Source organism: Vibrio sp. 10N.261.54.A5 (genome assembly GCF_041471145.1).
In the GTDB taxonomy this organism is placed as follows: Bacteria; Pseudomonadota; Gammaproteobacteria; order Enterobacterales; family Vibrionaceae; genus Vibrio; species Vibrio crassostreae_C.
The window spans coordinates 42,965-91,075 of the sequence record NZ_JBFRNU010000030.1 but is presented as its reverse complement, the minus strand read 5'-3'; the positions used below and the strand labels follow the sequence as shown (position 1 = coordinate 91,075).

Annotated in this window: 37 protein-coding genes and 3 pseudogenes; 18 read left to right on the top strand and 22 right to left on the bottom strand. The window is 43.1% G+C overall.

The window, feature by feature from the left end:
* The 3 genes from AB4329_RS09945 to AB4329_RS09935 form a co-directional block, all read left to right on the top strand.
* On the top strand, nucleotides 1-667 hold a 667-nt coding region (locus AB4329_RS09945; protein ID WP_372138188.1), incomplete at its 5' end, for a transcriptional regulator.
* Entirely contained in the window at nucleotides 664-1,125 is a 462-nt protein-coding gene (locus AB4329_RS09940) for a hypothetical protein (RefSeq protein ID WP_017059728.1), read from the top strand. The genes AB4329_RS09945 and AB4329_RS09940, both read left to right, overlap by 4 nt.
* 560 nt (nucleotides 1,126-1,685) lie before the next feature.
* A complete protein-coding gene (locus tag AB4329_RS09935) occupies nucleotides 1,686-3,161 on the top strand; it encodes an aerolysin family beta-barrel pore-forming toxin (RefSeq protein ID WP_372138186.1) in 1,476 nt (491 codons plus the stop codon).
* A 101-nt stretch (nucleotides 3,162-3,262) separates the two neighbouring features.
* Here AB4329_RS09935 and AB4329_RS09930 read toward each other — a convergent pair whose 3' ends face one another.
* Nucleotides 3,263-3,898, bottom strand: a complete 636-nt coding sequence (locus tag AB4329_RS09930; RefSeq protein ID WP_372138185.1) for a LysE family translocator — start codon at nucleotides 3,896-3,898, stop codon at nucleotides 3,263-3,265.
* Between the two features lie 296 nt (nucleotides 3,899-4,194).
* Here AB4329_RS09930 and AB4329_RS09925 point away from each other — a divergent pair, with 296 nt between their 5' ends.
* Complete coding sequence (locus AB4329_RS09925; protein ID WP_017066275.1) at nucleotides 4,195-5,667, top strand: carboxypeptidase M32; 1,473 nt, start codon at nucleotides 4,195-4,197, stop codon at nucleotides 5,665-5,667.
* Nucleotides 5,668-5,997: 330 nt separating this feature from the next.
* The gene (locus tag AB4329_RS09920) at nucleotides 5,998-6,909 is read left to right on the top strand and encodes a LysR family transcriptional regulator (RefSeq protein ID WP_017069525.1); all 912 of its coding nucleotides are present in this window, start codon (nucleotides 5,998-6,000) and stop codon (nucleotides 6,907-6,909) included.
* Nucleotides 6,910-7,384: 475 nt separating this feature from the next.
* Here the strand turns inward: AB4329_RS09920 and AB4329_RS09915 are convergent, their stop codons facing one another.
* Nucleotides 7,385-8,170: a metal-dependent hydrolase gene (locus tag AB4329_RS09915; RefSeq protein ID WP_372138183.1), complete on the bottom strand. Its 786-nt coding sequence runs from the start codon at nucleotides 8,168-8,170 to the stop codon at nucleotides 7,385-7,387.
* Between the two features lie 227 nt (nucleotides 8,171-8,397).
* Complete coding sequence (locus AB4329_RS09910) at nucleotides 8,398-9,207, bottom strand: sulfite exporter TauE/SafE family protein (RefSeq protein ID WP_017066225.1); 810 nt, start codon at nucleotides 9,205-9,207, stop codon at nucleotides 8,398-8,400.
* Nucleotides 9,208-9,550: 343 nt separating this feature from the next.
* Here AB4329_RS09910 and AB4329_RS09905 point away from each other — a divergent pair, with 343 nt between their 5' ends.
* Nucleotides 9,551-10,528, top strand: coding sequence for a DUF1852 domain-containing protein (locus AB4329_RS09905; protein WP_017064213.1), 978 nt, complete (start codon nucleotides 9,551-9,553; stop codon nucleotides 10,526-10,528).
* Between the two features lie 45 nt (nucleotides 10,529-10,573).
* A complete protein-coding gene (locus AB4329_RS09900; protein WP_372138182.1) occupies nucleotides 10,574-11,602 on the top strand; it encodes a methionine synthase in 1,029 nt (342 codons plus the stop codon).
* Nucleotides 11,603-11,813: 211 nt separating this feature from the next.
* Here AB4329_RS09900 and AB4329_RS09895 read toward each other — a convergent pair whose 3' ends face one another.
* From AB4329_RS09895 to AB4329_RS09860, 8 genes and pseudogenes are all read right to left on the bottom strand, one after another.
* Entirely contained in the window at nucleotides 11,814-12,215 is a 402-nt protein-coding gene (locus AB4329_RS09895) for a hypothetical protein (protein ID WP_017062409.1), read from the bottom strand.
* Nucleotides 12,208-12,637 (bottom strand): annotated as a pseudogene (locus AB4329_RS09890) (GNAT family N-acetyltransferase). The gene AB4329_RS09895 and the pseudogene AB4329_RS09890 overlap by 8 nt, the downstream one beginning before the upstream one ends.
* A gap of 69 nt (nucleotides 12,638-12,706) precedes the next feature.
* Nucleotides 12,707-13,207 (bottom strand): hypothetical protein, encoded by a 501-nt coding sequence (locus tag AB4329_RS09885; protein WP_017064207.1) that lies wholly within the window; start codon nucleotides 13,205-13,207, stop codon nucleotides 12,707-12,709.
* Between the two features lie 61 nt (nucleotides 13,208-13,268).
* Entirely contained in the window at nucleotides 13,269-13,709 is a 441-nt protein-coding gene (locus AB4329_RS09880) for a hypothetical protein (protein ID WP_017062406.1), read from the bottom strand.
* A 199-nt stretch (nucleotides 13,710-13,908) separates the two neighbouring features.
* Nucleotides 13,909-14,409: an opioid growth factor receptor-related protein gene (locus AB4329_RS09875; RefSeq protein ID WP_372125196.1), complete on the bottom strand. Its 501-nt coding sequence runs from the start codon at nucleotides 14,407-14,409 to the stop codon at nucleotides 13,909-13,911.
* A gap of 461 nt (nucleotides 14,410-14,870) precedes the next feature.
* Entirely contained in the window at nucleotides 14,871-15,344 is a 474-nt protein-coding gene (locus tag AB4329_RS09870) for a response regulator (protein ID WP_372138180.1), read from the bottom strand.
* Nucleotides 15,331-16,686: an ATP-binding protein gene (locus AB4329_RS09865; RefSeq protein WP_102429250.1), complete on the bottom strand. Its 1,356-nt coding sequence runs from the start codon at nucleotides 16,684-16,686 to the stop codon at nucleotides 15,331-15,333. Before AB4329_RS09865 ends, AB4329_RS09870 begins: the two co-directional genes overlap by 14 nt.
* 6 nt (nucleotides 16,687-16,692) lie before the next feature.
* Nucleotides 16,693-18,111: a DASS family sodium-coupled anion symporter gene (locus tag AB4329_RS09860; RefSeq protein WP_102332139.1), complete on the bottom strand. Its 1,419-nt coding sequence runs from the start codon at nucleotides 18,109-18,111 to the stop codon at nucleotides 16,693-16,695.
* A gap of 484 nt (nucleotides 18,112-18,595) precedes the next feature.
* Here AB4329_RS09860 and AB4329_RS09855 point away from each other — a divergent pair, with 484 nt between their 5' ends.
* Together AB4329_RS09855 and AB4329_RS09850 are read left to right on the top strand one after the other, a co-directional pair.
* Nucleotides 18,596-21,613 carry an EAL domain-containing protein gene (locus AB4329_RS09855; protein WP_017069971.1) on the top strand — a complete coding sequence of 1,006 codons (3,018 nt, stop codon included), beginning with the start codon at nucleotides 18,596-18,598 and terminating at the stop codon, nucleotides 21,611-21,613.
* Between the two features lie 122 nt (nucleotides 21,614-21,735).
* Nucleotides 21,736-21,846: pseudogene (locus tag AB4329_RS09850) on the top strand (DUF3103 family protein); the annotation flags it as partial.
* 146 nt (nucleotides 21,847-21,992) lie between these two features.
* Here the strand turns inward: AB4329_RS09850 and AB4329_RS09845 are convergent.
* Nucleotides 21,993-22,310 carry a Dabb family protein gene (locus AB4329_RS09845; RefSeq protein ID WP_082153926.1) on the bottom strand — a complete coding sequence of 106 codons (318 nt, stop codon included), beginning with the start codon at nucleotides 22,308-22,310 and terminating at the stop codon, nucleotides 21,993-21,995.
* Between the two features lie 213 nt (nucleotides 22,311-22,523).
* Nucleotides 22,524-22,763, bottom strand: coding sequence for a hypothetical protein (locus AB4329_RS09840; protein ID WP_372075030.1), 240 nt, complete (start codon nucleotides 22,761-22,763; stop codon nucleotides 22,524-22,526).
* Nucleotides 22,764-22,844: 81 nt separating this feature from the next.
* Here AB4329_RS09840 and AB4329_RS09835 point away from each other — a divergent pair.
* Nucleotides 22,845-22,955: pseudogene (locus AB4329_RS09835) on the top strand (LysR family transcriptional regulator); the annotation flags it as partial.
* Nucleotides 22,956-23,089: 134 nt separating this feature from the next.
* On the opposite strand, the gene tnaA reads toward AB4329_RS09835, so the two are convergent.
* The 3 genes from tnaA to AB4329_RS09820 all read right to left on the bottom strand — a co-directional run bounded on the left by tnaA (nucleotide 23,090) and on the right by AB4329_RS09820 (nucleotide 28,101).
* Nucleotides 23,090-24,562 carry a tryptophanase gene (tnaA, locus tag AB4329_RS09830; protein ID WP_372138178.1) on the bottom strand — a complete coding sequence of 491 codons (1,473 nt, stop codon included), beginning with the start codon at nucleotides 24,560-24,562 and terminating at the stop codon, nucleotides 23,090-23,092.
* A gap of 760 nt (nucleotides 24,563-25,322) precedes the next feature.
* Nucleotides 25,323-26,999 carry a GTPase family protein gene (locus tag AB4329_RS09825; protein WP_372138176.1) on the bottom strand — a complete coding sequence of 559 codons (1,677 nt, stop codon included), beginning with the start codon at nucleotides 26,997-26,999 and terminating at the stop codon, nucleotides 25,323-25,325.
* Entirely contained in the window at nucleotides 26,986-28,101 is a 1,116-nt protein-coding gene (locus tag AB4329_RS09820; protein ID WP_372138175.1) for a YcjF family protein, read from the bottom strand. Before AB4329_RS09820 ends, AB4329_RS09825 begins: the two co-directional genes overlap by 14 nt.
* A 239-nt stretch (nucleotides 28,102-28,340) precedes the next feature.
* On the opposite strand from AB4329_RS09820, the gene AB4329_RS09815 reads away from it, so the two are divergent.
* Nucleotides 28,341-28,853, top strand: coding sequence for a peptide-methionine (S)-S-oxide reductase (locus AB4329_RS09815; protein ID WP_017063632.1), 513 nt, complete (start codon nucleotides 28,341-28,343; stop codon nucleotides 28,851-28,853).
* A gap of 167 nt (nucleotides 28,854-29,020) precedes the next feature.
* Here AB4329_RS09815 and AB4329_RS09810 read toward each other — a convergent pair whose 3' ends face one another.
* Together AB4329_RS09810 and AB4329_RS09805 are read right to left on the bottom strand one after the other, a co-directional pair.
* On the bottom strand, nucleotides 29,021-30,637 hold the full coding sequence (locus AB4329_RS09810; RefSeq protein ID WP_372138174.1) for a polysaccharide lyase 6 family protein: 1,617 nt from the start codon (nucleotides 30,635-30,637) through the stop codon (nucleotides 29,021-29,023).
* Between the two features lie 85 nt (nucleotides 30,638-30,722).
* The gene (locus AB4329_RS09805) at nucleotides 30,723-32,495 is read right to left on the bottom strand and encodes a sodium:solute symporter family transporter (protein ID WP_017067389.1); all 1,773 of its coding nucleotides are present in this window, start codon (nucleotides 32,493-32,495) and stop codon (nucleotides 30,723-30,725) included.
* A 510-nt stretch (nucleotides 32,496-33,005) separates the two neighbouring features.
* Here AB4329_RS09805 and AB4329_RS09800 point away from each other — a divergent pair.
* Together AB4329_RS09800 and AB4329_RS09795 are read left to right on the top strand one after the other, a co-directional pair.
* Nucleotides 33,006-33,617 (top strand): toxin-antitoxin system YwqK family antitoxin, encoded by a 612-nt coding sequence (locus tag AB4329_RS09800; protein WP_136981705.1) that lies wholly within the window; start codon nucleotides 33,006-33,008, stop codon nucleotides 33,615-33,617.
* Between the two features lie 1,042 nt (nucleotides 33,618-34,659).
* Nucleotides 34,660-35,409: an oligogalacturonate-specific porin KdgM family protein gene (locus tag AB4329_RS09795; protein ID WP_017069963.1), complete on the top strand. Its 750-nt coding sequence runs from the start codon at nucleotides 34,660-34,662 to the stop codon at nucleotides 35,407-35,409.
* A gap of 134 nt (nucleotides 35,410-35,543) precedes the next feature.
* Here the strand turns inward: AB4329_RS09795 and AB4329_RS09790 are convergent, their stop codons facing one another.
* From AB4329_RS09790 to AB4329_RS09780, 3 genes are all read right to left on the bottom strand, one after another.
* Nucleotides 35,544-36,260 (bottom strand): 3'-5' exonuclease, encoded by a 717-nt coding sequence (locus AB4329_RS09790; protein WP_017063627.1) that lies wholly within the window; start codon nucleotides 36,258-36,260, stop codon nucleotides 35,544-35,546.
* A complete protein-coding gene (locus tag AB4329_RS09785) occupies nucleotides 36,260-38,122 on the bottom strand; it encodes a DUF294 nucleotidyltransferase-like domain-containing protein (RefSeq protein ID WP_372098158.1) in 1,863 nt (620 codons plus the stop codon). Before AB4329_RS09785 ends, AB4329_RS09790 begins: the two co-directional genes overlap by 1 nt.
* 276 nt (nucleotides 38,123-38,398) lie before the next feature.
* Nucleotides 38,399-39,118, bottom strand: a complete 720-nt coding sequence (locus tag AB4329_RS09780) for a FadR/GntR family transcriptional regulator (RefSeq protein WP_010438385.1) — start codon at nucleotides 39,116-39,118, stop codon at nucleotides 38,399-38,401.
* 342 nt (nucleotides 39,119-39,460) lie between these two features.
* Here AB4329_RS09780 and AB4329_RS09775 point away from each other — a divergent pair, with 342 nt between their 5' ends.
* The 3 genes from AB4329_RS09775 (at nucleotide 39,461) to AB4329_RS09765 (ending at nucleotide 42,650) form a co-directional block, all read left to right on the top strand.
* Nucleotides 39,461-40,237 (top strand): SDR family NAD(P)-dependent oxidoreductase, encoded by a 777-nt coding sequence (locus AB4329_RS09775; protein ID WP_065584137.1) that lies wholly within the window; start codon nucleotides 39,461-39,463, stop codon nucleotides 40,235-40,237.
* A gap of 174 nt (nucleotides 40,238-40,411) precedes the next feature.
* Entirely contained in the window at nucleotides 40,412-41,134 is a 723-nt protein-coding gene (locus tag AB4329_RS09770; protein WP_017063624.1) for a FadR/GntR family transcriptional regulator, read from the top strand.
* Between the two features lie 148 nt (nucleotides 41,135-41,282).
* Complete coding sequence (locus tag AB4329_RS09765; protein WP_372138173.1) at nucleotides 41,283-42,650, top strand: MATE family efflux transporter; 1,368 nt, start codon at nucleotides 41,283-41,285, stop codon at nucleotides 42,648-42,650.
* 241 nt (nucleotides 42,651-42,891) lie between these two features.
* Here AB4329_RS09765 and AB4329_RS09760 read toward each other — a convergent pair whose 3' ends face one another.
* Complete coding sequence (locus AB4329_RS09760) at nucleotides 42,892-43,929, bottom strand: polysaccharide lyase family 7 protein (RefSeq protein WP_017069957.1); 1,038 nt, start codon at nucleotides 43,927-43,929, stop codon at nucleotides 42,892-42,894.
* Between the two features lie 538 nt (nucleotides 43,930-44,467).
* On the opposite strand from AB4329_RS09760, the gene AB4329_RS09755 reads away from it, so the two are divergent.
* Nucleotides 44,468-45,328: an oligogalacturonate-specific porin KdgM family protein gene (locus AB4329_RS09755; RefSeq protein ID WP_017072468.1), complete on the top strand. Its 861-nt coding sequence runs from the start codon at nucleotides 44,468-44,470 to the stop codon at nucleotides 45,326-45,328.
* A 190-nt stretch (nucleotides 45,329-45,518) separates the two neighbouring features.
* Nucleotides 45,519-47,345, top strand: coding sequence for a hypothetical protein (locus AB4329_RS09750; RefSeq protein WP_102394490.1), 1,827 nt, complete (start codon nucleotides 45,519-45,521; stop codon nucleotides 47,343-47,345).
* The last annotated feature ends 766 nt before the right edge of the window (nucleotides 47,346-48,111 follow it).

The following is a 48,111-nucleotide window of genomic DNA, read 5'->3' as shown; positions in this document are numbered from 1 at the left end:
GTGCGATCCCGCCCTGGGGGATACGTCACTAGCGAAAAGTATAAGTTTACTGCGCCAAGGGTTCGTTAGATTAGGCATCAAAGAAACCCCAATCGTCACCGTTCCTAAGGTGGGCTATCGCCTTATCGATGAGTGCGTGGTAATCGACTCCCCCATCAATAATGCAGCCACAACTCCCCTTGCTGATGCGAGCAACCTGATACCCGTCGGCAATAACGGTATTGCTATCGGTGCAGCTGTTGCAGTCGAACCTAAGCCTAACCCTAAACAAAGTTCGTCGGCTTACTTTCCCACTGCTGAAAACCGAAACAAGTTGTGCTACTTCACCACTGGCTGCTTACTGTTGGCATCAGCGTTATTGGCTTTTGCTAAGGTTAATGAGAGAAACCTCAGCGATATCAACCCCGTTAACCGGCTCAGCGAGCAATGGATAGGTCAAATACAAGTTTTCCAAGCCCCTGAAATGGCGATGACGCCAGAGCTAGAAAGCATTCTCTATCAGTATCAATGTGATTGCGTGGCGTACATTAGCGAAGAAGCGGAATATTCTGAGCTCTCTATTCTGAACAAAGCCACACGCCAGTCCGTCAACATCTTTTACACGCCAACCCAACTAGATCAAGCCAGTACCGAACTGGCCCTATTCCTAGAAAGAGGTCAATTATGATGCCAATCGTTGCGCTCATTTCTGCATTCGTTTTATTGGTTGGCATATGGAGTATCCCTTCGCCCCAACCAAAAGAAGAGCATCGCTACCAACATAGCGTGGTGGACCTGATAGTGAATGACAATGTATTACGTACCGACGGATTAACGAAAATAAGTAACAACAAGGTGCTGCACCTGATGTCCGTTCAAGACGACAACATGCCCGACCCACTTGTTCTGCGATTCAGAGGAACAGCCCGTCCTTCTCAATCACTTTTCTTTTCTATTTCTGGCACCATTGACTTAGTCTCTGTGCAAAAAATAAATAAAACAATGAATGACAGCCGATTGGCGCCTTACCTGTTAATCAACAATGACCCATTAACGGTAAAGATTGATATCTTAAGTTCGAATGATTTATTTGCCATTATTAAAACGTGTAATACAGGCCGAACGCAACTTCTGGCCAAACGATAATTAGAGATAGTTTAACCACTAGCAACAAGTGCCCTATTATCAAGTAGCAAGCTTTTCCGATATTACACATAAAAAACGGATGGTTATTTTCATTATTTTATCAGTAATACAATTATTACAGTCTTCCTTACTTTAAGTGTTTGCATTTTAAAACTGATAGCAAAGCAAAATATTCAAGTTAGATTTTTACTCTTTGTCACTCACTACCTGCCCACCTTAAAACTACGAGTATTGTGAATGGTTATACCTGTTCTTCTAATTAACCATTCATACAAACGCCAAAAATAACGTCAAATAATTTTGACGTCTAAGCCCGAATAATGGGCCTTCATTTTTCTAAAAACGGTTTGAGCCCCATCAAACAATTTACGTTCAGTTGCATACTCTTTCACCGTAAAAACACTAATGACAATACAAGCCATTGAATTAACTGGGTAATTTAATTCAACCCTTTTCAGTATCTATCTATTTATCAACATGAAAAAGTGAACTTGTCTTGTTAACTGCACGGCACACAAAACATTATCAAAATAGAAAAATTACAAATGAGGGAATTGTTAATGATCACAGTAAACAGAAGTCTCTTAGCAACCGCAGTGTTGTCTGTTCTATCAACCGGTGTAAATGCGAAGATTTACCCAGACCAAATAGTGTTTGACCAACTTGGTGAAGATGTCTGTCGCTCTGGTTATCGTCCTATAGACCGTTATGAAGCAGAAGAGCAGAAGAGTACTTTGGTCGCTCGCATGGGCACTTGGCAGATCACCGGGTTAAAAGGAAACTGGGTAATCATGGGGCCGGGTTATCATGGCGAAATTAAGCAATCAAGCAGTGGGTCAACGTTCTGTTACCCAAACAACGACCAATCTGAAATCCCTAACTATTCCGCCAAATCGGTTCAGGAAGGCAGCGAAATCGATGTTCAGTATGAATTAGTGAACAACCGTAACGACTTTGTACGCCCATTAAGCTACTTAGCCCACAACCTAGGTTACGCTTGGGTTGGCGGTAATAACAGTCAGTACGTGGGCGAAGACATGACGATAAAGCGCTCTGGCAACAGTTGGGTAATACAAGGAAATAACAATGGCTCTTGTAGCGGCTATCGCTGTGATGAAAAAACCAAAATCACCGTCGACAATTTTGCCTACACCGTTAACGACGACAACTTTTGGCATGGTGATGTTGTCGAGTCGGATCGTGAACTAGTGAAAACGGTTTACGCGACGGCAAGAAACAACAGCAACATCGCGCAACAAGTGGTGGTAGACCTAAAAGTAGACGAATCAACAAACTGGTCGAAAACGAACAGCTACGGATTCTCACAGAGCGTTCAAACAGAGAACACCTTCAAGTGGCCTTTGGTTGGCGAAACTAAGCTCACCGTTAAGTTCGAGGCTAACCAAAGCTTCGCTGAAACAAATGGCAACTCCACTAGCGAACAAGTAACACTTCAAGCTCGTCCTATGGTTCCTGCGAATTCGGAGCTACCGATTCGAGTTGAGCTGTATCGTTCAAGCATCTCTTACCCGTACCGATTCAACGCCGATATTAGCTACGATGTTGAATTCAACGGCTTCCTTCGTTGGGGTGGCAACGCGTGGCACTCTCATCCAGATAACCGCCCGTACAAGGCTCATACCTTCACCATGGGCCGTGGCAGCAGTGAATCTGCCGACATTCGCTACCAATGGGATCACCGTTACATCCCAGGTGAAACTAAATGGTGGGATTGGGGCTGGGCGATTAAAGAAGCTGGCTTATCAAGCATGCAATACGCGACTGGCGGAAGCTTACGCCCCTTCCACTCTTACGTATCTGGTGATTTCTACGCTGAATCTCAATTTGCAGGTACTATCGAAATTGGCCAAGCGACACCAATCACTAACAATCTACGCAGCAAAAGAAGCGTTGATTCGGCTAATGAAACCAGTGAACGCATTGGCGACATCGAAGTTACCACCAACTTCAATGCTGATGAGTTGAGTGACTTAGGTTTCGAAGGTGCAGAGATGAACATTAGCGTCGTTGAATAACTGCGCTGTTGAATAAGATCGGTACAAAGATCTACCAGTAATAAAGCACAAAGCCCACGTCGTGGGCTTTCATATATTCATGTTCAACTGGAAACGGTGAACTACACAGGCTCTTCCATCAGAAGCTTAACACCCAGCCCAACCAACACCATGCCCGTCACGCCTTCCATCCACTTCATAAAACTCGCGTTTTTGAGCAAGTTTTTAGCGGAATTAAGAGCGCCAGCCAAACCACATTGCCATACCATCGCAATCATAAAGTGTACCGAAGCCATCAACATAGATTGCAATAAAGGCGAACCTTCAGGGTTTACAAATTGAGGTAAAAAGGCCAGATAGAAAACTGCTGTTTTTGGGTTAAGAACGTTAGACAGAAAGCCTTCACGCAAAGAACGCTTTGCACTGTAAGCCTGCTGAGCTTGTTCTCCGACCTTCAAACCGCCACCGTTTTTCATCAACGCTCGCAAACTGCTTAAGCCAAGCCAGATGAGGTAAACCGCACCTACCACCTTAACGGCTTGAAAGAGTTCAGCGGATTGGGCGAGGATTGCAGATATACCCACAGCAGAGAAAAACGCGTGTACATACAAGCCGCTACAAATACCAAAGCTCGTCATACAACCGTCAGCTAAGCCAGAGCGGCTAGTATTGCGAATCACCAAAGCCGTATCTAAGCCCGGCGTTAGCGTTAAAATAGTGATGGCAATTAGAAATGCCTCAAAGTTCAAAATATCCATATCATTGTCATTTTTGTTCAGCGATCTATCATCAATACCGTGTATCTGAACAATTCGCAAGCAACAATTGCCACCAGCTATACAACTCACTGATTTTGTGCACAATAGAACAGTTTGATTTGTTAAGAAATAGTAAATTCAAGGCATCGTACCGCCTCATGCTTTTCTCGCTATATCTTCGACTGCGAAGGTCGGCGTCATTAAAAAGCAAAGCCATAATCAAAGTACACGAGATGAACCTTAACGCTGACGCAGCCCTAAGGATCATTTAAAGAAACCAAATTAAGAGTAGTCAAATGAGCGCATTCAAAAAACTAGTCGAACACTCTCAAAAATGTTCACGCTTTCAACACCTAGCTTCTATTTGTGGTTGGGACCAAGCTTCAATGATGCCAGCAGGTGGTAACCAAGCTCGTAGTGAAGCGATGGCCGAGCTTTCTGTTCATATTCACGGCTTAATGACTCAACCACAGCTTGGCGATTGGATTGCAGACGCTGAAAATGAAGCGCTGAACACTGAGCAACAATCGTCACTTCGTGAAATAAAACGCCAGTGGCAACAAGCAAACCTACTTCCAGAAAAACTGGTTGAAGCGAAATCTCTATCGGGTTCAAAATGTGAACATGCGTGGCGTAGCCAACGCGGTAACAACGACTGGGTTGGATTCGAAAAGAACTGGCGTGAAGTGGTTGAGCTTTCTCGTGAAGAAGCGCAGATTCGCGCAGACGCAGCCAATCTAACGCCTTATGATGCGATGCTGGATATTTATGAACCGGGCACCAGCTCTACTTCACTTGATACCCTATTTGCAGACGTTAAAACTTGGCTTCCAGGTTTAATTGATGAAGTGATCGAAAAACAATCGAGCGAGCAATTTAACGCACCATCAGGTATCTATTCGACCGAGAAACAGAAAGCACTGGGTTTAGAAGTCATGAAGCTGCTTCAGTTCGATTTTGAACACGGCCGATTGGATGAAAGTGTTCACCCATTCTGTGGCGGCGTGCCTTCAGACGTGCGTATCACAACACGCTATGACGAAGCGGAATTCGTTCAAAGCTTAATGGGTATTGTGCATGAAACAGGCCACGCACGTTACGAACAAGGCTTACCAAAACACCTAGCAGGACAACCAGCGGGGGAAGCTCGTTCTATGGGCATTCATGAATCTCAATCTTTATTCTTCGAGATGCAAGTCGGCCGCAGCGACCCGTTCATTGGACACTTAGCGAACTTGGCTGGTCAGCAATTCTCAGGCTCAGAATTTGAGAAAGAAAACTTCCAGAAGATCTACACGCGCGTGAAGAAAGACTTCATCCGTGTTGATGCCGATGAACTGACCTACCCTGCACACGTTATCCTGCGTTACGAGATTGAGCGTGACTTGATCAACGGCAAGATCAAACACACTGACGTGCCAGAGTTATGGAATACCAAGATGCAGTCTTACCTTGGTTTAAGCACTCAAGGCAACTTCACTAACGGCTGTATGCAAGACATCCACTGGACAGACGGCGCATTTGGTTACTTCCCATCGTACACATTAGGTGCGATGTACGCGGCGCAGTTCATGGCTTCAATGAAGAAAACGGTAGATATAAACTCTGTGATTGAAAGCGGTGACCTATCCCCTATCTTCACTTGGTTAGAATCAAACATTTGGAGCAAAGGCAGCCTGCTGACCACTGATGACTTGGTGAAAGGTGCAACGGGCGAAACCTTGAATGCGCAATACTTCAAAGACCATTTGAGAAGTCGTTATCTGTAGATAAAACGCCCAACTACATTGAAGGTTTCTACTTGCAAAGCTTGCTGTGTAAGTAGAACCAAGCTGAAAAAAGCATAGTACAAGTATTGTAAGTCAAAAGTCACAATTATGGCTGAAGGGTAGCTTTGGTTCTAACTAGAAAAGGGGCACTTCTGAGTTACGAAGTGCCATCTGTGAAGGTTCTGGACATTTCCGAGTTGCGTTTTATCTAATTTAGTAAGTCATGAATTAACAGAAGTAGGGCAACTCGCTTAGTCGAGTGTCCAGTATCACTGGTGCAGATCAGTTATCATATTTTAAGTAAATCACTCTAGAAAGGAAGCGAAACCTATGAATTTTAGTTTTGAACAACTTCTCGCGTTCGTGACCGTTTATGAACAACTCTCGTTTAGCAAAGCCGCGGTCAAACTCAATAAGCACCGAACTACGATAGGGCAGGTGATTACCAACCTTGAAGACCAACTAGCGGTCAGTTTGTTTGAACGAGTGGGGCGTTCGGTAGAGCCAACTGAAGATGGTCACCTTCTTTATCACAATGCTAAATTAACCATCGAGCAAGCGCGTACTTTCGATAAATTGGCGCTAAGCCTCTCTTATGGTGGATTAGAAAGCGTCAACATCGCTTATTCTAGTGTGATTCCTCATCGCGCTTTGGTTGAAATCCGCCAGCAATTTCTTCGCGATTTTCCGCTAATGCGCGTGAACTTTTTTGTTAGGAATAAACAGGACATCAAAAGAGGCATAGATAGTGGCGAATACCATTTTGGTATCGTCAATGTGCATGACCGTCAGGCGATGTATAGCTTTGATGCTACTTTCCTTGGGCATTTCGAATTTCTCCCTTTTGTTCAAAAAGGTGGAGATCTATCTAGGTTGGAGAAAAGTGCAGTCTTGGTGGCTCTGAAAAACAGCAAACAATTTGTCTTACGATCTTTTATTGAAGAAGGTATGTCAGAGAAGATTATTTACAGCTCAGACAATGAAGCAATCGATCAACTTGCCCTAGTGATAAAGATGGTCGAAGCGGGGTTGGGTTGGGCGTTACTGCCTAAAACCTTTGCTAATACTGAGTTTGCCAATCATGCTATTGAGCCAGTTGAAGCCGATGAGATGCTAGAGGGCTTCAAGTTTGGCTTCGCGCTTTGGTGTCCACATTCCAAACAAATTGTTGATATTAAAAAGTCGTTAATCACCGTGATAAACAATTATCGCAAGCGATTTGAAGATGGTCTCCGTCGTTAACTCATAGACTCATCCAATTTTTTAACAAGGTTCAATTAGAGCCTTGTTTTCGTTTCAGTTAACTTTAAGTTCGAGTTTTGATGGATTATACCCTTTATATAGGAGTGTGAGGTATCAAGCTGACTATCTCTTCAGTCATGTCACTTTCCCTGTACCTTTAAATAATATAAAAGATATCATACAGTTTGTTGTGATTTTACCCCCAGCCCGTGAAGATAAAGTGACTAAATGGTTGATGTGATACATAGCAATTGTTCACAACTAAAGTTCATAAGGATGGATGACTTTTAGTAGGGAAAATGTTCGCATCCTAAACGATGTAGAGTATTCAATCTAAGTGATTTTGGGGCATAAATGAGCTATAGCTTCCCCTAAATTAATTCCCCTAAATTAACAATTCAGAGATAACTAAACGTATGGAAAGTCGCTTAACGTAGCATCCAGTATTGACGGTGCAGATCAGTTTAAAACTAGCTCATTTATCGCCAGTAAGCATATCGAAGAAGATCTGTCTCGACTCAGGTGTGTTGTCTCTATGAGTTTCGTATTTTACATGCGCGTTTGCATCAACTGCTTTTGATAGCTTGATGCTCCATAGTGCTTTCATTTGATTTGGTACAATTGAATATCGGACATCGATAATACGCAGCTCGTCTGTTGGGTCCTGAGCGATATAACCATTTGAAAACCAGCGGAAACGTTCTATGTCTTCGGCTTGTTGAGAGTCCGGGTCAAGCCAAGGTAAATCCCTGCTAACATTCAGCTTCGCAATCGACTCTCCGGGATACGTGCTTACCGATGTGCCAACCCGCACTGCGTCTACATGGTAATGAGCCTCTGTTTCGTACACCACTTTCCAAACCAAGATATTCGCAAAGCTTGGTTTTGCCTCTAATCGAATCGGTGTGTGTTGCCTTTCTTGCGCTAATTGCCACCCAATCGCCTCTGCCCTGTCTCGCTGAATCATCCCTAATGTTGGATAAATTAGCGCCCAAGTAAACGCAACACGCGCTAGCCAAGGCGCTCGTTTTAACGTCGCAAACACAAGCAACACTAGAATGGGAATAAAGAAGAGTGAATGGGTAAATTGTCGATGAAATTCCAAAGCCAACAAAGGGTCACTTTGAGACTTAATCAGTGCATCCAAATCTGGTGCTAACCCGGAGAGCAGCCCTAATACCCCAGCAACAACCAAATGTTGTTTTTTGCTGGCAGATTGTGACAAAGAAACGCCTAACACGCCCTGCGTTAAAGGATCCATAAATCACTCATTGATAGCATTCCGTTGAATCAAACAAAATACATTTAGCTATAGCGGTGAACTGTTCATAACTAAACGGTTTTATCAATATACTCATGTACATAGTTGTATAAGCATAGACCGATAAACAAAAAAAGAGCAGTTATGAAACTGCCCTTTTCTAATTATTGGTGGTTGATCAATTTATTCGTTTTTGTTCTGTATATTCACACTTGAACGATCTTTTATTAACGAGCAACCATGCTTGCTGCGATAACCACCAGCAGTACTGAGAAGATTTTCTTAATCGTTGGAACCGGTAAATGGTTGGTGGCTTTTGCGCCTAACGGAGCCGTAAACCAAGACGTGCACACAATACCCAACAGCGCAGGCAGATAAACAAAGCCAGCAAAGCCATCTGATAGAGCAAAGTGGCTGCTGCCTGAACTGATGTAACCTATCGAGCCAAACAACGCGATCACAATGCCACAAGCCGAGGCACAACCGATGGCCTTTTTCATACCGACAGAGAAGAACGTTAATAGCGGAACCAGCAATGCTCCGCCACCAATACCTATCATGGCAGATAAGCCACCCGTAATGGTTGTCAGCACAGTGAGCACGCCTTTGTTCGGCAGTTTTCGTTCCTTAGGCGCATCATTTTTGCTGCTTAAGAACATCTTGATCGCAATCAGAACCACACTCACAGCAAACACAATACGAACGACTTTTTCCGGTAACAACGCCGCCATAAAACCACTAACCAATGCACCCAGAGCAACACCGAGCATGATCCAAGGCGCCAGATCCCAAGGCACGTTGCCATTCTTGTGGTGAGCGAGTGCAGAAGATGTGGAAGTGAACAGTATCGATGCCAACGAGGTAGCAATCGCAGCGACAACAACTTGGTCGGAAGGTAGAACTTCTAAATACAGTAAAATGCTGCTTAACACAGGAACAATGATCAGCCCTCCGCCAATACCTAACAAACCGGCTAGAAACCCAACACCACTGCCCAGTAACGCACAGTAGAAAATCAACAACAGCAATTCACTCATTTCATCCATCTCTTAATTAAATTAATCGTCTTAAATAACACACTATTAATGCGGTTATATTTCCATCAAGCTAATTAATATAACTGACACCGACTAAAATATTCAAACAGAATAGATCATGAATATTCCTCATGTTGAATGTGAAGTAATACCATTGTTAATGGTCAACCTATCAACGTATAAAAACCTTAAGCGATTAACTTTATACGACATTAATTCTACTAAGCATTAATTTCAGACAGCATAGCCTTCGATTCTTAATCCGGTCACAAGCAAAAAATAAAAGCCGTTTTAATACTAAAGACCGAGAGAATCAGAAAAAAAATTGGGATACCAAATCAGCATGAATAAAGAATTTAATTTTACGATTAAGAGCATTAGCCTCGACGAAAACTACCAGCCTGCAGACAGCACGCGTATCACTACCAACTTTGCTAACCTGGCTCGCGGTGACAGCCGTCAAGCGAACTTACGCAATGCACTACAAATGATCGATAACAGTTTCAACGCGTTAGCGCACTGGGATAACCCTAAGGGCGACCGCTACTCTGTTGAGCTTGAAATCATTTCTGTTGATATGGATATTGAAAGCAACGGCGAAGCATTCCCTTCAATTGAAGTGCTGAAAACCAATATTGTAGACCGTAAAACTAACGAGCGTATTGAAGGCATTATCGGAAATAACTTCTCTTCTTATGTTCGAGATTATGACTTTAGCGTACGTCTATTGGATCATAATAAAGGCCAAGATAAATTCAGCATTCCAGAAGATTTTGGTGACTTACACGGTAAGCTTTTTAAATATTTCGTTAACTCTGACGCTTACAAAAAGAACTTTAATAAACGACCTGTTATTTGCTTAAGCGTGTCAGATAATAAAACCTATTACCGCACTGAAAACCAACACCCAGTATTAGGTTTTGAATACCAACCGAATGAGTCTTCTTTAACTGAACAATATTTCAAAAAGATGGGCTTACAGGTTCGTTATTTCATGCCGCCTAACAGTGTTGCACCTTTGGCCTTCTATTTCTTTGGTGATCTGCTGAACGATTACTCTAACCTAGAGCTTATCAGCACCATCAGTACCATGGGTACGTTCCAGAAAATCTACCGACCTGAGATTTACAACGCGAACGCGGTTGCGGGTAACTGTTACCAACCAAACTTGAAAAACTTGGATCACTCGCTGACTCAAATCGTGTACGACCGTGAAGAACGAAGTCAGCTAGCTGTTGAACAAGGTAAATTCGCAGAAGAGAAGTTCATTAAGCCATACCAATCAGTTCTAGAGAACTGGTCGGCAAATTACGCACTTTAATCGTCTATTGCGCTCTCAAACCACCCAAGGATAGGCAATATTATTATGAAAACACTATTACCGACTTCAACAGCGGGCAGCTTGCCGAAACCGTCTTGGCTTGCACAACCAGAGACGCTTTGGTCGCCATGGAAACTTCAAGGCGATGAACTCACAGACGGCAAACAAGATGCGCTGCGTGTCTCTCTGCACGAGCAACAGCAAGCAGGCATTGATATTGTGAGTGACGGCGAACAAACACGTCAACACTTTGTAACGACCTTCATTGAACACCTGAATGGCGTTGATTTTGAAAAGCGTGAAACCGTTAAAATCCGCGACCGTTACGATGCAAGTGTACCGACGGTTGTAGGCCCAGTTTCTCGTCAGAAATCTGTGTTTGTTGAAGATGCGACGTTCTTACGTCAGCAAACCGACCAACCGATCAAATGGGCTCTGCCGGGGCCTATGACCATGATTGATACACTTTACGATGCGCATTACCAAAGCCGTGAAAAACTGGCGTGGGAATTTGCAAAGATCCTCAACGAAGAAGCCAAAGAACTTGAAGCGGCAGGCGTGGATATTATTCAGTTCGATGAACCTGCGTTTAACGTGTTTTTTGATGAAGTGAACAATTGGGGCATCGCTTGTTTGGAAAGAGCCATTGAAGGGCTTAAGTGCGAAACAGCAGTCCATATTTGTTATGGCTACGGCATTAAAGCGAATACGGATTGGAAAAAGACATTAGGCACCGAGTGGCGCCAATACGAAGAAGTCTTCCCTAAGCTGCAGCAATCGAATATCGACATTATCTCTTTAGAGTGTCACAACTCTCATGTACCTCTTGAGCTGCTTGAGCTCGTACGAGGCAAGAAAGTAATGGTCGGTGCGATTGATGTTGCAACCGATTCGATTGAAACACCGGAAGAAGTGGCTAGCACTCTACGTGAAACACTTAAGTACGTTGATGCCGACAAGCTCTACCCTTGCACCAACTGCGGCATGGCTCCCCTACCTCGCGAGATAGCCTCAGCGAAGCTTAATGCGCTAAGTGCTGGCGCAGAGATCGTTCGTAAAGAGCTTTCAGCGTAACGCTTTCCTAAAGAACAAAAACTATGCCTTTAAGCCTAAGTATCATATTGATGCTTAGGCTTTTTGTTATGTGAGTTAATGAGCTTTACGCGCTGCTTACCAGGTTTTATCTAGGTCTTGAGCATATAAAGAGATCGCTCGTTGGTACTCTTTAATCGCATCGCTATTCGTCGTGGAAACTAAAAGCTCAAGTAACAGCGATGTCGCTTCTTTATGGCGACCTAGTTCGACACGCTAACATACGGCTCCATTCTTCTTTGCTCATTGCGCCTTTAGAAAGGTAAATATTGTGTTTCTGCATTGCACCTTTCGTGTATGAAAGCTTGATGAATGAGCCAATTTCAAACGGAAGAAAGCTACGCTGTAAAGTCACATCACAAGCAACGCCATTTAAACGTACATGACCGTTCGTGATTTCAAACGAGCTATCGCGAAGCTTCCACCACAACATTAGAATTTTTATTAATGGAGGAACACAAATTATCAGCCCTATGGTTAGCAGCGATGAACGATCACCGTCTGATATCCAATAGACAAGACCTAGTGCAATAACAATAAACAGCAACTCTGAAAATAAGTATTTAACAAAATTTAGTTGGATACGGTTATCCATGACACTCTCTCAATGATGACCCTAAAGGCAGCTCCATTTCAACGAGCCCTTTCACTTCAGACAACTGAGTAAAACCTTTTGATTGATAAATCTTAATGGCGGGGTTCTCACTGAACACGCGCAACACTAACTGAGCCGATGCTTGATTGTTCGCATGTTCAATAGCCAAAACCTTGACCTTGACAGTCAGCTAATATCTGCAAGTCCCTAAGAAACGTTGTACCACTAGCGTAACTGAAGCGAACAACACCAATACGGCGATCCCCCACATAAATTTCATAGTTATCCAGCTCATCCCAGCTGCGTAAAAACTGGCTATGACCCCAAGCGATTCCACGAGCTTGATAGTAACTCGCCATATTCGTTTTGGTGATCGATTCAGCGAACTTAGGCTCTGAACCTTTGACCAACCTTACTTCCATATTGTGTCCTTTGTTTTCAAATCACATCTGAATACGGCATAGCAAAATGCCGTATATGTTGAATCATTTTTAGGTACATACTGGTTTCACTTCCTTCCATTGTGTATCCCATTCTTCGCCTAACAAATTAGAAAGTTTTTCACAGTCGTATAGATAGCGAAGACTATCTTTACAGTACGCAGTAAGTATTTCAGTTAACTGACCAGACGCTTTTTCGTTGTCTTTGAGTTTTCCGTACATCATCAAACCAGTCCTAAAGGTGTCTTGATCGAGGTCAGACGCTTGCTTCGATAACATCCCAAAGGAAATAGCGTTAATAGACAGGGCTAATGCAATCGCATCGCCTTCATCTCCCTCTAATTCACAAGCACTATAACGAGCTAACAAGTTCGATGTTTTAATTAATGGGGCAAGGTCTTTTGTATTTGCATATTTATAGGTTTCAAAACCTTGCCGCACCGCAGCTTTATGACTGTCTTCAATGCTCACAACATAGTCTGTCAAAACATGTAAGCTCGCATATGCACCTAGCCCGAAAGCCACAATGAACACGGCGATTAATCTGATCACTTATCTCTCCTAAAAGAACCTTGTGCTGGTTAATTTTAAACGGCGTCTTGTAGTAACAACCCTACTTGCCATCGACCTTTTCTAGAAACCAACTTCCTTGGCACGGCCCATTGGTTAAGTGCCATCGGCCGTCAAATCTACTGCCACTGCCACGTGCGGAAAAACGATAATCCCATTGGCGATGTTTAGCATATAAACGTAAGTCGCCGTTTTCCGTCACCCAACCCTCTAACGGTGTTCCATTGTAGGTAAGCCTTAGAGTAGCCTTACCCTCACGAATAGTTCCGGTGATGGTTGTGCGTTCACACATATTATTGCCAGTGGTGTTAATACGGCGGCCTAGCCACTCACCGTCGAAATCGATAGAAGGAACAAATTGGGGACTATCCGGAAGTTTAGGAAACGACTCGGAATTACTGGACCCGAACCACTGAAGCTCACGACCAACAAGGAAGAAGACAACAAAGCCGATTGATATCGCTATCACAAATCCCTTTTTCATTAGCCTCTTCCTAATCCGCTGACCTTAAGAAAAGAACCCTAACATAATGAAAAGTAATAACTTACCATCAGTTTAATTAACTTTGATATATTCCACAAATTGCATTCAAATGTTGAATATAGAGAAAGCGGCATCGTACAAAATACCGCGCATTGAGAATCAATTATGAGCAGTGCCGGAAGCTCTGCACAGAAAAACCCTAACCTTCCAAGGCATTGCGCCAATACTGAACGGTTTTATCCGACACCAACCCTGTCTCGGTCGCCGCTGATACTAAAAAGTCACATAACCGAGCCGCAACCTCTTCATTACCCAACAAGTACAAACTGCGAATGGCTCGCGTTAACCTTAGCTGGTTATGGTCATGATTCTTTAACCATACGTGATTAGCCGGGCTAAGTGGTAACGATGAAGATATTTCACTCCCGTTTCGCTGCATACCCCAAAACTCAAGCATCAGGTCAAGCGCTTGTAGATGAGCTGTGCGGAGCGCTTCTGAATTAGCAAAAAGCACCTTATCTTCTTGAGTAACCAACGGGGCATGTTGATTAAACTTAGTCCCCTCATCTATTGGGAAGAACACTTGAATGTACTTATGGTCATGCTCCAACCAAAAATGATTGTAAGCCAATAACTGTTCTATATTTCGACCAAATTTGTCCGGCGCTTCACCAGATATAAAGCGAGCAATCTCACTCATTTTAAAATCCTACTGACTATAAACCCCCACTTGTGGGCGAATGCATTATTACGCAGTAAGCCGTCAAAAGCCTAGTCCTTTACGTTGTAAGTACCGATTTGGCTTAGAACTCCACGTCCCACGCGTTAGGAATCACTTTTGAATAATTTCGACTTACTTTTCTAACAAACGACACGGGAACTCTGCGACACATTTTAGCTCTGCTGTATGTTCAGGGAATCGTTCCTGAAGAAAACACAATGCATCCGTTGGCGTTGGCGTAGCGTATGAGTTTTAGACTAAAGCCAGCAACCAGTGTGTTAATAACTGAGTACCAAAACCTGAACGACTAAAAGAGGTAGGTAAAATAAGCAGCGAAAGATTACATCTTTCAAAGAAAAACCCTTCAGAAAGCGTCCTTCGGTGCATAGAATTTCAAGCGACTTACACTAGTGAATAATGTAAGTCGCTAACATAAGAGGCTAACGCAAGCGTCTCAACACAACCTGCTGGTCGAGCTCATTCTGATAGTCCGTGTAATCAAGCCCTTGATCAAATATGTACTCAGTGACAAGAGTACGAATGCACTCAACCAATGTGCTTGCTTGCCAAGGCTTTTCAAAGTAACGGTCGATGCCTGCTGCATTAATCGCATTGATGGTATCAGTATGAGTGGCCTGCCCCGTAAGAAGAATTTTCTTGGTATTCGGAAAGCGACTGTCATGGGACACTTCAGTGAGTAACTCCACACCCGTTTTCCCTGGCATCACATGATCAGACACGATGACGGTAATGTGTTCGCCTTCTGCGTCAAGTTCATCAATGAGATCAAGCACTTCTTGCGCTGATTCACAATCTTCAATATTCAGCCAACTCGCCAGCGGCTCTAAATCTTGTATCACTGCGCTCAGTACTTCTCTCTGGTCATCGACACAGATTAAATTAAGCTTCTCCATGTTCACCCTCTATTGGTAACTTGATTCTAAATACCGTTTTAGAAGCATCACTTTTCACAATAATACTTCCGCCATAACCTGCCACAATCCGCTTAACTACTGATAAACCCAAGCCCAATCCAAACGATAAACCACCTTTTTTAGTGGTGAAGTTGGGCTGAAATACCTTTCTACGAGTCGCCTCGTCTATCTCAGGGCCGTTATTCGCGATCGTAACTAATATCCTTTTCTTACTTAATCTGGTTTGAATCTCTATTGCGGCATCGTCTGAATTCGACATTGCATCACAAGCATTCTTTATAATGTTGACCCAAATCTGAACGAGCTCTGTTTTCGAGCCTTTAAAAGACGGTAAATCCGCAGGGCTCAATCGCACAGACACTCTACGTAACTCACTTTGTAGCAACGATAAGGCATGGTTAATGGAGTCGTTAATATCAACCGCTTCTTCGGTGTCGATATCAACTCTGCCAAGTTGTTTAACCGATTTTACGATGCCGACGGTGTGTCTAGATGCCAAACGCAAATCATGTAAATCACAGCCCATCTGCCAAAAACGAATCGCTTCTTCTGGTTTTTTCAGCCAATGCTTTGAAATAACGTCTGTTGCAGATAAAGCATCAATTGGAATCGCCTTTGCAAGAGAGCGAGCAATGTTTTTGTCTAAACCATATTTTCTTTCAAATTGTCGCCCACGTGTTCGTGCTTCTGACGACGACGTTTTCTGACCATGCATTAACCCAAAATCGAAAAATTGACTGGCTTCTGGATGCACTTCTTCAAGCAGATCCATGATGACCGTTTCAAGTCGACCAGATTTACTATTTACGACACCAATAGCGTTGTTAAGCTCATGAGCAATCCCTGCAGCCAATTGACCCAAGGTCGTCATTTGCTCAGCAGTATGTAACTTCTCTAGCGCTTTTTGTTTCGCTATCGCTTCTTGTGTTGCGCGGCGTTGACGACGCGACAACTCATTGACAATTACAGGTGTGAACTGTGCGGTAAGAGGACCAAATTTACGTTCATCTTCTGCAGGCGTGTCTTTATCGATCCACGCTAACTCAACATCGGTTTTAGCAACAACCGTTGAAGATGCTGTCCAATTACCTGAAAAGAAGCTATGAACGCCTATAAAAGCCCCACTACCCGCGCTAAATACTCGCACTTGCGGTGTATTCGCATCGGTATAAAACCCTTCCAGTTCTCCACTAAACACATAATATAAACGAGTGTTTAACGCTGATTGTTCAATAATGGTGTTACCGGCACAGCACGTCACCCGACGTTCTGTTTGGTTAAAATAGCGCTCGATCAGTGCTTCTAGCTTTTGTTGATACACGTATCGTTATCCTATGTGACCAATTGAATGTAGCACCCACACCATAACAAAACTCAGTAGCACACCAACCACACCCAAAATAATACCGATTCTGGCCATTTGATTACTTTGCACATGACCAGTGGCATGAGCCAACGCATTCGGTGGCGTACTGATTGGCAGCGACATACCTAATGAAGCGGCAAAAGTCACAACCAAAATTAACGTTAGCTCACCGCCTAGTGGCGTGAGTGAAGCCATAGACGAACCTAATGCCGCCATAATTGGCATTAACAAGTTAGCCGTTGCGGTATGAGACATAAAGTTTGCCATTACCAAACACAAGAACGCCGCTCCGAACAACACCACATAGGGTGAGTAGCTATCAAACGGAATACTGTGTACCACGAGCTTTGCTAAGCCAGTTTTATCGAGCGCTAAACCAAGCGCAATACCACCTGATACAAGCCACAATACGTCCCAAGAAATTTTCTTCAGGTCTTCTTTATTGATGATCCCTGTGAGTGAGAACACAGCGACAGGAATCAGAGCGACGGTGTAAGAGTTCATGCCATGGCTTGAACCCATTAACCAAAGAATGATGGTCAGCGCAAAAGTGACGTACACCGCAATGGCTTTAGGCGTTTTAAGGAATTTACCTTTGATGCTTAGCTCGATTTTCTTTTGGTCAGCTTTGTACATAAAGCCTATTAAAAACCACGCTAACGCCATCATAATCACAACAAACGGCACACCAAATGCCATCCATTCACCGAACGTAATGAGGTTATCGCCAACTAAATATTTAAGTGCGATAGCGTTCGGAGGGGTACCGATCGGAGTACCAATGCCACCGATGTTAGCGGCAACCGGGATACAAAGCGCAAACGCTACACGACCGGGGTCTTTCGGACCAAACACAGCCAGTACCGGCGTTAAAATAGAGAGCATCATTGCCGTTGTTGCCGTGTTAGACATAAACATCGAAAAGATACCAGTGATCAACATTAAGCCGAGCATCACAAACTTTGGGTCTTGTCCAAATGGCTTCAACAACACGCGAGCTAAGTTTACGTCTAATCGATATTTAGTGGCGGCCATTGCTAAGAAGAAACCACCCAAAAACAGCATGATGATTGGGCTAGCGAATGTCGCCATGATATCGCTGTATTTTAACAGCTCACCAAAATGTTCCTCCCCATGCTCAAACCTTAAAAAGATCAGCCCTTTATCCGACAACATCAATAATTGCAGAACGATAATAACAACAGACGTCGCGTAGATCGGGATGGGCTCGAACACCCAGCACAATGCCGCTAATAAAAAGATCGCGATAACGCGTTGTTGAATAATCGTAAGGCCTTCAAATGGAAACGCTGATAGCGGCATTACGAGGATAATGAAAGGAATTAAAATAGGGATAATGTATTTAATATAGGGGCGCATAGCACAAAAACTCTTCCTGAGATAACAACTACTTAGAAATTAGATTTAAAGTTCTAATTTAGATCCGACAACGAATTATCGACCTCTTATCACTATCTCACTATCGGCTAGATCAATGATTACGTAATCGCGATATCCCCTTTTTCGATTTTGTGCGCTACCTCTACGTTTGTATGTCATTTATTGTTGCAATTAAATTCAGGAGAGTGGTTTCTGCGTTTCTAGTCATAATCCGTTCCGGTTATTCTAGGTACTGTCAGAACAGATCAGTCGCTTAAGTCATGTCCATAAATTGAGGACCGCTTCTGAGTAACCTCTCAAATATATGAGTTAGACTTACTCGGATTGTGCGTGGTTTTGCATTTCCTTTTGCCGTAAGTTTATTTTCAAGCTCGCTTAGTAGAGCATGGAAGAAATAATAAAAAGATACCTATTCTCCCCCGAAAACAGTTCTACACAACACAACTTTCGACCGGCTAATAACATGACTATTGTTACATCTAAAAAACGTCCTACCGTTGGCATTGTGCTGCCTATGCTCAGTGGCTTCTACATGGGCGAGCTAAATGCAACCCTTAGAAGGCTTGCGAAAAACCATAAAGTCAATCTGATCTTCATCCGCTCGGGTGAGCGAAGAGATTTTAAACTTCCTATATATTTTAATCATCTCGATGCCCTTGTGGTCGTTCTCCATGCAGCGACAGTAAAGTTGATCGAAGAAGCTATAAACGCAAACATTCCAGTCATTTCTATTGGAGCAAGCTATGCGCCGCTGCCCGTTGAGCAGTATTATAGTGTGCAAAGCGATGGTGTCACTAAGCTCTATGAATGGTTACAAAGTCAAGGACACGAAGAAATCGGCTTTTGTGGCGATCTCACTGTTAATGATATCAGGTCTCGCTTCAAAGCGTATCAACGCACGGTGATTGATCATAAAGGCTCATTCAACCAACGCCATTTCTTCCGCGTGTCGAATTGTTCTCTATCTGGGGGACGAGAAGCCGCAATAGAATTTATACAGCGTAAATCCAAATGCACTGCGGTTATCTGCGCAACTGACCACAATGCTGTAGGTATGATGGAGCAACTGTCTCACAGCAATATCTCGGTACCTGACGATGTCGCCATCGTAGGCATTGATAATATTTTCGTCGGTCAACAATTCAATCCCAAGTTAACAACAGTAGACCAACAGCTTGAGCTTCTAGCGACGCAAGTATTTCACCGCGTGTTGGAACGTATTTCTGGGAAGCCTTTTAATAATGCCAATAATAGTGTCCCGCAAAAGCTCATCGTTCATCAGTCTTGCGGTAACACAAACCCAGATCTCGAACATAAAGAAGATATCAACTCAACTCGCCAAATCCTCTTAAATGTGCAAGGGCGTTCTCCCGCTGAGATATTCGAAAATTTCTATTCACAAGCACAAGGAGGTTTTGACTCAATTAGAGATGCTCAAAGCCTTTACGGAAACAATCTTGACTGGGCCTGTCTCGCTGAGTGTAATTCGGAGCAATACACTATTAGGAAATGGGTAGAAAAAGGCATGACTCAGCCAACTACCCTACCGCAACAAACAGATATTCAAGACGATATTCGCAATTTCCCATTTTTCGAACGCTATGATCATTTCGTTGCTTCCATTCTTCCTATCAACTCAGGGCAAGAAGATCACTGGAAGCTCGTCGCTGTTGTTGATTCATTGCAAGATCACCAAGATATCGGTACACAATCGGTATTCAACAATTATTTAGATATGCTCGCACTGTTCATCGAGCGCGACGAGCTTATCAATACAAGTAACAATCGTCAGAAGAACTCCCAACAGTTGTTGCAACAGCTCAAAGTAGTATCTAACAGCTCAAACGATGGTATCTGGGATTGGGACTTACTAACCAATACTCTTGTCTGGAACAGTCGGTTAACCAAAATGATTGGCTGTCAAGATACCTTTTCTGATCGTAAGTTAGGATGTGACCATCTGTTCCAATATATACACTCAGAAGACTTAGAACTTCTCGAGTCCGCCATTCATAACCACTTAAACGAAGAAGTACCGTTCAAATGTGAATTCAGGATGAAGACGCAACATCGCGGATATATCTGGGTTCATGCCAATGGCTCAGCGGTTCATAATGCAGAAGGGCAGGCTGTGCGCTTCATTGGCTCAATGACGGATGTAACTCAAGAGCGAGAAGATGCGGAAAAGATTCAACACATGGCGTATTATGATGCGCTTACTGGCATCGCTAATCGCCGGAAAATAATGGAAAGCATCGCGCAACACATTGTGAATCGACCTAACCAAAAACGCGCGGTCATGTTGATGGATCTTAACCGTTTTAAGATTATCAACGACTCTTTTGGTCATCACGTCGGTGATGCACTTCTTTGCCACGTGACCAAACATATTCAGAACGTGCTATCAAGTGAACACCTTGTCGCACGTTTGGGAGGTGACGAATTCTTGTTTTTGTGTAATGTCAGTTCCGAAGCAGACATCAACGCACTCGCCACGCAGATTTTAAATGCCGTTCAAAACCCATTGATCGTTGATGATATTGAGATTATCAGCCAAGGAAGCCTAGGCATCGCTATGTATCCTTATGATGGCGTAAGTGCCGAAGAATTAATTAAGCAGGCCGACATTGCCATGTATCAAGCTAAAAAGCTGGGAGGACAAAGCTATCTCAACTTTCAAAGGTCAATGGCAAAAGAGACGGAAAACATAATCGAAATAGAGCACCAACTCAGTCGTGCCATCGCTCAACAAGAAATAAAGGTGCACTACCAACCTCAATATTGTGGGCAAGATGAAAAGATTACTGCTGTTGAAGCACTAGCAAGATGGGAATCTCCTACATTGGGGGATGTCCCTCCTGACCAGTTTATCGAGGTTGCTGAATCAGCTGGCCTAATCAGCAAGCTTGGTGAATGTATCATTCATCGAGTTTGTAAGGATGTTGAAGGATCTGAATGGCTACAAACCATGAGCCATATTTCCATTAATATCAGTGCAAAACAGCTGATACAGCCTCACTTCGCTCAAGAAATCATTCGAACTATTCGCCAATACCAGCTTCCTTTGACGTTATTCTGTATTGAGATAACCGAGTCAGCAGCAATTGTCGATTACGAGTTATGCATAAACTCACTTAAAGAACTACACGATGTAGGAATTTCTATCTCTCTTGACGATTTTGGCACGGGATTCTCTTCTCTATCTTTACTAAAGCAACTTCCACTAAGTGAAGTAAAGATCGACCGTTCATTTATCTCTGACATAACTCAAGGGCAGACCAACTTAGACTTCGTCAACACTATGATCATGATGGGTAAAAGCTTGGGCTATCGTGTTGTAGCTGAAGGGGTGGAAACTGCTGATCATAACCAACGCCTAAACGGACTGGGGATAGATCTGCTGCAAGGTTATTACTTCAGTAAACCTCGACCATTAAGTGAACTGGAATCAGAAGTGGCTATCAAATTGACTAGAGCTTAACCGTGGCACAACGGCATTATTTAAAAGTAATGCCATTCTTATTCACGCTTTGCGTTAACTTTACTGCCTATTGGCAGGTTAACGGAATAAAAATGAGCGTAAACAGTAGATGACATAAAGGTCGTTTAGAACCACAGATAGACCTCGTTGAGATGCCTTATCTGGACTACGACAAACAGACGTACTACCCCAATCAGACAGTTATCTTCTGGCCTCGCTACCGCTGGGGCGCAGGCGGGAATGCTGTCGCATCGTTTGCACCAGTCACTATTTCGCCAACAGAGTAAGTCGTTTCTTATTGAGTTAGGGCTTAATCGCTAGGCCCTAACTCTTCATTATCGAAGGTAAGTAAAACACAAGAGACCTACTCAGAACCTAATTACAGGGAGTAATCAAACACAATGATGTCTTCTAAAAGCGGACGAAACACATCTTTCAGCGCATCATGCTCAGGGTGCGGAAGGTAATTCTGACGGCCTTCTTCATCGGCGAACGTCATTAACACCGAGTGGGTATAACCTTGATTCTTGTTTTCAGGGCTGTCATTTAATCCCCATTCTACTGAAGTGACCCCTTCAACCTTGTTTGGCATCGCTTCAAACAGCATCTTTAGTTTTTGAACCTCTGAAGCCTCAGCGTTTTCTTTAAACTTAATCAGTAGAATATGACGAATCATTCCCGTTTCTTTTCGAGTCATTCCTATCCCTTTTCGAATCGTTCGCTTGCTCGTTTGTCATGCTTAACCAACACCGAGTCGCGTTCTTAAGTTAGAGGAGAACAAAATGCCACACGTTACACAACATGCCAAGGCTAGAACGCTGGATTTTATAAAATAACCCAAATCCCAACACAAAAATGCTGCACCCAAGGGCGCAGCATTTCTCATGACAATGGTAAGCACGTTTTAACGTTAATCACGACGACCTGTAAGCTGGATCGTTTGGTCTTGATCGACGCTCTTGTGGAATTTTATTCCGCCATTAGCGGCGTCATTTCTTCCTTCAAGCACTGGATCAGATTCAACACGCTCAGCCTTTACTTGATTACCTTCGCTTCTCGTCATATCGAGAGTACTCGCATAAGTACCGTCAGCCGCGAAAGCCGTGTTCATAGATAAAGCCATCAATCCAAGTGCGATTAACTTGTTCATACATCACCTCATTGTATTTCTAATTCTTTGTTCGTTTGGTATCTGTGTTTTTGTTGGAGTAACTTTAACAATCGAACATGAACCATAGATGTGAGCGATGTGATGAGCTGTCGCCGCTCGCAAAAAGACGCACCTTTGAATCAGTGGTTATTCCAAATGTTGAAATCTACCCTGAAAAACAAACAAGCGTAGTTCAGCTTTTAACGGGTTAACTACTTAAAGGCTAAAAGACTTAACTGCCTAACTCCCCTACGATCCAAAAAAGAAAAGGCTCCCGAGGGAGCCTTTGATTATGTTTCTAGTGACTATTCGCTTATGTTTTTATTTTAAAATGCTTCTTCGAGCGTTTGTTCGTTCTTTTTTTCTGTTTGTTTCTCGCTGGTCTCTACCTCTTTCAAGCGCGCAGTGAAGTGTCTTAACACTGGCGGTTCATAGGTAAAGTCGAGCCCTTTCACTTTGCTTGCGTTCTCTTTCACTTTTTCGAACGCTTCAATAATGAAATCCATATGGGTTTGCGTATAAGTGGCACGTGGAATGGTTAAGCGTAATAATTCTGCAGGACATGGATGTTGCTCGCCCGTTGCAGGGTCACGACCTTGCAGCAAAGACCCAATCTCAACCGCTCTGATACCCGCGACTTTATAGAGTTCGCACGCCAAAGCATGTGCGGGAAACTGACCAGCCGGGATATGAGGCAGCAATTTACCCGCATCGACAAACGCAGCATGACCGCCTGCTTGCTGGCACACGATGCCCATCGCTTCTAAGCCATCAACAAGGTATTGAACCTGGCCAATACGGTACTCTAACCAATCTTGGCGCATGCCGTCATAAAGGCCAACCGCAAGACGCTCCATCGCGCCACCTTCTAAGCCACCATAGGTTGGGAAGCCCTCTTGCACCACACACAAGGTTCGACACTCTGTGTACACATCCATGAAAGCGTCGTCTTTAAAGCACAACAAGCCGCCCATTTGTACCATGGCATCTTTCTTGGCAGACATAGCTAAACCATCCGCGTATTTGTAAGACTCACGCGTGATCTGTTCGATTGTCCAATCCTGATAACCCGCTTCACGTTGTTGAATGAAGTAGGCATTTTCTGCGTAGCGTGCCGAGTCCATGATCACAGGAATATCGTACTTCTGAGCGATTTCATACACGGCTTTTAGATTGGCGATAGACACTGGCTGTCCACCAGCAGAGTTACAAGTAATGGTGCTCACAATGTAGGGAACATTGGCTGCGCCCGCTTCTAAGATCGCTTCTTCCAGCTTCACCACATCGAAGTTGCCTTTGAAATCCGCGTTCACTGAGGTATCGAACGCTTCTTTGGTATAAACGTTCTTCGCCACACAGCAATTCACTTGGGTGTGGCCTTGTGTTGTATCGAAGAAGTAGTTCGACAAGGCGACCATTTTGCTGCGATCGAGCCCTTTCTCCATTTCACGCTTCTTAATAAGAACCGGAATGTAGATCTGCTCTGCACCGCGTCCTTGGTGTGTTGGAATCGTCAACTCGTAACCGAAGATATCCTTAACCGCATTCGACAATGCGTAGTAACTGCGGCTACCACTATAAGCTTCATCACCCATTAACATCGCGGCTTGCATACGCTGAGTGATAGATCCTGTTCCGCTGTCTGTCAGTAAGTCGATAAACACATCATCACTGTCGAGCAAAAATGGGTTCATGCCCGCGTCGACAATGGCTTGTTCACGATAGGCGCGAGTTGTTCTTTTTACTGGCTCTACAACACGAATACGAAACGGTTCTGGTAGATGTTTGAAGTTTTCCATAATAATACCTTTCAATACATTCCGATCAGGTCGAAATGTATTTTCTTTAGATGTCACGAGTCCTCACTATTAAATTAATAGTTCCGTATAAAGATACACAGAAAATTAACAGTGAAAATAAACAAATTAAATAATGACTTATTAATCAAACCTAAACAGAGGCTAAGATAATTAGCGAGAACGACAAAAAACGAATACCCTACACGGAATAATAAGTGCGACATTCATACGTTCAAAGGTTATCAAAGCTGCTGATAGGTAAACAAAGCTCGCTGCTTTGCTGGCGCGTGACGCCTAGAGGGTACTACTCTGAAGAAAGGTGGAACGAGAGTTGGTGATCTAAGGTATACCAAGCTAACAAGGTTAGCCAAGTTGTTGATTGCCATTTCAGATACATGTTCACAATATATCCCTACGTTGAAATCAAGATGATCCGAAGTTTAAATATAGTGCAATTGTTTTATAAATACAGCTTAAAAAAGTATAAATGTGATCAATATTTAGAATGATGATTAAATACGATAGCGTGTTATATAAAATGTGAATCACAGCTGTTTATATACTATTAAACTAGTTCAGCGAGAACCTTAATAATATCAAATCCCTTTTGAAATCAACACTTCTCTAATAAGGGGCGAAGATAGCTGTTTTCTAAAAAAGCCATCATCTAATAAAGCCAAGATCCAAAACTCGCCGATCTAGAAAAGATAAATTCTGATGAGGCTCAAACCTCACCAGAACCGTATTCGCAGTGAATGACTTACTTCTTCTTCACGGCTTGCTTGATGGCCATTTCAGCCAGTTTTGGTGTCGCCGCTTTCAATGCGCTGGGTGCCACCTTCTTACCCACTTTGACTGCTTTATTCAGTTGGCCTTTAACCGACGAGCCTCTTTTCATGGCTTCTAAACGTTGGCGGTTTCTCTGAACGTTATTTGCGTCAGCGATACGCTCTATCAACGTCTGCCTTAAAGTATCTAAACCAAACTGTACCTTTTCTGGCGCAATCGCCAGCGGTAACACGATATCGGTTTGCAGCAATATATGATTGTATTCGAGCGCTTGAGCAATGATCTTCGCTTTGGTCGATGTTGGATTCTCTAAGTCATACGGTGGCTGCCAATCGTCTACAGGCTTTAATCTGTCTACCTGATTCACAACCGACACCACAATCGGTTTCTTGCGTGAGATGTTCTTAGGATCGTCATAGAAAGCATCAAATCTATCTTTCAATTGCTTATCCAAATCACGTGCAGACTGATTGGCTTTAAGCACCCATAGCACCACATCCGCTTGGGTCATCTCTTTCAGCATTAAGGCTTCGGTTTTAGGGTTGCCATCAAGCCCTTGAAGATCAACAACGCGAACATCATTGTCGTCGACAAATGCGTTGTATACGGTTGAAGTGTCGGTTGATGGCAGTACATCGACCTCGGCAACCAACTCTTGCTTAAGCGCATTGATAAGTGAAGATTTACCAGAACTGGTTTGCCCCACCAGCACGATTCGCACAGGCTCTAATTCAGGAGCAAAGCGTTGTTCGTCGAGTTCAGAAACATCGGACGCTTTCAATGCTTCATCTTCAATGCTGAAACGTCCGCTATAGAGATCAATCGCCACCGCCGCAACTTCATCTAATAAGGCTTGTTTGGCGGCGTATTGCATGTCATCAACCACACCTCTTGTCATTGAAGATGTCGCTTGCTCTCTCCCTAAATCAGAAACAACTTTTAACGGGTTCAAATAGAGGTTTTTGAGGTGATTCCCCCAAATAGCGGCCTTAACGATCTTCTGCCCTAGCTCACCGTATTTATCGTAGGCTTCGTAGCCCGCCTTAATGTAAGAAACCTTGAGATACTCAATGCCCGGTATATGCTCTCGCACTACCAGTTTGTAGCGTCGGCTTACCTCTTCGAACAGCTTTAGCCCTTCAGGAATCGAGAAATCGAGCGATTTCTTATCAAACTTTTTCGCAACAAATTCAAGTACCTCTAAACCGGTTTGGTCTAGGTTACCCCACTCTATGTCGACCATTAATTGTTGGCGTACATGGTGTTTTGAATCATTCCAGATCGACAGTTCTTTTTGAGACCAATCAGCCGAAGCCTTAACCAATGCATCGTTGATATCAGCTTTTTTATGCTGTGATTCAGCTTCAGCAGTATCCTCGCCAAGGCCGCCACTCTCTTTAGTCGAGAAAGACTCTTTATTTGAAGAGCGGCTTGAAGAACGGCTAGAAATGAATAAAGGAATGGTGAACACCAAGGTACTCACGGCAATGGCAATCGACATTTCGAGTAGATAACCGTATTTGATCGCCAAGAAGACACCAAAACCCATCATGATAATGCTTGGGAAGATCGCCGAAATCAGGGCAATGCCCCAGCGTCCGCTCGATAGCACCGCCAGTAATCGAAATAGGTTTCTAATTTTCTTCATAACCCGACGCCGCCTTTCCTTTTTTCAGAGATTCTTTGTAGATCTTCTGCATCTCTTGTTCAGACACTTCTTCACCTTTGTTCTTATGATAGAAGTAAAAACAAGCCGCGCGACCTAAACCATAAGAGGTGCCGAAACTCATTGCCGCTGCAGCCACCGCACCTACCGTTTGACCATAAACTGGAATCAGCTTTATCAACTGTCGAGTGCCCAGCTTCATTCCGTATTGCAAAGCAAAGCTGCTTCCCAGAGTGCCTATCAACTCACTAAAGACTCTCTTATTCCATTCGACCCCATATTGATTGGCCAAGCTGTGAAGCATTTTGGCTTGAATCGCAGGTACCGACACCAAACCAACACCCGGAATCAGGTCACTCGCTGCGGCACTTCCTGCATACCAAAGCACTTCGTTTTCTACTTGATCAAAGTTGGCTTCTTCTTGCGTGGAATGTTCTTTGTCTTGCACCATCATTCCTATCACCGGAAGAATACTGCTCAGCTTTTCTAACAAGATGTCATAGTTGTAAACCGCTTCGCTGTTAGACATAGCGTTGTCATCCGTTTCGAAATCGACCGCTACCGATTCAAACTCTTTACCCCAAGCCTTCTCTACTTGGTTGCTGTTGAACTGAATTTGCCTTGCTCGATCTGGTTCACTGGAAGACAACACCGCCGTATGAACCAGCAACAAGTGTTTAATCTTCTTCTGTTTCTTAATCTGTTTTAGAGCCGTAAGCACAGCGGATTGTTCAGGTTCGTCGGCTTTCATTACAACGACTAACGCATTACCTGCCTGACCAATCTCTTCCAAATCCTCTTTCGCATCGTAATTCGCTTCGCTGAGTCCTCTGGTATCAAGAAACCTCATCACGGGTTTGTCTTGCGGAAACTCATACGACATCGCCGTCATGGTACAAGGCGCAAAACCATTGCCCACTTCTACAGAAGAGTCGCCCGTGACCGCTTGAATAAACGATGACTTGCCCGCCCCCGTTTTGCCCAACAGCCACAATGTAGGAAGATGCTTGCGCTGATATTCATGAGCCTGAGTCAAGTCTGAGTTCTTGCTCGGATTAATGAAGTCTTTTATTTGATCAAACATGTTTAGAGTAACGCTCACTTGATGTTGAGATTCGAGTTGATGACAAAGCAATACTGACTTATATAATCACAAATCATATTAAACTTATGTTTGTTCAGTCGCACAGGTTTACAATGCCTAAACGCTTGTTTTTATTTGCGCGCTCATTTTTATAGACGCTTTTTTATACGTACGGGTATCATCGTATTGATTCGGGTACCTAACGAACATCAACAAACACAGAGAGCTCAAAGAGAAGTATGGAACAAATTTATTTAGCTGGCGGCTGCTTGTGGGGTGTACAAGAATTTATTAAGTACGTTCCTGGTGTTATCAGCACAGAAGCAGGCCGTGCTAATGGAAGCGCCCAGCCAACAGAGAACAAAACGACACAAAGCGACGGCACACAAAGCGATTACAATGGCTACGCGGAGTGCGTACAAATTGAATTTGATCCAAACATCACGTCAGTCACGATTTTGATGGAACACTTGTTTGAGATTATCGACCCTTACAGCTTGAATAAACAAGGTGTCGATGTCGGAGAGAAATACCGCACAGGTGTATACAGCACTAATGCAGAACACTTAACCGAAGCTAAGCACTATATTTCTTCAAGAGATGATGCCGACCGTATCGCTGTTGAGGTGTTGCCGTTGACCAATTATGTTGCCAGCGACGACATCCACCAGCATCACTTAAGTCACTTCCCTGAAGATCACCACTTATGCCATATCCCTTGGGATCTGCTGCATAAGTATAAATCACAGTAGTCACGACGTAAGATCGAGATAGTCACAACCTAAGATCGATAAAGCCTCAACAGACATTATCTGTTGAGGCTTTTTAAGTGTTAATGGTCAAGACAGCTATCGTGAATTGATTTGATAGCTCAAACCATTAAGCATTAGCCATTAAGTAATGACCCATAGCCAATAAATTACTTAGTCGTATTCTCAAGCACGTAGTCTGGACCCGCTGTTTCAGCTGTCACAACCGCAAGTTTAGACACGTCTGCACCTTCGCCTTGATAAGCGTTGATACCGTTCTCAACCGTCATTTTTGGCAGTTCAACCGAATAGCTTTCAATCAACCCAGAATCCGTTACTTGACCTACGTAAGTTTCGTCTGTGTAGGTTGCGCCGACTAATGGGTAATCTTGCGTTGCACGGACACTTACAAACTCAGGAGATTGCGAGTTATCAACCACGTTGTGTTTGAACGCCACATCAACGCCCGCATAAATGCCTTCCACTTCTGCGTTGTCAAACAAACTTACACGGTGGCTTTGGTTGCCGTAAACAATGCCCCACTCAGTGTCGACTAGAGAGTTATTCTCGATGGTGATGTTTTTCGGTGTCCACTGCTTGTTCAGCTCTTTGCCTTTCACCGATTGATCTAGCTGCTCACCATTCGCTACGTCGATAATACCTGTGTTAATAACAATGCCGCCACGTAGGTCAGCGTTGCCTTCGATCAAACCATCGCGGCCTCGAGTGTTTGCAATGTAGTTATTGCGAATCACATGACCTTCATCGTAGATACGGACGCCGCCGGTTAGGCGCTTTCCATTGCCAAGAATCATGTTGTTCTCAACCGTGTTGCCTTTTCCGTGACGCAGTGAAATAAGCGCGGTGCTTTGGAAAATAGTATTACCTGAGATCGTGTTGTCGCCCGACTTAATCGAGATAAGCTCACGCTCACCATCCATATCGATCATCAGGTTGTTCACGAACTTAGAACTTGAATCCCACTGTGAAGCTTTAGAATCACCAATACGGATCGCTTCCCAGCTGTTGCCGTTGTAACGAATCGCTTCTTTGATATCGAATTCATTGAATTGGTTAGGCTTTTGATCCATGAAGATATTATTTGCGATCAGGTGGTTGTCGGCTGTGTCATCTTTTTGTACACCGATCAAAGTGCCGCGTTTTTGCTTACCTTCGAAACGGTTGTTGATGACTTTGCCATCTTTACCCCATAGAGAAACCCATAGGTACTTTGGATACTCAGAACGACGCTCGTCTGGCTCGTACGTGTAATCATGGTTGAAGTAGTAGAATGTTGAGTTTTGCAGCGTGTTGCCATTACCCATCATACGTACTGCACCAAAGCGTTCGTTAGGACCGCCCTCAGTAAATACCAAGCCATCAAGCGTGATGTCATCGCCTTTCAGTTCAAACTGAATCAAACCAGTGATCCACGCAGAGCCTGCTTGCTCAGCCTTGATAGTGATGTCATTCGCCGTGATCGTCACTTGACCTAAGTTCGCGTATTTACCGGCAGGGATAACCACTTCGTCGCCATCTTTTAGGTTTTCAAATTGTGCTTTAAGCGCAGCCACTTGCTCTTCCGAAGCAACGGCTAAAGTGTCGCCATCTACCTCTGTTAAGCGGTCACTGCTCAATAGGTAACTACGGTCAATTTCGCTAACAGCAGGCGTAGCTTGTTCAGCGACACTGACTACGGGTGCTGTTTTTTCTTGTGTTGTACAGCCTGTTGCAAAAGCGAGTGTGAACGCGCTAATAATGCTTACCGATAATAGTTTTTTGTTCATCGTACATCTCACATTAAAGTTTGGATTATAAAAATGACGACCACCCGTTCAGGTGGCCGTGATGTTATTTAGGATGCGTATTAAATTAGCCTTCGGCTGGAGTCACTTCGTCTTGTTGCTCGACTTTGTCATCGACTGCTTTAACAAGTAACAGACCAACAGAGAACACAATCAAGCCACACAGAACGAATACCATGCGTCCCCACATTGGGTTTGGCAGTACGAACATAGTCATTACGCCCACACCCGCTACCGCGATAAGTGAACCCAACATACGACGTTGCTTGTTATCCAGTTTCTTCTGTTCATTACTTTCAGCAACTAGTGGCGTCGCTAGGTTGTTGAAGAACTTGTCTACGTCTTTCTCACGGTGCTCAGCAAGAGGCTTGTAGAACAGTGTTGAAAGAACAAAGAAGCCAGCAGTAAATATGATGTGACCGATAAGGCCGATAGCCACTTTCAGGTCAGCCCACTCACGGCCAGTTAGTTCATTTAGACCGAACCAGTTTTGAATCATGTCCGCAGTGATAACGAAACCAACGAAGTAAGAAACCACACCACCTACAACTAGCGTGCCCCAACCTGCCCAATCCGGTGTTTTACGGATGAAGAAGCCACAGAATGCTGGAATTGTCATTGGGAAGCCGATCAATGCGCCCACGTACATCATGGTGTCGAAAAGGCTCAGACCTTTAAGAGAGTTGATGAACAGAGCAACCAAGATGATCGCGATACCGAAGAAGGTAGACGTTAGTTTAGAAACAACCATTAGCTCTTTCTCTGTCGCTTTAGGACGAAGAATCGGCTCGTAGAAGTTCTTAACGAAGATACCTGAGTTACGGTTTAGACCTGAGTCCATTGAAGACATTGTTGCTGCGAACATAGCGGCAATCAGAAGGCCAACCATACCTGCAGGCATGTATTCTTGAACGAAGTAAAGGTAAGCGAAGTCAGCGGCTTTGCTGCCAGCTTCTGGGTAAGCAGCTGCTAAATCAACACCTTGACCAGCCATGAACCAAGAAGGCATGAACCAGATGATTGGACCAAGCGTCATTAGTACACAAGCAAGCAGTGCTGCTTTACGTGCGTTGTTTGAATCTTTTGCAGCAAGGTAACGGTAAGAGTTAAGCATGTTGTTGGTAATGCTGAACTGCTTTAAGAAGATGAACACAGCCCAGATGCTGAAGATGCTCATGTAGTTAAGGTTGTCACCCGTGATGAACGAATCCGTTGGGAAGTCGCTAATGATCTGCGTAACACCGCCACCGTGGTAAATAGCAACGACTGCACATGTCACCGTTACTGCCATGATGATAACCATCTGCATAAAGTCAGATGCGATTACCGCCCAAGAGCCGCCCGTCACTGACATCACCAGTACAACCAGACCCGTTAGGACAATCGTCGTTGTCATATCAAAGCCGAAGATACCCGATGCGATGATTGCTAGACCATTCAACCAAATACCTGCAGAGATAACGCTGTTTGGCATACCAGACCAAGTAAATACTTGCTCATTCACCTTACCAAAACGCATACGAATCGCTTCAATTACCGTCACAACACGCAGTTGACGGAACTTCGGAGCGAAGTAAAGGTAGTTCATTAGGTAACCGAATGCGTTCGCGATGAAGATAATCGCTACGGCAAAGCCATCGGTAAAGGCTTTACCTGCTGCACCAGTAAATGTCCAAGCACTGAACTGGGTCATAAATGCGGTTGCACCTACCATCCACCACAGCATATTACCTCCCCCACGGAAGTAATCACTTGTCGTACTTGTAAACGTTCGAAACATCCACCCTATCGCAATTAAGAATAGGAAGTAGATGCCAACTATCAGGGTATTGAGTTCCATCGTTAGACCTTTTATTTATGTTTTTTTGTTGAGGTCACTATAAATAAATGGCAAGCATATTTGTACTACAATAATCCAAATGCGTGACAATGATCTTACAGTCTGACACTCAATTAATCATACAAGTGATCGAGTTCAAAGTTGCACCACCTAGGAGCGCAATTCCTCAAGTCAGTGCAGTTATCCGCACTAAATTTCGACCAAAACCCCGAAAAACATGAACAAAGTCTCTAAAAATCGAAGATTCATCGTTAAAAACTATTATTCTTGACGATCAAAGCTTAAAGAAGAGCAGCAAAAATATCGTTAGATATAATTTATAAAAATGAATTAAACCAATGCATTTGTAGTACAAATAAGATCGATAATTTGCTTTTAAAAGTTCCCTATATTAGGCAGCCAATAATGAAAACTTGAAAACCACTATTAGATACTGACAGGGATACACGGAAGTGAAATGCTTTTAACACACCCGTTACACTTTCCCCGTCCAATAAAAAAGGTGTCATTATGAAGAAATACGTTCCAATCTTAATTGCTCTTAGTACGGTATCTTCTATGAGCTATGCAGCAACACCGCGTGAAGATGCTGTTGACTACTTACAGATGCGTAAAGGCGTGGCTTACCAAGTAAACCATTCAAAACCTTTCACTGGTCAATTTGAAGAGAAGTTCGATAACGGCCAAGTCGCGACCCAAGCTCAGTTTGCCGATGGCTTAGAACTTGGGCTAGAAACTAACTGGTATCCGAATGGCCAAGTCGCTTCTAAAGTGAATTACGTAAAAGGTGAACTGCAAGGCAAAGCTGAAACCTGGTATCCAAACGGACAGAAAAAAGCAGAACTCAATTATAAAGACAATGAACTATCAGGCACCGCCTCTCGCTGGTATCCCAATGGGGAACAAAGCCTGACAGCTGAATACAGCGACGGACAAAAAGATGGATTGGTAACGGACTACTACCCGAACGGTAACAAGGCCAGCCAAGCGAAGTTTGATGAAGGTAAAGTCGCGAACGGAAAACTTACTCGCTGGAATACTAACGGTAACAAGGTTGAAGAACTGACCTTTAAAGACCACAAAGTCACCTCTAAACAGGTGTGGATGCCTACAGAAAGCTAAGCCTCAAGAACAGCTCTCACGGAGCTCTTTGATATAACTAAACGCCTGCTGTTAAAGTTTGCAGCTACACGTCTGCAACTAAGAGACAAGAGAAGAGCAACGAACATTCATGTGATTAAGCGTGAATGTTCGTGGCTTTGATGCTGTAACAGACTCACTTAAGCGTGTTGTCATCAACCTAAAAGCCTATTCTTAAGCCGCGGTTTACACGCTTATTGAGCCGCACACGACTCTCTACTCAAATTTGAAATAAAAAAACGCTCATGTTGCCTGTATCAACATGAGCGCAAGGGTAGATCTTCGACTACCATCTCCTACCTTTCTAGATGAAAGCAGAAGTTATAATTAGAATAGTTGGGAGCAATAATCAAAATGCTTTCGCAAGCACTTCAACGATTTCTTCTTTGTCGCTGATGAGAACAACGGGTAACGATTCGAACCCAGTTCATTCCTATCAAGTTCATACTTATATAGCAGGCAATGTCACTACCTTGCCTACTACATTTCAAACCTTCTCTGATTTAGCTTTAAATCACCTCAAGTAAATGTCTCATGTTCTTAAAGCGGTGGATTTAATCCATTTAGCTTCAAGACCACTCTTACTTATTCGGCTTCACACCGTCTGTTCATGCAATCAACACAGCAAAGTTATGTGTTGCTACAGAAAGTTAGTAAATAATAATGTATTACAAATAAAAATGATATCTAAAGGTTCAATTTTTTGCTGTAGCGCACATTTATTGATGAACAAAACTCTTCAAAACCATTATCAACAGCCAAACAAATCACTAAAAAACATCAACTTAACGAAACAACTCGATTTTGTAACCCTTTGTAAATAGTGGTTTTGTCCTAACAACACGATCAAGTTCACAGATCATCACGCCTCGGATCGCTACCATATTTGTATTATTTAAATGCAAAATAAATTTGAAATAACCAAGAAATAATTTCAAAAACAAAATGCATTTAAGACAAGAACTACTCTATTTGGCTTGTAATTATGGCCAATACTCAACCATATAAATATGGAATTAATACCATGAATAAAACTAAAATCGTGATTGCTGTGGCATCTGTACTCGCTGCTGGCTCTGTATCTGCTGCGTCTTTCGATATGAGACACGAATACAAGAGTCATACAGATCAACACGCTACTCGTGTAAAACTTGGCGATAGCATTGGCAACTTCCTTGTAGATATCGAAGCGAAATTCAAGGGAGAAGACGGTAAATTCATGGAAGATTTGAAGAACAATGGTTGGGAGCTTGGTCTAAACTACCGTCATGTACTAAACGATAACTGGACAATGACTTACGGTATGCCAATTGAAGCTCGTGAATCTGGCGTTACATACAAGCCTCAAGTTCGTGCAACATACAAAGTGGATAGCGTTGATGGCCTAAGCCTAAGTGCTCGTTACCGTTACGATATGAGACAGAACACTAGCAGCTCAGAGTATCAATTCGATGACAATGGTGATGTTATTGTTGATAGTGACGGTGTTCCAATCACGGTTGATAAAAACGTTTCTAATCAACGTCGTCACCGTCTAACGGCAAACGTTAACTACTCAATGGAAAACTGGCGCTTTGGTCTAGAAGGTAACTACTACAAAGCGGATGGCTATGACATCTACGACAACGACGATACCAACTACGAGTTGAACGCAAGCATTCGCCATATTATGGGTCAATGGGCACCATATGTAGAGTTTGGTGATGTGAGCACTTCATCAACTAAAGCGACTCGTGAACTGCGTAGCCGTGTTGGTCTAACTTACAGCTTCTAATCGATAGCTACATGAATAATCTAAGATAATTACTGTCCTAATTTTCTAAGACCTAAACAAAAGCCAGCTTAATCGCTGGCTTTTTTTCCTTTAAAATCAGTAAAATAAGAGCCGCGCACTTGCAGCTCTTTTTCCTAGTGACTAATCCGATAGAGAAAGGCAACGGTCACATTATCGTTAGGCACAACTCGCTTCTGCTGAGCCAAAAACAATTCCGCTGTCGAAACAGCATCGGCTAATGCATTGTGGCTGTTGTACTCAGGAAGCCCGTACCTTTCGCGAGTCCCTGCCAAGGTTAAATCGACCTCTTCATGATTACTGATCGCTTTCTCCATAGATTTTTCAATACACAATGTATCTAACCAAAGCAAAGGCACCGTTCTCAATCCGTAACATCGAAGTAGATATTGACTAATGAACTTCTCTTCTACAACACAAGCGTGCGCAACAATGATTTTACCTTTTGCGGCTTCAAAAAAGGTCAGCATGGCATCATGAATTGACGCGCCCTCTTCCAACATTTGCGGTGTAATGTGATTAATAACCGCGGTTTCTGCGTTGATCTGAGAGTCGTTGTTAAGATAGATGTGTTTGGCAGATGCCAAATCAATTCGCCCCTTAACCACATCAACCCACCCCATCGATAAAATCAGATCTTGTTCACTGTCTAAGCCCGTCGTTTCAAGATCTAACACAATATACTCACTATCTTTAGCCAAATCCGCCATCTCTGGACACGGCTGTTCAACAAGATCGTGTAATGCTTCAGGCAGTTTAACCGTATTTAGGTATTGCTTTCGCTTGCGCTTGACTCGCTCAAGCGGATGAAAATAATTTAACAATGCTCTCATTAGCGCGCTCCAAAACGAATTTTCGCCGCTTCTTGAAGGTCAGCAATGATCCTAAAGGCATCTTTCAAGTGTTTACGCTCAAAGCTACCAAAGCTATCTGGGTTGATGTTGTTGTCAGGCACATCCCCGTTCTTCAGCGCTTCAAGTTGATGGCCAAAACGGAAAGAGAGAATGAACTGGTAAGCACCCAGAATGTTCTTGAATGCATCGTCGCTCAGCATGCCTTTTTCATTGGCAGCAGCGAAACGTTCGTCAGTCGCCGACAAATCGCACTCCACAGCAAGGCCATAAATACGCGCTAAGTCGATAATCAAGTTGATCGCGTACTTCTTCACGTTCAACGTTTTCTTATTCTCACCTGACTTCTCTAGCACTAAGCTATTGAAGATGCCAAGTGGCGGGTTGGTATTGACCGCGTCTTTCACTAGCGTGCTTAAAAACTCACGGTTACCGCGAATATTGCTATGCAGCTCATCGCGCAGAATACCTTCGAACTCACTGTTGCCGTAGATAGTACGAATTTCTAGGAACACACTGATATTAAGCAAGCGTTCGTACTCTGGGTTAGCCACCCACTTCTTGTAGTAGTGCTTCCATACACTGAGTGGCTGACACCATTTTGGCGTCGCAGCCATGAAATTACCTGGACATAATGGGTAGTGACAGCTTGCTAAGCCGTTGGTCACCATCATCGCTAAGTGTTTGAAGTAAATACGGTCACTGTCGGTTGCATCGTCAGCAAGAACAATCGCGCTGTCTTGGTCCGACAACATGTGCACTTCATTACGTGCGTGCGATCCGGCTACGATCCAAGAGAAATCACACGGTGGTGGGCCTAACTTATCAATCGCTATTTGAATCAATCGACGGGTGTAGGCGTCCATAATCATGGTCATTACCTTGCCGACGGTTTCAGGCGCCACTTTACCTTCCACCAGCGCTTCAAAAATAGCTTGTCGCTCTGAGGTGAACGAAGACATGGTTTTCACGCTGCCCGCGTATTTGATTTTCTCGATCAAGAATATCGCTTGAACACGGTGGTTTTGAACCAAATGAGACGTAGTAAGAAGACCAACGACCTTATTCTCTTTCACAACGGGCAAGTTACGGATATTAAATTGCATCATGATAGAGGCCGCATGCAGCACCAGATCATCCGGTTTTACAGTAAGTGGAGAGTGCGTCATTACCTCTGAGATCAGGCTATCAGTACTCACGCCGTGGGCAATCACTCGCTTAGTCATGTCTCGGTCGGTGATCAAACCAACAATGGTTTCACCTTCATAGATCACGGCACACGGTGAGCGTTGATGAAGCATTTCAACCGCAACCGACTGGATGGTTTGCTCAGACTTAACAATTGCCACCTGCCCGCTTGCCACTTCCTCAACTTTACGAATGAACAGGCCTTTCTCTTTATTCGACCAGACCACATCCAGTGCCGACTTCAAGCGAACCTGCGCCTGTGAAGCAAAGTGTTCTGCGCAACTTGGAAAGGCTTTGAAAAGCGTTTGAAGTGCCGAGTGTGGAATCACATAAAGTAAGGTGTTTTCGATTGCGACAGCTCTATAGCCTTTTTCGTCGTTGACTTCAGAATCTAAGAACGTAAAGCCAAACAAATCTTCACTGCCTAGACGGGCACGAAGCACACCGTCCGATTTTCTTTGCTCCATAGATCCTGTTCGAATGATATAGAGCGACTTTTCTTTTCCTGACTCGCATAGATCGACGACATCCCCTTTGGCTAGATAGGTAATCTGAACATTAAAAGCGAGGTCACGAAGCGCTTCTTTAGGGATCTTATCGAAAGGGTCTATCTGACCGATGAACTGAAGAATATTTGGCAATAGAGACTGAGGCATATAATCACACTCGCATTAATTTGATTAGTATTATTATATAACTAACAATGCTGGTTACTAGCGGTTTTAGCAAAACAACGCACATAAGACTAAATATTGGACATCGGTCAAGTTTTCATCAATTTTGGATGTAAAAAAAGCACGTATTAAACGTGCTTTCAATAGATAACTGTCTGTAGTAACAGCAATTTTAGGTTGACTCCACTAGGTATCCAGAGCAACGCTCGATAGAAACGGCTAAGACCTTAGAGTTGAAACCTCACCCAAAACACTAAGCTAGCTTGCTACTGGCAATCTGTGGTTAGTATCTAATAGATGACTTGCAGAAGCTTGGCGTGCTTTATCACTGTTACCCGCCATGATTGCTTCATAAATTTGACGGTGTTCATTAATACACGTACTTCCCTCTTCTGAAGAATGAGAAATAAAGTTAACAAACATTGTCGTTAAGATATTGCCAAATGGAAGGTAAAAGTCATTACCTGTTGCATTGAAGATGAGGCTATGGAATTTCATATCAATATCTAGCCAACTGTCTTGGTTAAACTCTTCAGCACCTGATATTTCTACCATCTGTTGGAAAATGCCCGACAGTTCAATGCGTTGTTCAGCGCTCGCGAACTGAGCAGCCAATGCACATGCTTCTGGTTCAATCGCGCGACGTAAGCCCAAAAACTGATGACAGAATTGGTCTGTATCTGCCAAACCATCCATCCATTCGATCAATTGCGGGTCTAAAAAGTTCCAGAACGCACGGTCAACAACGCGAGTACCGATCTTTGGTCGAGATTCTAGTAGGCCTTTTGAAGTAAGAAGCTTAACCGCTTCTCTTAATGCAGTCCTACTAATTCCAAATTGCTCACACAGAGCCATTTCACCAGGAATGATAGAGCCTTGAGGCAAATTGCCCGACAAAATACCACGTGCGATTTCACGTGCAACTTGCACATGAAGGCTTCGCTTAGAGCCTGAAATCGAATTGAAAGAGCCAGCCATGTGTCTACTTACTTATTAGATATGTATTATTTAACTCGGACTATAGCACTGATTTATATCTGCACCAACTAAGTATAAGAATAACGTGAGGTCACGAATGATATAGGCTAGCGAAGATTTTATGAATATTATAAGTATTTAGTTCATCAAACTAATTAAAAACATTTATTCATACAAATGGTTCTTATTTACACCGTTTTTTGTATGCGCAAACTCACAAAACGACTCTTACTCTCACTATTTATGTCGTTGATGATCAGTTTTGAGATGACTATCCTTGAATACTGCAAGTGTTATTGTATGATTTATTAACGCGAATAATCTACAATAAAGGCGACTGTGATGTTTAACGATTTAAAAGGCAAACGCATTCTAATTACTGGCTCTACTGCAGGTATGGGCTTAGCTACAGCACGTATTTTCGCAAAGTATGGTGCAAAAATTGGTATCAATAGTCGTGCTTCTAGCCCAAAAGTTGATGACGTTCTATCTGAACTTACCGCACTGGGTGGCGATGTTGCCTTTTTTCCTGCAAACCTAATGGACACATTAGAGTGCGAAAGGTTAGTCAAAGAGTTCACTGATCATTTTGGTGGCATGGACGTGTTGATTAACAACGCCGGTGGCCTTGGTGGTCGCGCCAATCTAGAAAATATCGATGATGAGTTTTATGAGCGCGTAATGAACCTTAATGTTCGCTCTGCGCTGATGACAACCAAGTTCTCTATCCCGCACTTACGCGCCTCTGCTGCTGAGTCCGGGCAAACATCTTGTGTGATTAGCACGGGTTCGATTGCCGCTCGTGAAGGTGGTGGTGTGGGTGCTGGTGTATATGCCGCATCGAAAGCTTGGTTACACGATATCCATCGGAACTGGGTAAAAGAATTTGCTAAAGACAATATCCGTTTCAACATAGTTTCACCAGGCACTATCGATACCGCATTTCATGACGGCAAAAGCGATGAGCTAAAGTCGACCATTGCTAGCAATATCCCTATGGGTCGCTTTGGCAGTATTGAAGAAGTAGCACCTACTTTTGCTTTCTTTGCCTCACATGCTTGCAGCGGTTACATCACAGGTCAAATCCTAGATGTTAACGGCGGACAAATAACGCCCTAGTTAGCTGGTTTATATAAGCTCACTCAGCGATTTAAGTTCGCCACACTATATAAGGTTAACAGACCCGAGTAGATGAGGGAAAACCTCACACTAAATTCGACGTATACACTGACACTAAACACCAGATTCGTCTGGCTTTTAGTGTTTTCAAAGTTTCAATTTCAGGTGGTTTAAATGTCAATATTTACATTGGTGGAAGATTCAAGCCGCCGAATTCATGTTCAAGTGGCGAGACAAATTGCTCGCAAGATCTTGTCAGGCGAGTTAGAAGAAAATCAAAAGTTACCCAGCGAAATGGAGCTGTGCGAAATCTTTGGAGTGAGCAGAACTGCCCTTCGAGAATCAACTAAGCTACTTTCGGCAAAAGGTTTAATCGAGTCGAAGCCAAAAGTGGGCACTCGTATCAAACCGAGAACACAGTGGCACTTCTTGGACCCGCAATTGCTGTACTGGATCCAAGATTTAGAAGATACTAAACCCTTCTTGTCTCAATTTTTAGGCTTAAGAAAAGCGATTGACCCGGAAGCGTGTGCGCTCGCTGCAACCAATGCAACTGTAGAGCAACGCAAAGAGCTTTCGATTCTTTTCCAGAAAATGACCATCGCAGCAAATAGCTTCGATTATGAAGAGTGGACGACCAACGATCACCTGTTTCACCAAACAATTTTCTTATCGACAGGTAATCAATTTTACATTCCATTCGCGAACATTCTGTCGACTATCTTCAAGCAGTTTATCGACCACTCCGCTGAAGGCGGTCGCTTCTGTTTAGAAGAACACAAAGCGATTTACGACGCAATAATGTCTGGCGATGCCAAGCAAGCTCGAATTGCTTCTCAAGTCCTGCTAGACGATGAGAACCAAAAGCTCTCTAGGGTTGAATTAGCCATCGCATAACCGAGATTAACCAAACTGACTTGTTTTTCAAAGACACAAGTCAGTCTTGTTTTAGCACCCATTTTTTAACCATCAACTACCGTAGTGTTTTCTTCTTTAAACGCTCTACTCCGCCACCTCAGAGAAAGCTTACGGTTATACACATAAGGTGTTGTTTGTGTCTTCACAATCGTACGTAAGGAAAAATTTCTCTCTCGCCTGGCCCCTCGCCTTAAACGGTATCTTGATGCAGTCGATGTTGATGATCGACACACTGCTTGTCTCTCCTCTTGGTGAAATCCCTTTAGCTGCAATGGGGATTGCGACGACTATCGTTGCCTTTGTACTGGGAATTCAAATGGCGCTGGCAAACGGTACTCAGTTAGTATTAAGCCGCGCAGTGGGCTCTGGCATCGCCGCATCATTATCTAAAGCATTTTGGGCAGGGTTATTTATCAACCTTGGCGTAGCAACACTATTTTGGCTTCTACTTACTTTTTTCGAACAACCCTTGATTCAAGCTTTAACAGATGACGCTTCCCTTCACTTAGAAATCAGCCGCTATCTAGACATCTCGAAATACATCGTTATTTTTACCGCGTTAACGCAGGTGATCATTGCTTTATTTAATGCGCTAGGCAGAACTAAAGTCCCATTCAAAGGTTACTTAATTGAACTGCCTATCAACGCTGTACTTTCTTATGGACTCATTCACGGCTTTTCAAATTTCGAAGGTATTGGTGTTCAAGGCGCCGCGCTAGGCAGTGTTATTGCTATCACCCTTCGCCTTGTGTATCTGGTTCTTTGCGTGTATTTGAGCTCAGCAATTTCACTCAAATTAGACGCCCAGCGCTCTGAATTCTTTACCAACGTTCGCCGTCACTTTATCGAAATATTCCCTGTAGCAGCGAACGTGACCATGCTTTTGATTGGCGCAACGATATATCAATTGTTGTATTCGCAACTTAACATCAACGCTTACGTAGCGATTACTTTGGTGATGCCTTGGATCAGGGCTGTCTCTCAATTTATTACCGCTTGGGCTCACTCTTCCGCGATTACTATCAGCCAAGCGATTGGCTCCAAAAAGATGGATGACCTAGTCAAAAACGTCGATACCAGTATCGATATTGCAGTCGTCATTTCTTTCGTGTGTGCAATCTTGTTCGCAGGATTAAGTCTGGTCATTGGTGACATTTACCCGAACTTGGATGAATCTACCTATCAAGCATTGGCCGTTATCGCCCCACTCTACATATTCTTGCCAATTGTTCGTGGCTACAACACGGTTCATGGGAATGTACTAAGAGCACTAGGAAAAACGACCGCAGTCTTCAAAATCAACTTTACTGGTCAATGGGTAATTTCAATTCCATTGTGTGCATTGATCATCTTTGGTTTAGATGGCTCTATCTTTTGGGCCTTTGCTATCCAACCATTCGAAGAAGTCGTTAAAGCTTTCCCATTCCGTCACTTAGCTCGAAAGTCTCTAAAGGAGTTTGATGCCGACAAAGCTAAAGAGTTGATGTATGACTAAGTCCGGTATCGAGTCGCCGTCCTAAAATCTTTCTACGCTTTCTGATTACAACCTTGTCTTTTGACAAGGTTGTATTGTTTCAGCAGTACCGTTCATTGGTAAGCTTCATTGTACTCTCGCTGATACCCGGCTCATCTTAAATCTCATAGAAAACAAAAAGACCACTCAACATTCGGTTAAGTGGTCTTCGAAAATATTCCTTAAGGACTGCGTCTAGCTAGCCTATTGGTTATGCTATGTGCTATTTACCGTTCAACTTAAGCGCTGAGAAAGTCACACTGTTGTAATCGCCATTCTTTTTATCGATAGCGAAATCGCCAGTACCGCCACAACCAGGTCCCCATACAGGGTGAGAATCGCTCACGCTACATTGGCCGTATGCGCCCGCTTTGTAATAGAAATCATCTTCAGCATAACCCGTTGGTGAATCAAGCTCATCAATACCCTTGCTCAGATCGATTTCATACTTAACCGTATCGTGACGTTCTGTTTCAAACGTTAGGTACATCATGGTGCCTTTCACTTCCACTTTGTAGCTAAACTCTTCACCAAGAGCAATGCCTGCTTCACCCGGTTCCGCTGGGTTTTCCCAAGTGTTACCCCAAACAGGGTAAGCTATATCGGCACGGTTAGGATCTTTTTTCTCTAGGTTACGCTCATAGTTCCAAAATACTGAACCCATTTCTTGGCCAGGAAACTTCTTATAGAAGATCTTTAGTGGTTCATTACCATGCCCGTAACCAGTTCCAGCTTTGATTAACTCATTATGTTTTTTAGCGTGAATCTGACCAACAACCACCGAGTGAGCTGGGTACTTTTCTGGGAACTTAGCGTTAACTGAGACGTGATTAACTTTTAATGTCGCTTCTAATGTTCCGCCAACAGCACTGTATTCACTAGCCGCTGGGTGACTCGACAGTGCCCACTGGTTTCCTTTATCAGCCGTATCGATAGAGAAATCTGCGCCTCTTGGCATTTGTCGTAATTCAGAACGCGCATTCTTCGAGTTTTTCGTCGTAATCGCTTGGTTCTGCACTTCAAATACAAGGTTGCCGTCTTTATCAAGATGGAAGAAATCACTATGTGAGTAGCTCATCATGGCTACCCCTTCTATTTCATCAACACGACCATCTTCATTAATATCTGAAGGTATGGTTATTTTCCAATTATGCATATCGAATTTATCGGCAGGTACGGGGTAAGAAACACCGTTATTTGCGAAAGTAACCATTGGTACAGTCGCTAATAGCGCCACTGCTAATATGTTTTTCTTAAACATGACTCATCCTTTATTGTTAACAGATACCGAGTACACACTCAGTACAGAAACCACTTTTGAACACGAATTAGTACTAAATATTTTCTCTTCGACTTAAATAAGCCAACCGATAAATAGAATTTACATTTAGCCATTTTGTAACTTTTATTAAACATCTGGCTATGGTTTATATTTATGCCTCTCAACATGCTCCCTATGTTTAAGCCACGATGGTTAAAATCATCATTATTAACATATAGAAACACTTAATATTTGTATTATTTTAACACATGCAAAAAAGTGATTTTCTAAGGTTTGTGAATATGAGAAGTACGTCATGATTGATTTAATACACAAGCCCTAAATTGAGATATTCATAACATTTAGCTATATACTTGGGCCATTAGTCAGAACTTTTTGATAGATCTCACAGAAATCTGACTCAATAATAAATACCATATTTGTCATACATTAATTTAATACCATGTAAGGTATTGGTTTGTGAGCCACGGGTACATTGGATGTATCCAGAATTAAAAAATAATAGTGAGACAAAGGTATGAATTCTGTTACAAAAATTGCTGCAGCTGTTGCATGTACTCTTTTAGCGGGCACAGCTACTGGTGCATCTCTTGATTATCGTTACGAGTATCGTGCTGCGACGGATTATACAAAAACAAATGGCGACACGGCTCACGTAGACGCTCGCCATCAACACCGAGTGAAGCTAGGTGAAAGCTTTAAACTGTCAGATAAGTGGAAGCACTCAACGGGCCTTGAAGTTAAATTCCATACTGACGATTCTTACTACGACGCAGATTCTGGCGAAGTTAAATCAGCAAACAGTAGAAGCTTCTATGACGGCAATTGGTATATTTACGGTATGGAAGTAGAAAATACAGCAACTTACAAAGTCGATAACAACTGGTATCTACAAGTTGGTATGCCGATCGCTTGGGACTGGGATGAGCCGAACTACAACGGCGGTGACTGGAAGATGAAAAAAGTCACTTACAAACCTCAATTCCGTGTTGGTTATAATGCGGATATGGGATTAACGACTGCCATTCGTTACCGTCACGAGTATGCTGATTTCCGCAACCATACACAGTTTGGTGATAAGGATTCAGAAACTGGCGAACGTTTAGAATCAGCTCAAAAATCCAAAATAACGCTAACAGGTGCATATAAAATTGAGTCTCTACCGAAGCTTGGTCTTTCTTACGAAGCAAACTATGTAAAATCTTTGGATAACGTACTTCTTTATAATAGTGATGACTGGGAATGGGATGCTGGCTTAAAAGTAAACTACAAGTTCGGTTCTTGGAAACCTTTTGCTGAGATTTGGTCTTCTGATATCAGCTCATCTTCTAAAGATCGCGAAGCAAAATACCGTGTTGGTGTTGCTTACTCATTCTAATTAGAAATAGTCAATTTATAAAATACCCCTCTCCTCTTGCAAATTTTTGGGGCATATTTTAAGCACTTTATTTAAATAATAGGATGTTCTAATTAACGTTAGTTTCATCCTAATAAATATTTAACGACTATTCATTATCTACTTCTTATGTGATTTACATATGGATTTAATATCATAAAGAGAATATTTTATGCAGATTTCTAAAGTCGCTACAGCTGTCGCTCTTTCGACAGGTTTATTATTCGGTTGTAACAGTGATGGTTTACCTATCCCGACCGATGGTTCTACTGATCCAGGTAACCAACCTTCAGCATTAACTACGGGTTACTGGCAAATCAGTGATGGTAACTCCGCTTCAATATCCGCGTCATCAAATGCAGATCTTCCAAATGTGTATGTTTTCCAAGAAGATGGTAATCATAAATACTATGACGACGATGATGACTTAGGTACTTACACGATTAAAGATGCAAGTGCTTCTACTAATAATTATGATGAAGAAGCCGGTACGGTCTCTTTCACATATTATGAAACAGGCACATCAACGATCGAAATTCTAGATGGTGTTTTTTCTTTCGATGACGCTGGTGCTCTGAATATTTCAGATAACACCACTGGCATAGACTACTCTGGTTCAGACCAAACTGCGACTGACGCCGTACAAGAAGCTATCAGTAAAGCCAATGAAGCAAATGGTATCAATGGCTACGTTCAAATCTTGGACACCAACAATGGTGGTGTAAAGAATGATGTGGGTGAACTACGTTTGAAATTGTCTGACAGCAGCACAGGGGCAACAGTAGACAGTATCGCATCAGGAAAGGTAACCGTTGACTTAATCTACCAAGTAGATGAAAACACCGAGCAAGAAGCGAATGGTTCAGGTAACAACGCTTATATTAGTCTCTACGCTTCTGGTACTTCTAACACTAATTTACACGGCGAAGTTATTTTTAATGCTGGAGAAATTTTCTACCGTTCCACGGTTACCGATAGTAGCGGTAAACCTCAAATTCCTGATGAGCCTGTAGGCACTTACACTTTAGGTGAAGATCTCGCGGTTGAAATCAGTTGGGCGAGCGGTTACTACACATTCAAAGTCAATGACACTGTATACGACAATAGCGGCAACGGTTTTGAGGCTTTCGACAAAGCTGCCGTTACTATCGTGTCATTGAAGCTTGGTGATACTTCTAACACAACACACTACGAGTTAAACGCTGACAACTTTAAAGTTTATTCGAATGACACAGCTTCTGATGAGCTAGTGTTTGAAGATAACTTTAACAATTACCCGAATGGCCAAGCGCTATCAGGTAATCCGTACAACAACAATACTGCGGAAGCGACAGTTGTTGTTGATGGCGGCAATACTGAGCCAGAACCTGAACCAGATCCAGATCCAGAGCCCGGCGAAGTAACAGACAACTTCGATTCTTATACTGTAGGTACGCAGATCGATGTGGCTAACCCTGCGTACCAGACAAAAGGTGTTGATGGGGTTTTAAATACAGCAGTGATCAGTAGTGACTTTGCCAAGTCGGGTTCTAACTCTTTACGAATTGAAGATGGTGCGGACTCAACCACTGATAATAACAAAGCTATCGTTGGCCGCGACTTTGCTAATGGCGCAGCAGAAACTGGCTCTGTTTCTACATCTGTATACATCCCTAGCGATGGCTATGTAAAAGCATCATACATTTTCTTAGGTTCTAATAACGATGCATCATCTAGTGGTCGCTTCACTGAAGTTGTATTTACATCTAGTATGATTAAATTCCGCAACGAATCAGGCAGCCAAGTTGACCTTGCTTCATACTCAAAAGACACATGGGTAGATGTGACCATTTCATGGGTAGATACAGACATTACCGTCAATGTTGATGGAACAGACTACACTGGGTTAAAAGCTGAAAGTGCAGGTGGTTCCCCGACCGCTATTGCGCTATACAATGGTGACAATGGTTCAAAAGGGACATACACCTACTTCGACAACCTAGATTCAGACCTATTCTAGTTCTCACTAGAAAGTCTGTTTGACTTGATTGCTAGATAAAACAAATCCCTATCAACGTAATTTGATAGGGATTTTTTATTGTTAGCTCAAGAATAAAAAGCAGACTGGCGATTCAGTTAAGCTCTCTGACTCAGCGGAACTTTGCTTCAGCGTTGAATAAGCACCGATGCTGCTAGTAACGAATGCCCCCTTGCCTCTCTAACTTATTTAACCCTCTCAAAAGCCCTGTATCTATCATAGATAAACAAAACCCCTCAGCTCTGCACTCAACCCACAAATTATTATTCAACATCACCGTACCATACAATCAAGGTATTTACGGCCTGCAAGCAACTAACCCTCAAGCGCATCCCCTTGAGCACTGGATTCGTTTAACCATCGACTTGAACCCGCCTGAGTATTTCATGAAGCATTGGCGCTAATAGAATGATGGCTAACCCTGCCCTTCTAGTTATGAAAGAGTTGAAACACTACTTATTGCTGTTGCTAGGAGTCTTGCTAAACAACCCAAAAGTGGAGGTTTCAAAAACAGTACGGGAGTATTCAGCCGAGTTAATGCTTATTAGTAGACCACGCACAACAATACGTTCATGTGTAGACGTCGCATTAGTACATACCTTGAGAACGAAGTCGAAGTTTTCTAGCTCTGGCGATTCCAAAATAATATTGGCATTGTTTAGCTTTGAATGAGAGCCAATATGACCTGTTGTCAGCTGAGATTAATCATGACTGAGGTTAATGGTGATCGGCGATTGGCGATTGGCGA

Bases quoted from the DNA above. Each gene is read 5' to 3' on its own strand.
- AB4329_RS09840 (WP_372075030.1), bottom strand. From the start codon at position 22,763: ATGAACAAGTTAATCGCACTTGGATTGATGGCTTTATCTATGAACACG.
- AB4329_RS09905 (WP_017064213.1), top strand. From the start codon at position 9,551: ATGAATAAAGAATTTAATTTTACGATTAAGAGCATTAGCCTCGACGAA.
- AB4329_RS09910 (WP_017066225.1), bottom strand. From the start codon at position 9,207: ATGAGTGAATTGCTGTTGTTGATTTTCTACTGTGCGTTACTGGGCAGT.
- AB4329_RS09930 (WP_372138185.1), bottom strand. From the start codon at position 3,898: ATGGATATTTTGAACTTTGAGGCATTTCTAATTGCCATCACTATTTTA.
- AB4329_RS09860 (WP_102332139.1), bottom strand. From the start codon at position 18,111: ATGCGCCCCTATATTAAATACATTATCCCTATTTTAATTCCTTTCATT.
- AB4329_RS09810 (WP_372138174.1), bottom strand. From the start codon at position 30,637: ATGAACAAAAAACTATTATCGGTAAGCATTATTAGCGCGTTCACACTC.
- AB4329_RS09750 (WP_102394490.1), top strand. From the start codon at position 45,519: ATGCAGATTTCTAAAGTCGCTACAGCTGTCGCTCTTTCGACAGGTTTA.
- AB4329_RS09780 (WP_010438385.1), bottom strand. From the start codon at position 39,118: ATGGCTGGCTCTTTCAATTCGATTTCAGGCTCTAAGCGAAGCCTTCAT.
- AB4329_RS09800 (WP_136981705.1), top strand. From the start codon at position 33,006: ATGAAGAAATACGTTCCAATCTTAATTGCTCTTAGTACGGTATCTTCT.
- AB4329_RS09900 (WP_372138182.1), top strand. From the start codon at position 10,574: ATGAAAACACTATTACCGACTTCAACAGCGGGCAGCTTGCCGAAACCG.
- AB4329_RS09795 (WP_017069963.1), top strand. From the start codon at position 34,660: ATGAATAAAACTAAAATCGTGATTGCTGTGGCATCTGTACTCGCTGCT.
- AB4329_RS09760 (WP_017069957.1), bottom strand. From the start codon at position 43,929: ATGTTTAAGAAAAACATATTAGCAGTGGCGCTATTAGCGACTGTACCA.
- AB4329_RS09925 (WP_017066275.1), top strand. From the start codon at position 4,195: ATGAGCGCATTCAAAAAACTAGTCGAACACTCTCAAAAATGTTCACGC.
- AB4329_RS09775 (WP_065584137.1), top strand. From the start codon at position 39,461: ATGTTTAACGATTTAAAAGGCAAACGCATTCTAATTACTGGCTCTACT.
- AB4329_RS09935 (WP_372138186.1), top strand. From the start codon at position 1,686: ATGATCACAGTAAACAGAAGTCTCTTAGCAACCGCAGTGTTGTCTGTT.
- AB4329_RS09785 (WP_372098158.1), bottom strand. From the start codon at position 38,122: ATGCCTCAGTCTCTATTGCCAAATATTCTTCAGTTCATCGGTCAGATA.
- AB4329_RS09880 (WP_017062406.1), bottom strand. From the start codon at position 13,709: ATGAAAAAGGGATTTGTGATAGCGATATCAATCGGCTTTGTTGTCTTC.
- AB4329_RS09870 (WP_372138180.1), bottom strand. From the start codon at position 15,344: ATGGAGAAGCTTAATTTAATCTGTGTCGATGACCAGAGAGAAGTACTG.
- AB4329_RS09805 (WP_017067389.1), bottom strand. From the start codon at position 32,495: ATGGAACTCAATACCCTGATAGTTGGCATCTACTTCCTATTCTTAATT.
- AB4329_RS09895 (WP_017062409.1), bottom strand. From the start codon at position 12,215: ATGGATAACCGTATCCAACTAAATTTTGTTAAATACTTATTTTCAGAG.
- AB4329_RS09855 (WP_017069971.1), top strand. From the start codon at position 18,596: ATGACTATTGTTACATCTAAAAAACGTCCTACCGTTGGCATTGTGCTG.
- tnaA (WP_372138178.1), bottom strand. From the start codon at position 24,562: ATGGAAAACTTCAAACATCTACCAGAACCGTTTCGTATTCGTGTTGTA.
- AB4329_RS09875 (WP_372125196.1), bottom strand. From the start codon at position 14,409: ATGAGTGAGATTGCTCGCTTTATATCTGGTGAAGCGCCGGACAAATTT.
- AB4329_RS09815 (WP_017063632.1), top strand. From the start codon at position 28,341: ATGGAACAAATTTATTTAGCTGGCGGCTGCTTGTGGGGTGTACAAGAA.
- AB4329_RS09820 (WP_372138175.1), bottom strand. From the start codon at position 28,101: ATGTTTGATCAAATAAAAGACTTCATTAATCCGAGCAAGAACTCAGAC.
- AB4329_RS09825 (WP_372138176.1), bottom strand. From the start codon at position 26,999: ATGAAGAAAATTAGAAACCTATTTCGATTACTGGCGGTGCTATCGAGC.
- AB4329_RS09920 (WP_017069525.1), top strand. From the start codon at position 5,998: ATGAATTTTAGTTTTGAACAACTTCTCGCGTTCGTGACCGTTTATGAA.
- AB4329_RS09845 (WP_082153926.1), bottom strand. From the start codon at position 22,310: ATGACTCGAAAAGAAACGGGAATGATTCGTCATATTCTACTGATTAAG.
- AB4329_RS09755 (WP_017072468.1), top strand. From the start codon at position 44,468: ATGAATTCTGTTACAAAAATTGCTGCAGCTGTTGCATGTACTCTTTTA.
- AB4329_RS09770 (WP_017063624.1), top strand. From the start codon at position 40,412: ATGTCAATATTTACATTGGTGGAAGATTCAAGCCGCCGAATTCATGTT.
- AB4329_RS09940 (WP_017059728.1), top strand. From the start codon at position 664: ATGATGCCAATCGTTGCGCTCATTTCTGCATTCGTTTTATTGGTTGGC.
- AB4329_RS09915 (WP_372138183.1), bottom strand. From the start codon at position 8,170: ATGGATCCTTTAACGCAGGGCGTGTTAGGCGTTTCTTTGTCACAATCT.
- AB4329_RS09790 (WP_017063627.1), bottom strand. From the start codon at position 36,260: ATGAGAGCATTGTTAAATTATTTTCATCCGCTTGAGCGAGTCAAGCGC.